At 68.5% G+C, this 57,671-nt stretch carries 35 protein-coding genes (1 of these 35 running past the window's edge); 6 read left to right on the top strand and 29 right to left on the bottom strand.

Features of this window, described 5'->3' with window-relative positions:
- Positions 1-141: 141 nt before the first annotated feature.
- The 7 genes from ACFHWT_RS17435 to ACFHWT_RS17465 all read right to left on the bottom strand — a co-directional run bounded on the left by ACFHWT_RS17435 (position 142) and on the right by ACFHWT_RS17465 (position 18,592).
- Positions 142-1,566 carry an APC family permease gene (locus ACFHWT_RS17435; RefSeq protein ID WP_416595701.1) on the bottom strand — a complete coding sequence of 475 codons (1,425 nt, stop codon included), beginning with the start codon at positions 1,564-1,566 and terminating at the stop codon, positions 142-144.
- Positions 1,567-1,659: 93 nt separating this feature from the next.
- On the bottom strand, positions 1,660-7,248 hold the full coding sequence (locus ACFHWT_RS17440; protein WP_416595702.1) for an SDR family NAD(P)-dependent oxidoreductase: 5,589 nt from the start codon (positions 7,246-7,248) through the stop codon (positions 1,660-1,662).
- On the bottom strand, positions 7,223-8,989 hold the full coding sequence (locus ACFHWT_RS17445; protein WP_416595703.1) for a fatty acyl-AMP ligase: 1,767 nt from the start codon (positions 8,987-8,989) through the stop codon (positions 7,223-7,225). Before ACFHWT_RS17445 ends, ACFHWT_RS17440 begins: the two co-directional genes overlap by 26 nt.
- Entirely contained in the window at positions 8,982-10,277 is a 1,296-nt protein-coding gene (locus ACFHWT_RS17450; RefSeq protein ID WP_416595704.1) for an LLM class flavin-dependent oxidoreductase, read from the bottom strand. The genes ACFHWT_RS17445 and ACFHWT_RS17450 overlap by 8 nt, the downstream gene beginning before the upstream one ends.
- Positions 10,267-13,725, bottom strand: coding sequence for a non-ribosomal peptide synthetase (locus ACFHWT_RS17455; protein WP_416595706.1), 3,459 nt, complete (start codon positions 13,723-13,725; stop codon positions 10,267-10,269). The genes ACFHWT_RS17450 and ACFHWT_RS17455 overlap by 11 nt, the downstream gene beginning before the upstream one ends.
- Before the next feature lie 131 nt (positions 13,726-13,856).
- Complete coding sequence (locus tag ACFHWT_RS17460; RefSeq protein WP_416595708.1) at positions 13,857-14,063, bottom strand: MbtH family protein; 207 nt, start codon at positions 14,061-14,063, stop codon at positions 13,857-13,859.
- A gap of 41 nt (positions 14,064-14,104) precedes the next feature.
- A complete protein-coding gene (locus ACFHWT_RS17465; RefSeq protein WP_416595709.1) occupies positions 14,105-18,592 on the bottom strand; it encodes an amino acid adenylation domain-containing protein in 4,488 nt (1,495 codons plus the stop codon).
- Between the two features lie 486 nt (positions 18,593-19,078).
- On the opposite strand from ACFHWT_RS17465, the gene ACFHWT_RS17470 reads away from it, so the two are divergent.
- The 3 genes from ACFHWT_RS17470 to ACFHWT_RS17480 all read left to right on the top strand — a co-directional run bounded on the left by ACFHWT_RS17470 (position 19,079) and on the right by ACFHWT_RS17480 (position 22,127).
- Positions 19,079-20,254 (top strand): cytochrome P450, encoded by a 1,176-nt coding sequence (locus ACFHWT_RS17470; RefSeq protein WP_416595710.1) that lies wholly within the window; start codon positions 19,079-19,081, stop codon positions 20,252-20,254.
- A 17-nt stretch (positions 20,255-20,271) separates the two neighbouring features.
- Entirely contained in the window at positions 20,272-21,390 is a 1,119-nt protein-coding gene (locus tag ACFHWT_RS17475; RefSeq protein WP_416595711.1) for a hypothetical protein, read from the top strand.
- A gap of 101 nt (positions 21,391-21,491) precedes the next feature.
- Positions 21,492-22,127 carry a flavin reductase family protein gene (locus ACFHWT_RS17480; protein ID WP_416595712.1) on the top strand — a complete coding sequence of 212 codons (636 nt, stop codon included), beginning with the start codon at positions 21,492-21,494 and terminating at the stop codon, positions 22,125-22,127.
- A 62-nt stretch (positions 22,128-22,189) separates the two neighbouring features.
- On the opposite strand, the gene ACFHWT_RS17485 is transcribed toward ACFHWT_RS17480, so the two are convergent.
- From ACFHWT_RS17485 to ACFHWT_RS17560, 16 genes are all read right to left on the bottom strand, one after another.
- Positions 22,190-23,722 (bottom strand): MFS transporter, encoded by a 1,533-nt coding sequence (locus ACFHWT_RS17485; RefSeq protein ID WP_416595713.1) that lies wholly within the window; start codon positions 23,720-23,722, stop codon positions 22,190-22,192.
- Between the two features lie 240 nt (positions 23,723-23,962).
- On the bottom strand, positions 23,963-24,349 hold the full coding sequence (locus ACFHWT_RS17490) for an acyl-CoA thioesterase (RefSeq protein WP_416595714.1): 387 nt from the start codon (positions 24,347-24,349) through the stop codon (positions 23,963-23,965).
- A 34-nt stretch (positions 24,350-24,383) separates the two neighbouring features.
- Positions 24,384-30,233, bottom strand: a complete 5,850-nt coding sequence (locus tag ACFHWT_RS17495) for an SDR family NAD(P)-dependent oxidoreductase (RefSeq protein ID WP_416595715.1) — start codon at positions 30,231-30,233, stop codon at positions 24,384-24,386.
- Positions 30,230-31,258 (bottom strand): enediyne biosynthesis protein UnbU, encoded by a 1,029-nt coding sequence (locus ACFHWT_RS17500; RefSeq protein ID WP_416595716.1) that lies wholly within the window; start codon positions 31,256-31,258, stop codon positions 30,230-30,232. The genes ACFHWT_RS17495 and ACFHWT_RS17500 overlap by 4 nt, the downstream gene beginning before the upstream one ends.
- On the bottom strand, positions 31,255-33,150 hold the full coding sequence (locus ACFHWT_RS17505; RefSeq protein ID WP_416595717.1) for a CRTAC1 family protein: 1,896 nt from the start codon (positions 33,148-33,150) through the stop codon (positions 31,255-31,257). The genes ACFHWT_RS17500 and ACFHWT_RS17505 overlap by 4 nt, the downstream gene beginning before the upstream one ends.
- Before the next feature lie 49 nt (positions 33,151-33,199).
- On the bottom strand, positions 33,200-34,093 hold the full coding sequence (locus tag ACFHWT_RS17510) for a DUF1702 family protein (protein WP_416595718.1): 894 nt from the start codon (positions 34,091-34,093) through the stop codon (positions 33,200-33,202).
- A gap of 198 nt (positions 34,094-34,291) precedes the next feature.
- The gene (locus tag ACFHWT_RS17515; RefSeq protein WP_416595719.1) at positions 34,292-35,719 is read right to left on the bottom strand and encodes an aminotransferase class V-fold PLP-dependent enzyme; all 1,428 of its coding nucleotides are present in this window, start codon (positions 35,717-35,719) and stop codon (positions 34,292-34,294) included.
- The gene (locus ACFHWT_RS17520; RefSeq protein WP_416595720.1) at positions 35,716-36,864 is read right to left on the bottom strand and encodes a trans-sulfuration enzyme family protein; all 1,149 of its coding nucleotides are present in this window, start codon (positions 36,862-36,864) and stop codon (positions 35,716-35,718) included. Before ACFHWT_RS17520 ends, ACFHWT_RS17515 begins: the two co-directional genes overlap by 4 nt.
- Complete coding sequence (locus tag ACFHWT_RS17525; RefSeq protein ID WP_416595721.1) at positions 36,864-37,733, bottom strand: class I SAM-dependent methyltransferase; 870 nt, start codon at positions 37,731-37,733, stop codon at positions 36,864-36,866. The genes ACFHWT_RS17520 and ACFHWT_RS17525 overlap by 1 nt, the downstream gene beginning before the upstream one ends.
- A gap of 14 nt (positions 37,734-37,747) precedes the next feature.
- A complete protein-coding gene (locus ACFHWT_RS17530) occupies positions 37,748-39,034 on the bottom strand; it encodes an aminotransferase class V-fold PLP-dependent enzyme (protein ID WP_416595722.1) in 1,287 nt (428 codons plus the stop codon).
- On the bottom strand, positions 39,031-39,810 hold the full coding sequence (locus ACFHWT_RS17535; RefSeq protein WP_416595723.1) for a hypothetical protein: 780 nt from the start codon (positions 39,808-39,810) through the stop codon (positions 39,031-39,033). Before ACFHWT_RS17535 ends, ACFHWT_RS17530 begins: the two co-directional genes overlap by 4 nt.
- A gap of 842 nt (positions 39,811-40,652) precedes the next feature.
- Complete coding sequence (locus ACFHWT_RS17540) at positions 40,653-41,603, bottom strand: ATP-binding cassette domain-containing protein (RefSeq protein ID WP_416595724.1); 951 nt, start codon at positions 41,601-41,603, stop codon at positions 40,653-40,655.
- A gap of 121 nt (positions 41,604-41,724) precedes the next feature.
- The gene (locus tag ACFHWT_RS17545; RefSeq protein ID WP_416595726.1) at positions 41,725-42,351 is read right to left on the bottom strand and encodes a DoxX family protein; all 627 of its coding nucleotides are present in this window, start codon (positions 42,349-42,351) and stop codon (positions 41,725-41,727) included.
- A gap of 143 nt (positions 42,352-42,494) precedes the next feature.
- Positions 42,495-43,316 carry an SDR family oxidoreductase gene (locus ACFHWT_RS17550; RefSeq protein WP_416595727.1) on the bottom strand — a complete coding sequence of 274 codons (822 nt, stop codon included), beginning with the start codon at positions 43,314-43,316 and terminating at the stop codon, positions 42,495-42,497.
- A 111-nt stretch (positions 43,317-43,427) separates the two neighbouring features.
- The gene (locus tag ACFHWT_RS17555) at positions 43,428-45,020 is read right to left on the bottom strand and encodes an MFS transporter (RefSeq protein WP_416595729.1); all 1,593 of its coding nucleotides are present in this window, start codon (positions 45,018-45,020) and stop codon (positions 43,428-43,430) included.
- 324 nt (positions 45,021-45,344) lie between these two features.
- A complete protein-coding gene (locus ACFHWT_RS17560; RefSeq protein ID WP_416595730.1) occupies positions 45,345-46,598 on the bottom strand; it encodes a cytochrome P450 in 1,254 nt (417 codons plus the stop codon).
- A gap of 306 nt (positions 46,599-46,904) precedes the next feature.
- Between ACFHWT_RS17560 and ACFHWT_RS17565 the strand changes: the two genes are divergently transcribed.
- Positions 46,905-48,068: a serine hydrolase domain-containing protein gene (locus tag ACFHWT_RS17565; protein WP_416595731.1), complete on the top strand. Its 1,164-nt coding sequence runs from the start codon at positions 46,905-46,907 to the stop codon at positions 48,066-48,068.
- 45 nt (positions 48,069-48,113) lie between these two features.
- Here the strand turns inward: ACFHWT_RS17565 and ACFHWT_RS17570 are convergent, their stop codons facing one another.
- Both ACFHWT_RS17570 and ACFHWT_RS17575 read right to left on the bottom strand, forming a co-directional pair.
- On the bottom strand, positions 48,114-48,887 hold the full coding sequence (locus tag ACFHWT_RS17570; protein WP_416595733.1) for an alpha/beta fold hydrolase: 774 nt from the start codon (positions 48,885-48,887) through the stop codon (positions 48,114-48,116).
- Between the two features lie 9 nt (positions 48,888-48,896).
- A complete protein-coding gene (locus ACFHWT_RS17575) occupies positions 48,897-49,589 on the bottom strand; it encodes a class I SAM-dependent methyltransferase (protein WP_416595734.1) in 693 nt (230 codons plus the stop codon).
- Between the two features lie 201 nt (positions 49,590-49,790).
- Between ACFHWT_RS17575 and ACFHWT_RS17580 the strand changes: the two genes are divergently transcribed.
- Positions 49,791-51,926 carry a hypothetical protein gene (locus ACFHWT_RS17580; protein WP_416595735.1) on the top strand — a complete coding sequence of 712 codons (2,136 nt, stop codon included), beginning with the start codon at positions 49,791-49,793 and terminating at the stop codon, positions 51,924-51,926.
- A 58-nt stretch (positions 51,927-51,984) separates the two neighbouring features.
- On the opposite strand, the gene ACFHWT_RS17585 is transcribed toward ACFHWT_RS17580, so the two are convergent.
- Together ACFHWT_RS17585 and ACFHWT_RS17590 are read right to left on the bottom strand one after the other, a co-directional pair.
- Positions 51,985-52,512, bottom strand: coding sequence for an SAM-dependent methyltransferase (locus tag ACFHWT_RS17585; protein ID WP_416595736.1), 528 nt, complete (start codon positions 52,510-52,512; stop codon positions 51,985-51,987).
- Between the two features lie 157 nt (positions 52,513-52,669).
- Complete coding sequence (locus tag ACFHWT_RS17590) at positions 52,670-55,252, bottom strand: LamG-like jellyroll fold domain-containing protein (RefSeq protein ID WP_416595737.1); 2,583 nt, start codon at positions 55,250-55,252, stop codon at positions 52,670-52,672.
- A 301-nt stretch (positions 55,253-55,553) separates the two neighbouring features.
- On the opposite strand from ACFHWT_RS17590, the gene ACFHWT_RS17595 reads away from it, so the two are divergent.
- Entirely contained in the window at positions 55,554-56,171 is a 618-nt protein-coding gene (locus ACFHWT_RS17595; protein WP_282230248.1) for a helix-turn-helix domain-containing protein, read from the top strand.
- 77 nt (positions 56,172-56,248) lie between these two features.
- On the opposite strand, the gene ACFHWT_RS17600 is transcribed toward ACFHWT_RS17595, so the two are convergent.
- Entirely contained in the window at positions 56,249-57,409 is a 1,161-nt protein-coding gene (locus ACFHWT_RS17600; RefSeq protein ID WP_416595738.1) for an alpha/beta hydrolase fold domain-containing protein, read from the bottom strand.
- Positions 57,406-57,671: the final stretch of an LLM class flavin-dependent oxidoreductase gene (locus ACFHWT_RS17605; RefSeq protein ID WP_416595740.1), read on the bottom strand. Its footprint extends 745 nt past the window's final position; only the last 266 of its 1,011 coding nucleotides appear in the window; its start codon lies beyond the right edge, outside the window; its stop codon occupies positions 57,406-57,408. Before ACFHWT_RS17605 ends, ACFHWT_RS17600 begins: the two co-directional genes overlap by 4 nt.

Raw genomic sequence — 57,671 nt, forward strand, 5'->3', positions numbered from 1 at the left:
TCAAACTCCTACAGCTCCAACCAGCCTAAACACCAACCCGGCCGACTTTGCCGTGCCCGTGGGAGCAAGGAGGGCATCTTCGCTAGGACCCGCTTCCCCCAAGAAGAAGACCCCGAGACCATCTCCGATGATGACAAAGCACTACTGGCTCCGCCCTCTGTCTGCCGGGTCGACGCCAGTCAGCTGCGGCCGGCTGCCTGTATCGGCGGAGCGACGCATCGATCCGGCTCGCCACCACCCCACCAGGAAACCAACCACCAACGGGCTCAGTACGATCATGTTTCCGACCGGAGGCAGTCCCGTGAGCAGCTCCAGCTGCACCAGGATCAGCACCAGCGCGCCGCCGAGCAGCACGACGGCCAGGCTCGGGGCGATCAACCGCTGCCACAGCGTCTCCCCGCTTTGGCTCCGACCCAGGTAACGAATGACCGCGATGCTGGTGAGGACCTCCAGCGCGATCACGCCCACCAGCGTCGGGGTGTTGGTCCAGACAATGATCTGGGTGTACGGGTCCAGCGAGGTCGCTCCGAACACCGCCAGCGCCCCGACGACGAACGCGGTGTGTACATAGGCCGCGACGCTCGGGGTTCGGGTTCGACGGTCGGTACGGGCGAACACCTGCGGGATGAGCCCTTCGCGGCCGATCGAGAACAGGTAGCGGGTGCTGGCGTTGTGCACCGCCAGCACCCCGGCGACGAAGCTGGTGACGATCAGCACCTGCATTGCGGCAGTCATTGCCGCACCGACGTACTCGGTGTTCAAGGTGAAGATCAGTGTCGACGGGTCGTCGGCGAGCAGGCTCTCCAGCCGGCTCGGCCCGGCCGCCATCAGGATCGTCCATGAGACGAGGGTGAAGACCCCCGCCAGGATCAGGATCGACCCGTACGTGGCGCGAGGTACGGTACGCCGAGGATCCCGGGCCTCCTCGCTGTAGACGGCGGTCTGCTCGAAGCCGATGAACATCACGAACGTGAAGACAAACAGCACGCCGACTGTCGGTGTCGCCAGGTGCACCGGGTTGAAGCTGCCGAACGACAGCCCTTCATAGCCGCCGCGGGCCAGCACCGCGGCCGCCATCACGAACAGCACCCCCAGCTCGGCGAACAACAACACCGCCAGGATTCGGGCCCCGACACCAACCTCCAAGTACGACAGCGCCGCCACGACCAGTGTCAGCACGACCGCGCAGAGCTGCCAGGACACGTAGACGCCGGCGACCTCCGCCAACATCAGCGAGGCGAAGACACCTGACGCGGCGACGAAACCCACCTGGCCGACGGCGTACGCCACGTAGGCCATCGAAGCGGCGCCGGCGCCGGGGCGCCGGCCCAGCCCGACGGTGATGTACGCGTAGAACGCCCCGCTGTTACGCACGTGCCGACTCATCGCGGTGAAGCCGACCGCGAAGATCGCATAGACCACGCCCGCGATGACGTAGCCCGCCGGCACGATGACCCCACTGAAGTAGAACGCCAGCGCGACGAACCCGGCCATTCCGGTCAGTGGTGCTGCGGCGGAGACGACGAAGAAGATGAGCTCCCTGGCGCCCACCGCGTCGGCACGCAACTGCGCAGATGGTGCTCGACCGGCGAATCCCGCAGGTCCGGGCGGTCCGGGCGGCACCGTCCCGGGCTTCTGGTCGACCATGTTCCGCTCCCCTCAGGAGTCCGACAGATTCTCCTCATCGGACCGACTCTGGTCATCACCGAGCAGGCGGGCAGCCTCGTCCTCAGACATTTCGTCGAGTGCGGCCAGCATCGCCGCTTCCGCCAGGACCGCATGGTTGGCGATCGTGAAATCGCCGAATGCGCCGTCCGGTCGTATCCGCACACCCAGCGCATGGTTGGTGTCGACGAGAATCTGGTTGGCCAGCACCGAGTCGCCGCCAAGCTCGAAGAAGTTGTCCAACACCCCGATCGGTTCGATGCCCATCGCCTTCTGCCAGATCGCGGCAATCCGTTGCTCGATCCCGTTGCGGGGCGTCGTGTACGGCGAGCTGAGTTCGGGACGGGCCGAGAAACCTACTCCGATCGACCGCAGCGCGTCCGTCTCGGCGTTGGTCACCTCGGCGAGGAACGATCTGCCGACGTCCGACGGATAGAATTGCACCAGGTCACGCAGATCGAAGGGGAGCATCACGACCTGCGGTTGATCGGCGACCGCCAGGGTCTCCAGGGCGTCGAGCCCCACCTGTGGCGCAATCGCCGTGGCCGCGGTACGCAATTCCCGATCGAGCCCCGGGTCCCAGTCGCTGGCCATGCCGACCTCGGCCCATGGTCCCCAGTCCACCGACACCGCGGTGCTCCCGGCGGCGCTCCGATACCGGGCGAGCGCGTCAAGGAAACTGTTGGCCGCCGCGTAGTTCGCTTGACCGGGGGAGCCGAGCACCCCGGCCGCGCTGGCGAAGAGCACGAACCAATCGAGCGGATCGTCGCGGGTCAGCTGGTGCAGGTGCCAGCCGCCGAGCACCTTCGGGACGAGCACGTCGCGGACCGCCTGCGCGGTGAGCTCCAGCATCGCCTGGTTGCGAAGCACTCCGGCGGCGTGTATCACGCCACGCAACGGCCTGCCGTCCGCCCGTACGGAGTCGAGCACCGCCGCGAGTTGCTCGCGGTCAGCCACGTCGGCCCGGACCACCCGCAGATACGGACAACGCTGGAGCAGCGTCTCCGGCAGGTCCTCTGCCCGACCGGTACGCGACAACAGCACCAGGTGGCGGGCGCCGCGCTGCGCCAGCCGCATCGCGGCCTGAACGCCGAGGCCACCACTGCCGCCGGTGATCAGGTAGACCCCTTCGGGGTCGGGCACCAGCCGCCGGTAGTGGGCAGCCGCAACCGGCACGATCCGACGGACGAACCGTTCGGCACCGGCGTACCCGATCTCCATGTCGGTCCCGGGCGCGGTGAGTTCAGCGCGCAGCGCCGACACCGGATCGCCGTCCGGGTCGAGATCGACGCAGGCCACGTCGAGCAACGGATGCTCCAGCGGCACGGTACGCATCGCACCCCACACCATGGCACCGAACGGGTCGCTCACCGGTCGCCCGGGCAGTGACTGGGAGCCCCAGGTCACGAAGATGGTGCGGGGCATCACCCGCGCGGGCCGGAGCGCGACCGCACGTAGCAGGTTCAGCGCGGACTCCACGACACCGCTGACCATGTCGGCGTCGATCCCACCGTCGGCCTCGCCCGACTCGCTGGGCAGATGGATGATGCCAGTTGGCTGGAAGTCCAGCTCAGTGAGCAGATCGGCGATCCGCTCCGGGTCCGCGTCAGCCGGCACCGGACACAACGTCACTGTCGGCCCAGCGGCCTCGGCGAGCTGGTGGGCGACCCGCAGCCCGCAGCCGAGTGTCGGGTGCAGTACCAGCCAACGGGCCTCGGCTCGCGGTTGCGGGGTGACCGGCTGCACCCGCCAGTGCAGCTGGTAGTGGTGCAGCGGGATCGCCGCCGGCCGCGGCACGGCAAGCGGACGCAGCCGTAGTCCGAGCAGCTGCCCGGCGGGGCCACCCTCCCCGGTCACCAACTCGACATCGGCCACCAGGTCGCCGTCGACCTCACGCACCACGACCCGGCACCTGGCGACGGTCGCCGGATCGGACCAGAAGGTGACTTCGTCCACGCTGACCGGAACGGCCGGCGTACCACCGGCGGCCTGACGGGCCAGGCCCGTCGCGGCGATCGCGTGCAACGCCGAGTCCACCAGTCGCGCCCCGTGGGTCACCGGGTCAGCCGACGCGGTCAGTTCCGCGACCGCTTCGTCATACCCGGCGTGCACCTGTCGTAGCCCGCGGAAGCCGTCACCGTAGTTGAGCCCGCCGCGGGACAGCTCGGCGTACAACTGGGCGGTCGACACCTCGGTGGGGCAACGCGCGACAGCGTCAGCGAGGTTGGACACGGCGGGGGCGGGCTTGCCGGGCACGAGGAGCGCGCTAGCGCAGCGTTGCCAGTCGGCTGCGTCCGCACCAGCCGGACGGGCATGCACGGTGACCGTGGCCTGTTCCGGCCCTCGGATAGTCAGACCACACTGCACCACGACGGGCTCGTCGAGATTCAACGGGCTCAAGAAATCTACCCCAGTCAACGTCCACTGACCGGGCATCGTCGCAGCGGCGGCCGCGAACTGTACGAGATAGCCGGCCGCTGGAAAGATCGCCGCAGCACCGACGCGGTGGTCGGCCAGAGCCGGCAGCGAGGCGAGGCCGATGATCCGTTGCCAGACCCGAACGTTGTCCAGGTCAGCCAGCTCCAGCCGGTCACCGAGCAACGTCGCGCTGGTCCCGGCCCAGGTCACCTGGGGCGCCGGCTCCAGCCAGAACCGCTCGTGGTCCCACGGCGGCGGCGGCGTCGACACCACCTGACGACGGGTCGGAAAGCAGTGGTTCCAGTCGACCGGCACGCCGAGCTGGTAGAGATCGGCCGCGGTACGTAGCAGCGTCGAGTGGGCCTGCGCCACGCCACTCGCCGATGACAGGACGGTTGCACCGCTTCCCGCTGTCGATCGTCGCAGCGCGCCCTGCACCGACGGCACCGGACCGATCTCCAGCAGTACTCCGGGGTGGTCGGCGGTCAACTGCCGTACCGCGTCGGCGAACCGCACCCTCTCCCGCACGTTGGCCGCCCAGTGCTGCGCACCACAGAGCTGCCCGGCACTGACCGGGCCGCCCGTGACCGTCGAGTAGAACGGCACCGACGCCGGCCGGGTCTCCAGATCGGCACAGCCCGCCGCTACCTCGGCGGCGGCCGACGCCATCTGCCCGCTGTGGAAGGCGTACCGAGTCGCGAGGCGGTGGGTGTACACCCCGGATTCGTCCAGCTCGGCGGCGATGTCGTCGATCACACCCGAGGTACCGGAGAGCACAACGGTGTCGGGGGCGTTCACCGCCGCCACGGCTACCCGGCCGCCGTACCGGTCCTGGGCCGACTCCTCGTCGAGACCGACGACAAGCATCCCGCCATCACCGTCGCCACCGGCCTGGGCCATGCTGGTGCCCCGGAGAACCACCAGCCGCATCCCAGCGTCGAGCGACAGTATTCCGGCGACGACAGCGGCGGAGATCTCACCGACGCTGTGACCGACCACCGCAGCCGGCCGTACGCCGAGTGAGCGCCACAGCTCGGCCACCGCAAGCTGCACCGTGACGATCAGGATCTGTGCCACCGAGGTGTCGGTGACATCCACCTCCGCCTCCCCGGCGAGCACCGCCTCGATCGACCAGCCGAGCTGGTCGGCGACGGCGTCGTCACATCGACGGACGACCGAGCGGAACAGCGGTTCGGCCCGCATCAGGGCGACGGCGTCGGTGGGCAGCGCACTGCCCTGGCCCGAGAAGACGAAGCTCACCTCAGGCGGGCCAGCCGAGGCGGGCCCCGTTGCCCCGGCGTGCTCGAGCTGGTCGGCCAGTGCGGCCAGCTCCACTGCGAGCGCGGGCCCGTCTGCCGCCACCGCCACGGCGCGGTGCGCACGGCGGGTCTCGCGCCGGCAGGCCATCGTCGCGGCGAACCCGACCGGGTCGGCGCTGGTGGCGGCGTGGCGGGCGGCGGCACGGGCCAGCCGGAGCAGGCCCGACCGGCTCCGCGCGGCGAGCGGCACCACGACCAGGCCATTGTGGGCCGACGGCACCGGCGCACCGGGCGCACCGGTCAGTACCAGGTGGGCGTTGGTGCCGCCGAATCCGAAGCCGCTGACTCCCGCGCACCTGCCCGGTGCCGCCGCCGACGGGTCGGTGACCGGGTCGGCGGAGCCCGAGCTGGCGGGCCAGGGGCGCGCCGTGGCGGCCACCGTCAGGTTCAGCCGATCGAACGGAATCCGCGGATTCGGTTCGTCGGCGTGCAGACTCGGCGGGACGATCCCGTGGTGCAGCGCGAGGACGGTCTTGATGACACCGGCGACGCCGGCGGCCGCTTCCAGGTGCCCGATGTTGCCTTTGACAGAACCGATGAACGCCGGCCTGGCAGTGTCGCCGCCGCGGGCCTGGGCCAGTGCGGAGACCTCAATGGGATCACCGAGTGGGGTCCCTGTGCCGTGGCACTCGACGTACTCGGCTGCATCGGCGGGTAGGCCGGCGTCGGCGTACGCCGCGCGAAGGACGGCCCGCTGGGCGCCCGGGTTCGGAGCCGTCAGACCGTTCGAACCACCATCCTGGTTGACAGCGCTACCGCGTACCAGTGCGTAGATCCGGTCGCCGTCGGCCTGCGCGTCGGACAACCGCTTGAGCACCAGTACTCCACAGCCCTCACCCCGGCCGTACCCGTCGGCCGCCGCCGAGAACGGCTTGCACCGACCGTCTGGAGACAGCATCCCGGCTCGCAACAGGCTCAGCGACGGGCCGGGGCCGAGGATCAGATTCACTCCCCCGACGACCGCCCGGTCACATTCTCCGCTGCGCAGCGCGCCGACCGCGAGATGCACGCTGACCAGGGACGCTGAGCAGGCGGTGTCGACCGCGAGGCTGGGACCCCGCCAGTCGAAGGCGTAGGAGATCCGGTTCGCGGCGACCGCCGATGCGCTGCCGGTCGCGGTATGCCGGGTAGCCTGGCCCGGATCGGCCGACTGCCGGTACGCGTAGTCGCTGGTCGAGATGCCGACGAAGACCCCGGTACGGGAACCGCGCAGGTCGCCCGGCCGCTGCCCCGAGTCTTCCACGGCTTCCCAGCAGACCTCCAGCAGTAGCCGCTGCTGAGGATCCATGCGTAGCGCCTCATCGTGCCCGATGCCGAAGAACGCGGCGTCGAACCCGGCCACATCCGGCAGGAACCCGCCAGACAACGTGGACAGCTCCGGGTCGTCGGCGCCAGGCAGGCCGCGGAATCGCGCGACCGGCACCGGGCCTATCGCCTCCGATCCGTCCACCAGCAGATCCCAGAACGCCGCCGCGTCCGGCGCACCGGGCATCCGGCAGGCGAGCCCCACCACGGCCACCGGCTCCGACCGGTCGCCGCCGCGCGGAGCGACCGGCCGACCGGTGGATTCACTCGGGCCGGGACCGGTGACGGACGCGACGGTCATGACGAGCGCCCGGGCCAGATCCGCGACAGTTGGGTACTCGAAGAACACCGCCGGGTCGATCGGCTGAGCCCATCGCTGCTGCAACTGGCTGGCGAGTTCTGCGACCCGTACCGAGTCCAGGCCGTTGCCGGCGAACGTCGCCGTCCTGTCGATGTGTGACACCGACCGGCCGGACAGCGCGGCGATCCGCTCGACCAACCAATCCGCCAGCTCCTCAACCGATTCCGACGGCCCGTTCATCCGCCCTCGCCTCCTCGCCGGGGTCGTGGTCCTGGTACAACACGGTCATCTCACCCGCGTGCAGTGCAGCCGCAGTCGCTGCCCGGCGGAGCTTGCCGCTGGAGGTCTTCAGGACACTGCGTGGCGTGACCAGATGTACCGCCACCAGCGACACCTGGTGGTCCGTCAGCACTGCGGTCCGCACCGTCAGGGCAAGCTGCCGCAGCTGTTCACGATCACGGCTCGTCGCCTCCTGAATCACCTCGACGCCTTCACCCGATGGTGTGGTCACCGGCACGGCGACCCCGCCACCATTGCGCAGCCGGTCGTCGAGCTGCTGGACCGTCTCCTCTATGTCCTGTGGATAGACGTTGCGCCCCCGCACGATCAGCAGGTCCTTGCGGCGGCCAGTCACGTAGAGTTGGCCGCCGTGACGAAAGCCGAGGTCACCGGTGCGTAGGTACCGGGGGGCCGGGCCGACGACACCATCTGGGGTGAGCGGTCCGGGCCCGAACGCCGTCGCCGTTTCCTGCGGCTGACGCCAGTAACCGGTACTCAGGCTCGGTCCGTGGAACCAGATTTCGCCAACTCGTCCCTCGGGCAGTTCCCGGCCGCTGTCCGGGTCGACCACCCGTACGTCGTGGCCCGGCGGCAACGTCCCGCAACTGACCAGCTCACGGCCGGCTGAGTCGGGTGTCGGGCACTCGACCACCCGGCCGCTGGCCAACTCACCAGAATCGACCCGCAGCAACCGCTGCGGGTCGTCCCGCCGGGCACCGGTGATCAACAGCGACGCCTCGGCCATGCCATAACAGCCGACGACCGTACCCGGTCGCAGACCGGCCGGCGCGAAGGTCCGCTCGAACGACCGCAGCACCTCCGGATTGACCGGCTCGGCACCGTTGAACGCAACCTCCCAGCTCGACAGGTCGAGGCCGGCCGGATCGACGGCGCGGCGCAGGCAGAGTTGGTAGGCGAAGCTCGGTCCGCCGCTGATCGTCGCCGACACCCGGCTGATCAGCTGGAGCCACCGCGACGGCCGCTGGAGAAAGTGCAACGGGGACATCAGGTAGCCCGGCATGCCCCGGTACAGCGGGTACAGCACGGTGCCGATCAGGCCCATGTCGTGGTACATCGGCAGCCACGACACAACCGTGCCGCCGGTCGGGCGGCGCACGAACCAGTCCATCGCCGCCAGGTTGGCGAGCAGGTGCTCGTGCCGCAGCTGCACCCCTTTTGGTGCTCCGGTCGACCCGGAGGTGTACTGCAACAGGGCGAGCGAGTCGCCCCGCACCCGGCCACCGACGAACGGCTCCCCCGCGCCGGATGCCTCGCTGACCGACACCCAGGGCACCCCGCTCAGGCGCGGCTCGCCGCCGGCGGCCGCAGCGAATCCCAGGCACGCCGGGCTGGTCAGGATCAGCTCGGCCCGGCAGTCGGCGACCACGCGAGCGATGTTCGCCATCCCGGTCCGCGGCTGGGAGGGTGACGGTGGATAGACCGGCACCGCGACGACCCCGGCGAGCTGACAGCCAAAGAACGCCACCAGAAAGTCCAGTCCGGCTTCGAAGACCAGCACCACCCTCCCGCCGGCGAAGACTCGGCGGGACAGATGCCCGGCTACCTGCTGGGCTGCGGACGCCAACTGGCCGTACGTGATGGTCTGCTGCTCGGTCTCGCCGTCGGTGACGAAACCGTACGCGAGGTAGTCGCCCTGCCCCAGAGCACGTTCGGCCAGCAGCTCGGCCAGCGAGTCAGCCATCCCGGCCGTCCCGGCCAACGGTGCCCGAGCCGGTACCGGTACCGCCGACGTGCAGACGCCACAGTGACGCCGCGTCGAGAGCCCGCTGGGTACCGACCTCTTGCCGGGTGACCCCTTCGCGCTCCCACAGACGAGGGTAGGACTCGACCACCGGCGGTTCGACGTCCTCGACCCGGGTAACCGCCGCCAGTGCCTTCTCGATGTAGGGAGCCAGCGCGCGCTCCTTGCGTACCCGACGCTGCCCATGGCGCTCGGCGAACTCCGGCAGCACCTCACGCCCGAGCAGGTCCAGCGACTCGCAGATGTGTTCGTGCTCGTAGCGCCCGCCCTGTTGCAGCAGGATGAGTTGATCGACGCCGGCTGCCTCCAACTGGCTGAAGTGTTCCCGGACCCCGGCCGGGTCGTTCACCCCGCCCAGACCAGCCATCGGCTCCGGCTCGGCCCGCTGGAACTCCTCCCACAGATTCGTCTGGCCGGGTATGTGCGCTCCGAACCGGTAGTAGTGGGCCAACGCCCACTTGAAGAACTGCTGCCCCTCGAGGCCACGGGCGCGAGCCACCTCGGCATCACGGTGACACATCACGCCGGCCAGCATGGCGACATTCGGGTTGACGGTCTGCCCGATCGGGGCGCATTCCCGACGGAACGTCTCGTAGTACTCATTCACCCAGAAACGGGCCTCGCCAGCGTCCATGAAGGAGAAGGTCAACGCGCCGAGCCCCAGTCGGGCAGCCATCTTCAGCGTGTCCCGGTTGGTGCACGCCACCCAGATCGGCGGATGCGGCCGCTGCACCGGTTTGGGCACCACGTTACGAGCTGGCATGGTGAAGTACTTGCCCTGATGGCCCGGGTACGGAGTGGCGGACATCATCCGGGCGGCCTCGCGCACCCCCTCGGCCCACATTGCCCGCTTCTCGATGTAGTTGACCCGGAAGCCTTCCAACTCCAGCCGGGAACTGGACTCCCCGGTGCCCCACTCCACCCGGCCGCCGCTGACCAGGTCGAGCATGCTGATCCGCTCGGCCACCCGGGCTGGGTGGTTGTACGCGGGCGCCATCAGGGTGATTCCGTGGCCAAGCCTCATCCGGGTAGTGCGCTGGCTGACCGCAGCGAGGAACACTTCGGGTGCGGTCGAGTGGGAGTACTCCTCCAGGAAGTGGTGCTCCTGTGCCCAGGCGTAGTCGATGCCCGCCTGCTCACCCAGTTCCGCCCAGGTGAGCGCGTTGCCAATCAGCTCCTGTTCGCTGTCTGGCCGCCACGGTCGGGGCAGCTGGAGTTCAAAGAACATGCCGAACTGCATTGTCTTCCTCTCCCCGCGGCTCAGGACGCGACGCCGCACGTTCGGTGAGCAGGCTGGCCAGCAGCGCATCGATCTTGTCAGCCGGCATGTCGCCGACCAGGCGACGCACGCCCTCCTGTTCGTCGGTCAGCTGTTGGCGGCGATCCAGCCCTTGCTGGATCAGGGTCGCCAGATGATCCACCGTGGGCGACGCGAAGAGCTTCTGCAGCACCAGCTCCACCCCGTAGCGGTCGGACAGCCGGACCACGAGCTGCGCGGCGCGCACGGAGTTACCGCCCAGTTCGAAGAAGTCGTCGTACACACCGACCTCGGTGACCTGTAGGAACTCCTCGACAACCTGGGCGATCTCGGCTTCCAGTGGAGTCCGCGGCGCCTGGAAGGGCACCCCGGCGGATCGTGCGGCAGGGCCGGGGTCGGCCAGTGCCGCGCGATCCAGCTTGCCGGTCGCGGTCCGGGGCAACCCGGCGAGTACGACGAACCGCTCCGGTACCATGTAGGACGGAAGCAGCTCGCGAGCGCGCTGACGGACCGCAGAGGCCAGGGCGTCGCCCGACTCGGCGGCATCCGGCCGGGGCACCAGGTACACGACGAGGATCTGCCCATCGGGTACGCCCGGGTCGTCACGCATGTCGACCGCGCATTCAGCGACCGCCGGGTGCCCGGCACAGGCCGCCGCCACGTCCCCCAGTTCGATGCGGTATCCACGCAGTTTGACCTGCTCGTCACGCCGGCCCAGGAACTGCAGGGTGCCGTCCGGCCGGTAGCGGGCGTAGTCGCCGGTGCGGTACATCCGTTGCCCTGGCCGGTCGCTGAACGGGTCCGGCACGAACCGGTCGGCAGTCAGTCCCGGCTGGCCGGTATACCCCTGGGCGACCCCGGAGCCGGCGATGCACAACTCGCCGGCAGCGCCGACCGGCACCTGGCGCAGCTGTTCGTCAACCAGGTAGCAACGCACGTTCCGGATCGGCCGACCCAGTGCCACCGGTTCGCCGGGGCGCAACTCGGCGACGGTGGCCCAGACAGCTGCCTCGGTCGGCCCGTACTGGGTCCATGCCCGACGCTGGGTGGCGATCAGGTGCTCGGCCAGGTCGTCGCCGACCCGCTCGCCGCCGACCATCGCGTCGAGGTGGAGATCGGCCGCCGTACGGCGCAGAAGTTGCCAGGCCGTGCTGGTGGCCGACAGCCGGTTCACGCCAGCACCGACTAGCGCTGCGGCGAGGGCCTTCCCATCCGTGGTGTCCGTCTGGTCGACCAGGTGGACCCGCCCGCCCACCGACAGCGGGCCGAAGATCTCCGCGAACGAGGCGTCGAACGCCGGGGAGGCAACCGCGCCGAGGGCGACCTCGGTGTCGAACTGGTGCTCCTCTGCCAGTGAGAGGAGGAAGTTCACCGCCGCACGGTGGCTGACGGCAACGCCCTTGGGTGCGCCCGTCGACCCGGACGTGTAGATGAGGTACGCCGGGCTGTCCTCGTGGACGGCCGGTATCCCGGACGCCGGACCGCCCGCTGCGGCCGACTGGGTGGACTGGGCCGACGCCAACCGGACGACCGCACCGTCGCCGCCGGTGATCCGATCGGCCAGAGCGGTGTCATCGCAGATCAGTACCCGTGCGCCGGCGCGGCGGAGGGCGTCGGCGGTGCGTGCTTCGCTGTGCGCCGGGTCCAGCGGGAGGTAGCAGCCGCCGCTGCGGAGCACCGCCAACGCGGCTACCACGAGTTCGGCGCCGCGCGGTAGGCAGACCGCCACCGGATCCGCCACCGTGACACCGACCCCGATCAGCCGATGGGCCAGGACCGTCGCCCGCGCGTCCAACTCCGCGTACGTCAGCGTCGTCGCGGCGGTGCTCACCGCCGTCGCGTCCGGATCTCGCCGCAGCTGTTCGTCGACCAGGTCAGTGACGGTGGCCACCGGGATGGGTCGCACCGGCCCGGCGGACCAGCGGGTCAACTCGGCGCGTTCGCGTTCGGAGAGTAGGTCGAGCGAGTCCAGTGCCCGCTTCGGCTCATGCAACAGGGCTCGCACCGTGGCGATGAACCGCTCAGCGAGTCGGTCGCCGGTCACTGGGTCGAACAGATCCGTCCGGAAGACCAGACCGCCGTGCAGGTGGGGCTGCTCCCGAAGGTGCAGTTCGAGATCGGCGCGGGCGGTACGCCAACCGAGTTCGACGGGCTCTGCCGGCAGCCCGGCAAAGCCGGTGAGCGGTGTGCCCGGCTGCAGAACGAAGAGCACCGGTAGCGGCCCGGCGTGTGCCGCGCTACGCGGCAGGTCGAGTTGTTCGACCACCTGGTCGAAGGGGAGCCGCTGGTGCGCCAGTCCGGCCAGGGTGGTGGTCCGGACCTGGGCAAGGAAATCGCGGAACGTACCCCGCGCCGGGACAGTGCCGCGGAAGGCGACGGTGTTGGTGAAGTTGCCGATCAGATCACGGGTCTGCGGCAGGTCCCGCCCGGCGACGGCACCCCCGACCACGACGTCGTCCTGGCCGGTCGTCACGCTGATCATCACCTTCAACGCGGCCAGCAACACCATGTACGGGGTGGCGTTGTTCGACCGGGCGAACTCACGCACTGCGGCATCGAGCGCGGTATCGAACTCGACTGGGCGCCAGTCGCCGGCGTAGCTGAACTCGGGCGGTCGGGGCCGGTCGGCGGGCAGTTCGACCGGACGAAGCCCGGCTAGCTGGGACCGCCAGTAGTTCTGGTCCTCGACGACGTCGGGATCGTCGTCGTCCGGCTGCGGGACGACGACGTCGGCAAAGCGCGTCGGTAGTGGGACGAGCTGATCCGCTGGCCGGCCGGCGACCCGGGACGCGTACAGCTCACCGAGATCGCGCAGGGCTACCGTCAGCGCCCAGCCGTCGGCGATCAGGTGATGCACGACCAGCAGCAGCGCGTCACGGTCGGGCATCCGGTAGACGATCAACTTGGCCAGCGGCCCGGTGGTCAGGTCGATGGGTTCGTCGGCCGCCGCCTGGGCCCGCCGGACGAGTTCGGCGCGGCCGTGAGCGTCCGAGGCGGCGTCGACCACGACGACGGCGAGCCGAGGACGTGCCCCATCCTTCAGGACCTGTCGCGGCTCACCATCCTCGACCTCGATCACAGCGCGGAGGATGTCGTGACGCCGGGCCAGCCCGGACAGTGCGTCGTTAAGCGCCGCCAGCTCGATCTTGCGGTCGAGAATCAGGCAGTAGCTCAGGTTGAAGGCGGCGGATCCGGGGCGCAGCTGCTCCAGGAACCACAGTCGGCGTTGCGCCGGGGTCAGCGGCACCGGTCCGGTCGCCGTCATGTGTACCGGGTCGGACACCAGCGGGTCCTCGTGGCCCATGGCCCGCTGTTCCTCGGAGGCATGCGCGTCAGGCAACTGCCCGCCGGCCCGCCAGCGACGAAGCAGCGCGGCCTTCGCCGGGGACAGCCCCTCCTCCGATTCGGGGACGCTCATCAACAGCCTCCGTCAGGTGTTGTCGGTAACGGCGAAAGTCGCCTGTTCGGTCCGCCGCTCGGCACCGGCGGATCGTCTGCGGTCGTCCGGAGGCGGTGGCCGCCGCGAGCCGGCGACGGCCACCAGACCGGTCAGGCCGTGACCATGCGTTCCCGCAGCGAACGTGGCCGCATGTCGGTCCACACCTCGTCAACGTGCGCCAGGCAGTCTGCGCGGCTACCCTGGAATCCGGTCTGCCGCCATCCGGCGGGCGGCTGCCGGTCAGCCCACCAGATCGAGTACTGCTCCTCATCGTTGACGACGACGGCGTACGCCGTCGACTCGGTGTCGGTGTTCATCTCGCTCCCATCCGTGGGGTGGTCGATGCCAGGTCGCCGGGTCAGCGACGCCGTGGGAAGGCACTTGGCGGATCGAGCTGGCCGTGCCGGACGAGGTACGCGAGACAGTCGTGCATGTACTTCTCGTCCAGCGGGGCGGGTTCGAAGCCGGTCCCCTTGATGCCTTCGAGGGTGTTGATGCACTCCGACCGGTTGTCGATCGCGTGCTCGGTCTCCATGGTCATCTCGACGCCCGCGTCACCGCTGGTGTAGAGGAGCAGCACCGGGACCATCGGGTAGACCGGGTGGTCTGGCCCGGCGTTGATGGCCAACTGGACCGCCTCGTCGAAGGAGATCACCTCGAACGGGTATCCGAACGACTTGATCCACGGGAACAGTGCGTTGTGCGGGATCGCATCGGTGTTCCACAGGTGGAAAATGTTGCCGAGGGATGCTTCCTGCCGGGACAGATGCACCATCGACGCGCTGGCGTAATCCAGCGTGATCGCGTTCATCGACTCCGGGTAGTCCGGCAGGACACCGAACTCCAGGAAGCCGCGCAGTGCAGTCAGCACGTAGTTCTGCGCGTGGCAGGCACCGGTGTTCGGGTGCCCCATCATGATCGACGGCCGGAAGATGGTCACCGGCAGCCCGCGCTGGCGCGCCTTCATGATGATCTTCTCGCTGACCCACTTGCTCTGCGGATAGCTGAACGGCACCTGCGGCGGCCTGCTCGGCAGCTCCACCTCGAGGAAGGGTCGGTTCATGTGCCCCGCGATGAAGACGTCGATGGTGGACACGAAGTGCACCTGCTTGGCCTTGTGACGCGAAGCCAGGCGCAGCATCTCGACTGTGCCGTCGACGTTGGGCGCCTTGAGCGCGGAGTAGGGCAAGGAGAAGTTGACCAGCGCGCCGTTGTGGTAGATCACGTCGATCACGCGGGCCAGGTCGTCGAAGTTGTCCGGCGACATGCCGAACAGCGGCTTGCCGAGATCACCGACGACCGCCTTGACCCGGCGCTCGAACCGGTCGTCCCACGGCACCTCGTACATCGCACAGCTGTGCTTGAGCCGAGCCAGTCCGCCTGCCACGTCCCGGGCCCGGACCAGGCAGTAGACGTCCGCGTCGGTCTGCTCGATGAGCTGGTCGAGCAGGAACACCCCGAAGTAGCCGGTCGCTCCGGTGAGCAGCAGTGCCTTCGGCGCGAAGAAGTCGGCCTGCGGCAGCCCTTCAGCGGTGATCGAGTCCTCCAGGAAGGCCTCCCGGTCAAGGTCGTCGGCCGGGTCCCGAGTGGCCCTGAGGCCCTCGAAGCCTTCCCGCTCGTACAGATCGATCCGCGACGCCACGCCCGATACCGTCGGCGTACTGAACAGGGCGTGCAACGGCAACTCCAGGCCGTACGCCTTGGACAGCCGGGCACCTACCCGGGACAACTGCAGCGAGCTTCCGCCGTAGGAGAAGAAGTCGTCGTGCAGGCCGACCCGCGCGACCCCGAGCGCCTCGGCGAAGACATCGGCGATGTCCTTCTCAATCCGCCGGCGCGGCACCTCTCCGCTGGGCAGCGACATCGGGCTCACGTCCGGCTCGACCAGCGCCTTGCGGTCCACCTTGCCGTGCGCGTTGACCGGGAACTCCGGCACGATCACGATCGCGCCCGGTACCATGTACCGGGGCAGCAGCCGTTGCAGGTGGCTGGTGAGGTCGCTGGCTGACGGCGGTTCCGCCGGGTCGGCCGGGATCACCCAGGCGAACAGCGCGCCGTCATCGGCGCGGGAGCGACGGCGCAGGTCGACGACCGCGCTTGTCACCCCAGGGTGCTGCTGCAGGGCGTTCTCGATCTCGCCGAGTTCGATCCGGAACCCGTTGATCTTCACCTGGTTGTCCGCCCGGCCGAGGAACTCCAGCGTTCCATCGGGCAGGTGGCGGGCCAGGTCACCGGTCCGGTACAGCCGACCGCCCGCAGTGTCAGCGAAGGGATCGGGAACGAACCGGTCGGCGGTCAGACCCGGCTGGCCGAGGTATCCACGGGCCAGTCCGTCGCCGGCGACGAAGATCTCGCCCGGTACGCCGACCGGGACCGGGTTGAGACGCTCGTCGAGCACGTACACGCGAGTGTTCTGGATCGGCCGACCGATCGGGACGCTGGCCCCGTCCTCCTCCGCCTTGGACAGCTGGGCGGTCGCCCAGACGGTTACCTCGGTTGGACCGTAGTCGTTGTAGAGCCGCGCCCACGGCAGAGTCTGGTAGTGCTCGACCGCGAGCTGCGCAGGGAAGACGTCACCACCGGCCGAGATGTCCTTCAGCGAGATGAGCTGACGGCCACCAGCGGCGAGCAACAGCTGATAGTAGGACGGCATGTGGGTGATGTGGGTGATCCGCTCGGTCTGCACCAGCCGGGCCAGTAGCGCGGGGTTGCGCACCTGCTCGTCGTTGGGAAGCACGATGCGCCCGCCGGTGAGCAGGGTCCAGTAGATACCCGCGGCGGACGCGTCGAAGGACAACGCCACCGGAATCGCGTACGACTCCGGATTCTGCCGACCGAACCCGGTGCGGGCCAGCGTCGAGTTGACGATCTGCCGGTGCGGCACCACCACACCCTTGGGACGCCCGGTCGAACCGGAGGTGTAGATGACGTAGGCCGTGTTGGCCTGGTCGACCAGTACCTCCGGGTCGGTGTCGGGTGCGGCGAGCACGTCGGCGTCGCCAAGCCGGAGCCACAGCTGGTCCGGCGCGGCCTCGACCGGCAGCTCGACGCCGTCCGGTACGACGACGATCTGCGCACCGGCGTCGGCCAGCACCGCCCGCAGCCGCTCGGCCGGCTGGTCCGGATCGACTGGGACATAGCCCGCCCCGGCCTTGAGGACACCGAGGAACGCGACGATCGTGCCCACCTCGCGGCTGGCGACGACCGCGACGAGATGCTCCGGTCCGACGCCCCTTCCGCGTAGGAAGTTGGCAAGCCGGTTCGCCGAGGCGTCGAGTTCGGCGTACGTGAGCCGGTCGGCGCCGGCCAGCACTGCCCAGGCCTGCGGGGTCCGCTCGACCTGCTCGGCGACGAGGCGGTGCAGGATCGGCTCGGCCGGAAGTGGCGTCGCGGTGTCGTTCCACTCGTGCAGGACCCGGTCGGTCTCGGTCGACGAGAGCATCCGCAGATCGGCACAGGGCCGGTCCGGATCAACCAGTGCTTCGTCGAGCAACTGGATGAGATGGTTCAGGAAGAGATCGGCGGTCTGCGGGCGGAACAGTTCGGCCTTGAACTCCCCGTGCAGCCGGTAGCCCGCCTCAACCGATCCGGCAAGGTACACGGTCAGGTCGAAGGGCGACAGGCCGACTGCTGCGTCCACCAGGGACCAACTGCCATCGGCCATCTGGTGCTGCGGAAAATCCTGCTGCCGGTCGACGTACCGCACCTGATGCAGTGGCGACCGACTCAGGTCGGTTTCCGGCCGCAGCTTGGCTACCACGTGCTCGAACGGCAACTGCTGATGCTGCTCGGCTTCCCTGCGTGCGGCGTGCACCCGCTGCACCAGCTGCCGGAAGGTGGGGTTACCGGACAGGTCGGTGCGCATGACCACGGTGCTTTCGACCGGAGCGTGGGTGCCGCTCAGCCGGTCGTCGGTGCGACCGTCGACCGGCAGGCCGACCGCGATGTCCTGTTCCAGGGCGTAGCGGCCGAGGACGGCGACCATGCCGGCGAGCACGACGTCGGACATGGTGGCGGTGACCGTACCCGCGAGGGTCTCGGCCGCGGCGGCCAGTTCCGGCGCGATCGGCCTGGTCCGCCGGTCGCCGCGCAACGACGGCATCCGGTCCACCGGCCTTGGGTGATCGGTAGGCAGATCCAGCGTCGGTACGCCGACCAGCTTCCGGGTCCAGAACTCCAGTTCCCGGCGCGCTGCAGGAGTCGACAACCAGGCCCGCTGACGCCGGACGACGTCGGCGAGGGACATCTCCGGCTCGGCCGGCACGGGCGCCGGTTCCCCGGCGGCGAGCGCCTGGTACGCGTCGGCCAGCGCGCCGAGCAGCAGGTCGATCGTCACCTCGTCGGCCACCATCTGGTGTCCGGTCAGCACAAGTTCCTGCACGTCGTCGTCGACCTGCAGCACCGCGATCCGCAGCAGCGGAGCGGTTTCCAGGTCGAATGGCCGACCTGCCTCGCGAACCCGCGCGGCGTACCGCTCCTCCTCGCCCGGCGTACCCGCCCCGCGCCGCCGCAAGTCAACGACCGTGACCTCGGGCCGGATGGTCCCCGTGTCGGCGACACCACGCACCGGGCGGCCTTCGACCGCCACGTAGCTGGTACGCAGACTCTCGTGGGCATCGACCAGGCTGTGCAACGCCTCGGTCAGCCGGTTGACGTCGAGCGCTCCGGCGACCTCGATCACCCGGACCACATGGGTCGGGACCTGGGGCGACACCTGGTGCAGCACCCAGTAGCGGCGCTGCGGCGGCAACAGCCGGCCGGCCTCCCGGTCATCGTCCTGCCCGAGCAATTGGGCCAGCAGCGCTCGCTTCTCCTCCTCGGGCAGGTCAGCTACCTGTTCACGCACACTCGACACTAGATCCGCCTCTCTCGATCCAACTACACCATTCCGTGGATGGATCAACGCGCCTACACACGCTAGCCAGCAGCAGGCCAGACAAGAGGAATGCTGATGGAATTCTTGCTGCCCTAAACATCGCCTACGTCGATTTGTGGTGCCATCAGATGATCGTCGACAAGAACACTTTCACTGTACGGAAAGATCTTTCAGCGAACCTTGACACCAATTCGCAGCAAGCCTAAGAATACACTCGTGCTTTGCCCGGATGGACTACGCTGCTGACGTTCCAACCCCATGGCGTCAGGGTCGAGCAAGGTAACGCACCATATCGCCCCTGGCTTTCCCAATCTCCGCGAGTGCGAAAGGAGGGACGGTCATGCGCTACCTGCACTGAGGCTGAGCAGCGGCTGTGGTCCGGCGGCTCGACCGCCGGACCACAGCTCTCCTGTCAACACTGATCGCCGGCCGGCAGGCCAGACAGGCAGGTCGAACATGAGCAACCAGGACGAGCTATTCAATCCACTCGACCCTGATGTCCTCCGCGACCCCTACCCCGTGTACCGGCAACTCCGGGAGTCGGATCCAGTGCACTGGCATGCCGGACTCGGCGCTTGGGTGCTGACCCGGTATGCAGACTGCCTGCAGGTGCTCAAGAACTCCGCCGTATTCGCGGCAGACTTCCGCAAAGTGGGCATCCCGACTCCCGACCCACTACTGAGCCTGCAAACCCTGGACCCGCCGGACCAGACCCCGCTGCGACACTTCGCTGTCGACGCGCTGCGGTCCCAGGACATGGGGGCGTTGGAGCGCAATGCCCAACAACGCGCCGAGCGCCTGCTGGACGGGTTGGCGCAGCGGGAAACCATTGATTTCGTCACCGATTTCGCGACTCCGTTCACACTGGGCACGATCTCCGAACTGGTCGGCATGCCGCCGCCAGAGGCCGACGAGCAGTGGCGGCAGCGCAACGACGAACTACACCGCAGCATGGACGCCGGACTCGACCCAGGCAGCGAGGAAGCCGGCCTGGCGGCACGGCAGCACTTCAGCGACTTCGTCGCCGGCTGGCTTGCCAACGGACCGACCGATGGGATCAGCGGCTACGTGGCTGCCAACCGAGCCAAGGTCGACTACCCCGACGCCGTACTGCACAATTCGCTGCGGGCGTTCTGGCACGCGGGATTCGAAGTTCCCGCGCGCTTTCTTGGCAACGCGCTCACCACTCTGACCGCCCACCCGGATTCGGTGTCGCTGCTGGGCGCGGATCCTGACACCGCCGTCGAGGAACTGGTCCGCTTCTGCGGACCGGTGCACGTGGTCAGCCGAGTCTGCACCGAGGACGTGACCGTCGGCGAACGGCGCATGCGTCGCGGCCAGATGGTCGTGGTCATCCTGGCCGCAGCCAACCGCGACCCCGAACGGTTCGCCGACCCGGAGCGGCTGGATCTGACCCGCTCGCCGAACCCGCACCTCGGCTTCGGCCGGGGGGCCCACTCCTGCCTTGGCAATCTGGTGGCCCGGATCGAAGGCCGGGTTGCGCTCACCGCGGTCCTACGCCGGTATCCGGCGCTGGCGGTCGACGGCGCCCTCGATCCATGGGAGAACGCCACGCTGCGCGGCTACTCGTCGATCCCGTTGCGGCTGCACGGTGCCCCGGTAGTCTCCTGAACTACGAAGGATGCCTGATGCCGACGATGACCGAAGCGGCGACCCATCCGCTCGCGACCTGTGCCGTACCGCTGCTGGTGCTGCCGACAGATCCGGCTGACGGACCGCCGCGCCTCGACCAGTCGACGTGCGACCTGTGGGCCCGAGCCGAAGCAGGCCTGCAGGAACTGCTCGTCGTGCTGGAGTCCAGCGGCGGCGCGCAGGTGGATAAACGGTTCGACCGAACGCAGGAGCTGATGGACGCGCTGGGCCGCCAGTTGGCGGCCAGCGCAGGGTATCCGAATGCCAAGGCGCTGCCACCACCGGTGCAGGTACATTCGGATTACTTCCGGGTCCGCCACGCCCCGTTGTCTGCCGAGCAGCAGGCCGCGCAGGCGATCGCGAATGTCTACCGGACGCTGGCCGACCTCCGGTACGCCCGGTTGGAGATCAACGACGTACTGGCAGAGCTGGCCAGCATGCGAACGGTCCTGGAACGGCTACGGCCGCAGGCCAGCGAGGTGGCGCAGGTGGCTACGGCCTCCAATGAAGCGTGGTTCGTACCCACTGGAGACTGGCTCGACCGTTGGTTCCTGGTCCACCACTTCTACTTCCTACTCAATGTTCACGCGAAAGACGAACTTCGCGCTGCCGCGCGCGCTGCCACCCAGGGCAGCAGCCGCGAAGCGGCGACGAGGCTGTCCCTCGCCGCCAGCTACATCCGGGGGTTCACCGCAGCGATGATCCACTCCGGCGCGATGCCGGCGCGGTACTACCGCGAGGTGGTACGGCCGACGATGGCCCCGCCCTTCGTCGAGATCAGTCTCAGCGGCGTGATGCAGGTCGAGCACCGCCGGTACCGGGCCGCCCTCGACGAGGTGCTGCAAGCGCTACCGCAGCCCTTCGCGCAGCTGTCCGCGACCGACCGCCTACTCGCCGCCGCCCGCGACGAGGTGCTGGAGGCCGATCTACTCGACCTGGAGCGGCACGTCACCATCGCCGCCGTCCTGGTCGACGGCGACCGGTCGCTGGTGCAGCCGGGAACGACGGCGCAGAACTCCACCAGCACCCTGCGCAAGATGCGCCATCTACGGGCCGCACGGTACTGCCCGTTGATGCAGTTCGGCGACCAGTGGATCAGCCGGACCATCCGTTGACCGTCGGTGGCACAGATCGGGCAGACCTGCTGCACCAGCCATTCGGAAGGGGGTAGGTGCGTGCCACGGCCGGCTCGCGCCGCGTTCACGCACCGAAAACGATGACCATCGCCTCACAGGCTCCGGGACGTCTCGACCGAGATCTCGAAATCGATCCGGCGCGGTGGAACAAGCCGGACGTCTACCAGTTGATCACCTCCCTGGTGGTGCCCCGGCCGATCGCCTGGGTCTCCACCGTCTCCCCCAACGGGTGCGCCAATCTCGCGCCGTACTCGTATTTCAACCTGGTCGCCGATCATCCCCCGCACGCGATGTTCAGCTCGATCGGGGAGAAGGACACCCTGACCAACATCCGGAACACCGGGGAGTTCGTGATCAACGTCGCCGATCAGTCCCTGCTCGAAGCGCTCGACGCATCCGGCGGTGACTTCGACTCCGAGGTCGACGAGTTCGTCGAGGTCGGCGTGACAGCGGTCCCCTCGGTTCGGGTGCGCCCGCCCCGCGTCGGTCAGGCCCGCGCGCACCTGGAGTGCACGCTCGCCGCCACCTATCCGGTCGGCAACGGCACCTTGGTGATCGGTCAGGTGGTCCACGTCCACGTCGATCCCTCGGTCTGGCACGACGGCCGGGCCGACAGCCGGCTGCTGGATCCGGTGCTACGGCTGTCCCGCTGCTACGGACGGCTCAGTGACGACGTCACCGCCGAGGAGGAACCGGCACCCCACGTGTTCCAGTGAGAAGCCCGATCGGTCGTGGGGCGGCGGACATGTCCACCGCCCCACGATCATGCAGTCTCCGGTCAGGTGGTGGCCGGCGCGGGCACGGACGAATCGCCCGACTTCGTAGGAGTGTCACCGTGGGCATCGGGTCCGGCGACCGGTGGCGGCGACTTCGGCAGGGCCAGCACGCTGGCCACCACCGCCGCCGGTAGCAATAGTGCGGCCAACAACCCGATCCGGTATCCGGACATCGCGGCCTGCTCGGTCACCGAAGAGGTGTCCGCAGCCGTCACCCTAACCACGACGAGGTTCAACACCGCCAGCGAGAGCACGCCACCGATCTGCTGAGAGGTAGAGAGCAGTCCGGAGGCGAGACCCTGCTCATCGGGCGTGACGCCGGTCGTCGCCACGAACATGGCCGGTGCGAAACCAAGCCCCCCGCCGATGCCGAAGATCGCCAGCGCCGGCGCGACGTGCAGCAGGTAGTTGCCGTCGGCTGGCGTCAGGGCCAGCAGCACGATGCCGGCCGCGCTGAGCGCCGCCGACGCCAACAGCACCGCGCGTACGCCGAATCTCGTCACGGCCCATCCGGACCGCAGCGCCGCCACGGTGATCAACGCGGACACCGGGCCGAAGGTCAGTCCGGCCTCCAATGAAGAGGCCCCCAGCACCTGTTGCATGATCAGGGCAGCGAAGAAGACCGTCACGATCGTGACCCCGCTGGACGCGAAGCAGATGACATTGCCAAGGCTGACATGCGGATTGCGGAACATCCGCAGCGGCACAATGGGTGCGGTGACCTTCCGCTCGACCAGCAGAAAGACCACCAGCAACAATAGACCGACCGGGCCGGTCAGCAGCGCGGCCGGCGTGAACCCACCGGCGGCCGCCCGAGCGGTGGTGACCACCAGCAGCATCATCCCGCCGGTGAGCAGGGCGGCGCCGAGGATGTCGGTCTTCTGGTTGGCCGTCCGGGCCGTCCGGGCCGAGACCTGGCGCAGCACCGCGACGATGACCAGCGCCGCGAACGGCAGGTTGATCAGGAAGATCAGTCGCCAGCTGACCAACTCGGTGAACACCCCGCCGAGCAGTTGGCCGACCACCGCGCCGGCGGAGGAAACCGCGCCCCAGACGGCGAGGGCCCGAGCTCGGCCGGCGCCTTCGCCGAAGCTGGTGGTGACCAGGGACAAAGCCGCTGGAGACACCATCGCGGCACCGACGCCCTGCACACCCCGGGAGATGAACAACAGCCATCCGCCGTCCGCCACTCCGCAACCGAGTGAGCCGAGGGCAAACACCACGAGACCGATCAGCACCATCCGGCGGGCGCCGAACAGGTCGGCCAGCCGCCCTGCGGCGACCAGGAAGCCGCCGAAGGTCAAGGCGTAGGCGGTGCTCACCCACATCAGGTCTGCTGCCGCGATGTTGAGCTCACGTTGCACGGTCGGCATCGCGACCGCCACGACTGCGACATCGAGGATGAGCATGAACTGCGCCAGGCACAGGACGAACAGCAGGGTCCGACCACCACTACCGTTGTCCGCAGCAGTGGTGCCGGCGTCTGCCGGGCCCGTGCCACCGGTCCGACTAGTTGGTGCTGCGTTGGCCTCCATCGCTACCCCTTTCCGTCGCTCGTCTACTGCGCATCCGCCAAGGCAAACGTCGCCCGGTGACCCGGCATCACGCCGTAGACACAACCATCCGTAGTGGCACCAAAACAGTTAGCAAGTGAACCACAAGACCGCGTACTGTGGAAACATTTTGTTCTGTCAATGCAGATGCGCGTGGTCCTAGCTGGGCAGACGTCCCCACGGCAGGCGCCGCCAGCGCGGTGCACGTGCAGCCGGTCGGCGTCAGATCGGAAACATCTCCGCGGCGCGGAGCAGCTCCGGGGGCAGCGGAACCGGGGACGGCGGCTGCCGGTCGCGGCCCAGACAAGCCACCGTCTGACGACCCGCCGCGACGGTCATCCCGTCACGGCAGAACCGAAAATTCATCTCGACCCGATGTGATCCCGAGCTGCGCATGGTCATCTGCACATCGACCACGTCCAGAGCGAAGCACTCGGCGAAGTAGTCCATCGTGCACGAAACCGTCACCAGGCCGAGTTCGCCACCCTGTAGAGCCTTCACGACACGTGGGGCGTGATCAGCGAGGAACCTCTCCCTGCAGTGCCCCTGCCAGTGCAAAAAATGTGCGAAGTAGACATTACCGACAAGGTTCGTCTCGTCGAAGGTCACCACATGTCGGTAGTGGTACGCCGAACCGCTCATTTCAACTCCCGTCGACCGCCACGGCTACCGAGACCGGCAGTTTCTCGCCCGGCATCGACACCCGGGCCACCAGCACGGCGGTCGAGCCGCAGCGCAACACCAGCAGCGCGGCGTCTGCCACCTGTTCCAGCCGCAGCGGTCCGGCGTGGCTGCCGGCCAACTCCGCCAAGGCAGCCTCGGCGACCCGTACCGTAATGCCCGCCGCGATCGCCGGCTCGCCGGTCTTGTCAGCTATCTCCCCAACCAGCTCCGCAGACCCGGTCCAGCCATCGGGAACAGAGTCAGCAGGCGACGCCGTCGCTATCGCGACCGGCCGGGCGCTGAGCGCCACCATGGTCCCCCACCTGTTCGGGAAGCTGCGAGTCGGCACCGCCGGACCCGGCAGCAGGCCCCGTACCATCTTGTCGACACCGTCGGCGGGCTCTGGCGTGAGCCACAGGTCAACGTCGTCTGCGATGTCGTACTCGATCAACCGGCGAGCCAGATACGCTCCCACTGTCTCGACGGGCAGCGGATCCACGCCGGATGGACCGACCGCCCGCAGGCGTAGACCCGTCCACTGCGCCAGTGCCAGGCCCTGCGGATCGACCAGTACTACATCGAACACGTAGCTGTCGACGGTGTGCGAACGCTCCACGGCGATGACCTGGACCGCGCCTCGCACCGGACGCCACGCCGTGAACCGCGCCACCGCCACCGGCAGCGCCCGCCGATGCGGAACACAGGCCAACAGCGCATGGATGCTGGCATCGAGCAGGCCGGGATCACCCAGCAGCAGCTCCTCACCGTGGTACTCGGAGAACCAGCGTACCGACGGACCCGGGTCGAGCCAGGCCCGCACCGCGAAGGCAGACAGCCATTCGTACCGGGCGATCCGGGCAAACCTTCCGCTATGAAAGAACACCGACCCGTAGAACGGATGGACAGCCTGCGCCGTCGCAGGCGGCGTGCCGAGCCGATTCGACGGGGGCGGCAGTGGCACCTCGCCGACGACCGCACTGAATCTGACCTGGGTGAAGGCGTCCTGATCGTCGCGGAGGACCACCTCCACCTCATCGGGATCCTGTGCCCCGGCCAGTGCCGCGCACCGCAGTGTCCGTACGTCGTGGTCCGGCACCAGGATCGGTGCGGCGAAGCTGACCTGCCGCATCGACCAGGCCGGACGGCTTCCGCGCAACGCCACGACGCTCTGCGCCATCGCCTCCAGCCCCAGCACCGCAGGAAAGACGGCGGCCCCGTCGATGCGGTGATCGGTCAGGTAGGGATCAGTGCCCAGCGAGAGCCGACTGTCCAACACAAGTTCCACCGACGGCAGCAGGTCGCGCCGGTCCTCCGCGAACCGAAGTGCGGCCAGCGAGGCGACCGGCGGCACCGCGAGGGTCGCGGTAGCCGGATACCGGCTCGTCAGCAGTACGGTGACCGGCGCGTCCGGATCGGCCAGCAGGTCCAGCAGCACAGCCTCACCGTCGATCGGATCGATCGGCGCGACGCCTCGGGCGGTCAGGCTCTCCAGCGCGCCGAGGCGCACCCCCATACCGCGGGCACCCCACACCGACCACTCCAGCAGATGGGTACGGCATTGCGGATGTTCCGCGGCCCACCGTTCCAGCTCCACCCGCATCCAGTCGTTGGCCACGCAGTATTCGAGCTGGCCGGCCAACCCGCAGCGACCGATGATGGAGCCGTACGCCAGCACCAGCCGCATGCCGTCACCAGCGGCGGCGAGCAGGTTCCGCAAGCCCGAGACCTTCGGTGCGGTCGTCTCCGCCAACGAGTCCGCCGTCACTTCAGTGATCCGGCGGGGTTGGTTGACGCCGGCGCCGTGCACGACACCGGACACTCGGCCGTAGCGGCCGGCCTGTCGGACCGCGTCGCGGGTCTGCTCAAGATCGGTGATGTCACACTGGACATACCAGACTCGGACTCTCCGCGTGAGCTGGCGCAGACCGTCGCGTACCTGCGGGCTCTCCGGGGAGCTCCTGCCCAGGACCACCAGCCCGCAGCCGGCGGTCTCGGCGATCGCTGCTGCCGAGGTCGCGGTGATTCCACCGACCCCGCCGCTGACGAGCAGCACGTCCGTCTCGGTGAGGTGGGTCGACGCATCGGTCGGGCGTACCGGCAAGGCCGTGGTTTCCAGCCGCAGCAGCGCACCAGCGGCATCCACTCGAAGCTCCTGATAGGCCTGGACGCCGGCCAGGTCTAGTCGGGTCAGCCGGTGGCCGTCCTCGACATCGACAACAGTCACGGCGCAGCCGAGCTGCTCAGCCGCGACGCCCCGGCCGATCGCCGCGGCAGCGGGATGCCCCGAGTGCACCAGCAGCAGCGTGTCCGGACGGTGCTGCTCGATCAACCGCATCGCTTCGACGGTGACGTCGATCGCCTGATCAGCCCCGCCACTCAGCACGATCGCCAGCCCTCGACGAGCGGCGGACACCACGGTGACCTGCTCGACGACATCATTCAGCCAGTGTCCGTCGGGGGCCTGCGCCTGCCAGGCGGTCGGCGCAGATGTCGGCAGCGGGTCACCTGGCGGGTACGGCCGCCAGTCGTGCTGGAAGGCGCGCACCACCGCCCGGACGCCTTCGGTCGCGACGGACCGCGGGGAGCCCGCCGGAGGAAGCCCGGCGATCAACTCGGCGACCTGTCCCACCGTGGCGTTGGCCAACTCGGCCGATGGCTCAGCGGGAACTCGGGCCAGCTTGTTGGCGATCTCGACGAAGGTCTGGACCGCCTGCAGCGAGTTCAGGTGTAGATCGCCGAGCAGGCCGGACTCCGGTCTGATCTCGGAAATCGACAGTTCGAGGGTATCCGCCAGATGCTGGCGGACCACGGTCAACGTGTCGAGTCGATCAGGTTGGGCAGGACCGACGATCTCCGGGGGTGCCGAGTCGACGACAGGGTGACCGTCCGCCGCGGAGCCGTCCGCCGGTAGCCAGTCCGTCGCGGAGCCGTCCGTCGCGGAGCCGTCCGTCGCGGAGCCGTTCGCCGGTAGCCAGTCAGTCGCAGACCCGTTCGCGGGCCGTCCGTTCGCCCGGGAACCGGCGCGGGTGACGCCGATGAGCACCGGCTCGGCCGACGTGACCGCCGCCACCGCGTCGGTGGCCACGGCGAGCGGCTGCGCCGGTCGTGGTTCATCAACCGGCAGCGCCTCGCACTGATTCTCCAGCAGGGTGATCGGCTCACCGAGCCCGACCTGCCGGTACGCCCGCCCGGCGAAGTAGGCATCCAGGTCGGCGCCGCCCGCGGCCAGCACCGCCGTCGCCCACGCGTGGCGGCGCGGCGGACCGAGACAGTCCAGCGAGACCACCGGGGTACCGACATCGCAACCGGCGGTCAGGCCGCTGAGGATCGTACCCGGTCCCACCTCGACGAGCAGGTCGCAGCGTGCGGCCAGGCCCTGGACCGCGGGTAGGAACTGCACCGGTGTGGTGAGCTGGTCGACGAGCAGCTGCGCCAGGTCTGTCCCACGAGTCAACAGCTCACCGGTCGTGGTGGAAAAGACTGGCCGCGCGACCGACCCCAGCGATATGCCTTTGAGTGCCTCGCGGAACGGCTCCTGGGCTGCAGCCATCGCCGGGCTGTGGAACCCGTGCGATACCGGCAGCAGCTTGCCGATGATCCCGTCCGCCGCCGCCCGGCTCAGCATCCGGCGAAGCTCGACCAATGAGCCTGCCACAGTGGTCTGTCGAAGTCCGTTGAACCCGGCCACCACCAGGTTCGTGCCGGCCAGCAGTCCGGTCACGGTGGCGGCGTCCGCGGCCAGCTGGGCCATGCCGGTGTCGGCTGCCCCGTAGGCCGCCATCACCTGGCCACGGGTCGAGGCCAGTCGCAACGCGTCCGCCGGATCGAGCGCGCCCGCCCAGACCAACGCCGTTATCTCGCCAAGGCTGTGTCCGACAGCGGCGCTCGGCTGGCAACCGAGCGCCGACAGCCAGGCCAAACCAGCCAGACTCTGACGGACGATGGCGGGTTGCGCAGCGTCAGTGGCGACGTCACCATCCCGCACCGCGAATTCGTAGTCAGGTTCGGGTACGCCGAGCTCTACCGCCCAGGACGGTAGATCCGCCCGTACCGGCGCCGCCTGCCCGGGGCAGAGCAGCCCGAGCCGGGCAGTGCCGAAACCGACAGCCGCACCGGCCGACTCGTCAAACGCTATCGCGCCATCCAAACATGATAGAAGCTCGACAGCGCGGGAGGTGGCGGCGGCGATCGCAGACGGCCGGGAGGCGACCAAGGCCGCCCGGAAAGCACCGCGGCCACCAGCCCGGTTGCAGCTGGCGGCAAGATCATGCAGCTCGGCGTAGCTCAATCGTGCTGCCTGGTCGGCCAGGATCCGCAACTGCCCGATGAGACTGGCCTGATCCGCCGCCCGTAGCTCGATGATGTCGTCGTCCGGCACCGGCCGCGCCCAGGCACTGATCGTGGCGGGCAGCGCGCCCACGCGGTGCCCGCCCGGCGTCGCCCCGGTTACCACGAGGTGGCTGTTGATCCCGCCGAACCCCATCGACGAGACACCCGCGACCGGCACCTTCTCCGCCCATTCCCGGACTTCGTGCCGGGTCTCGACGGGAGCGCCGGCACGGCGCAGCAACCCATGCGGTTGCGGGCAGCCGGTAGTGGGCGGTTGTACCCGGTGGTGGACCGCGAGCACCGCTTTGATCAGACTGGCCACGCCGGCAGCTGCCTTGGTGTGCCCGATGTTGGCTTTGACGCTGCCGAGGGCCGCCGGCCCCCGGCGGTCCGAGCCGGCCAGCACCTGCCACAGTGCCTCCAACTCGACCCGGTCCCCGACCGAGGTACCGGTGCCGTGCCCCTCGACCAGCCCGACCTGGTCTGGTGACACCCCGGCCATCCGGTAGGCACGACGCAGCGCCATCGCCTGACCACTCATCACGGGTCGGGTCAGCCCGCCTGAGCCATCCGACGACGTGCCCCAGCCGCTGATGTACGCGTAGCTACGCAGACCAAGCCGTTCGGCATCGTCGACCCGCATCAGCGCGACCATGCCGCAGCCCTCACCCGGCAGGAACCCGGTCGGTTCAGCGTCGTACACCCGCATCTCATCGACGGACAGCGCGCCGATCCGGGCGAACCCGACCAGCTCCAACGGGTCCAGGCTGAGGTCAACGCCGCCCGCGATAGCCAGGTCCAGTTCGCGGTCGCGCAGCGCACGGGCAGCCGTCATCACCGCCAGCAAACTCGACGAGCAGGCACCATCTACAGTGTACCCCGTGCCGTGGAAGTCGAAGTAGTTGCAGATCCGCCCGGCGATGGTGTTGGCCAGCGATCCGGCCAGGGTCTCGTCGTTCGGTTCGGGAAAGGTCGAGCGGACCAGATCACCCAACGCCTCCAGCGCGTTGGCCGCCTGGCTGTCTGGCACACCCGCCCGCCGCATCGCCAGGGCACTCGCCTCGGCCAGGTACGGCAGCCGGGCGCGTACCGTCCACGACCGGCTGAACTCACCAGTCAACGAGTTGCCGAGCACCACACCGACGTGGTCGCGATCGATACCGACCCGGTCCAGCTGTCCCCCGCCGAGGCCAGCGTCAGCGAGCACCTCGGCCGCGGTCTCCAGAGCCAGCCAGTGGCTGTGGTCGGCAGACCGGTACAGCGGGCCGGGGATGCCGAACCGCTGCCGGTCGAACGTCCAGTCGCGCAACAGTCCGGCATGGGTGACGTAGGTGGTGTCGGGGTCGTCGCGGTCGCCCCGGTACGCCAGGCCGAGGCGTTCGGTCGGCAACAACCGAAAGGCGCGGCGCCGCCCGAGCACGGTTTGCCAGAGCTGGTCCGGCCCGACCGCGTCCGGATACCGGCAGCCGATCCCCACGACCGCGATGGGTTCGAGATTCATGTCCGCCCCTCGACCACGGTCCCGGCGCTGCCCGGCACAGCAGCCGGTCCCTCCGCCGGAGCAGAGTGCCGCAACCGACCGGCGAGCATGGCGAGTCCGCGCAGACCGCAGGTGATCACCAGTGCGAAGAACAGGCCGAACGAAATACCGGAGACGACCAGCACGCCGTAGACCGCAGCGGCGGTCAACCCGAAGGCGATCTGCCCGCGTCGGCGGTGCGGCGTCGTCCCCGGATCGGTGATCATATAGTTGGTGAACAGAATGAACGCAAGCCCGGTCATCGGCAGGAGCGCACCGATCGGGTTGTGGTCGAAGAGCAGCCACCGCAGCAGCGCCTGGGCGACGAAGCCGCCGGCCCAGGCAAGGATCAGCGGCAGCCGGCGGGTGAGCTTGGCGTTGAGCATCGTGCCGAGCATGAGTACGCCCAACGGCAACAACCAGTCCACCCCACCGGAAACGTTGTTGGTGAAATGGTACGGTGGCGCGATGCCGACCCACGGAAACAGCACCAGGGTAAGTGCGATTCCGGCGTTGGACGGGTTGAGCACGTGCCGCAGCCGGCCGCCCACCCGCAGCCGGACTACGTACTTGCTGACATTGGCGGCGGTCACCGCAAAGATGTACGGCCAGAGCGACGAGTTGCCCCACAGCAGCATCGCACAGGCCAGGCCAGCGATGTGGGCGGGCAGCAGGAAGGTGACCAGCGCGTTGACGCCGCCGTGGTAGTCGGGCAGACGGTCGTACACCCGGCTGTCCAGGTACTCCATCAGCAGGGCGATGCCGTAGCTGACCAGTACCGCCAGTATCGGTGTGATCGGCGCCTGCTCGAACCCGAGAACAAGGTGCCCGACGATGTTGAACACGGTGATGGAGATGGCGAAACGCCGCAGCGCCCGTACTCTCGGGCTGGTCGTCGGCGCGGTCCCCGCTTGGGTGGTCGGAGTCGTCCCATCGACCGCTGGCCGGCCTCCGCTGCCCGGCTGACCCTGGTCGGTGGTGGTCTGAGGGGTGATCGTGGATGTCATCGCAGTACCGCCGATCCGTCCGCAGTGAGCAGTACGGTGTGCCGTCCAGGGTTGACTGCGAGCGTCGCCCGGTGCACCTCGGTTCCGGCACGCCAGGTGACCGTGGCCCGCGAGGGCCCGTCCGGCAACGCAACGTGCAGTTCCGCCGCGGACACCCCAGCGTGCCCATTGGCCGGGAACAGTTGGGCCCGTCGGTCACCGTCCGGACTGTGGACCACGACCTGGGCACCGATCGCGGGACGGCTGCTGGCACCGTCACCGACCGGGATCTCCAGCCGTAGCGTGGCTGAATTCCCAGCTGTGCTGCGATTCATCAACACCCGCGAGTCTTCCCACTGGTTGGCGACCAGAACATCGAGGCGTCCATCACCGTCGACATCCCCGAATGCCAGACCGCGGGAGACATCTGGCGCGCCGATGCCCAGCTGTGGCGCGAGGTCGGCGTACCGGCCGTCGTCACGACGTACCCAGAAGGGGTTGTGCTCATGGCCCGACAGGTCTCCGCCAGGAACGAAGCGCGGCCAGACGACAGGGAACCGCAACAGATCATCGTTGCCCATGGCGAGCTCCTGCAGCTTCGGCCAGTAGTCCCGGTCGCCCTTGATGAAGCCGGTTGCCTGGAGTAGCTCGTCCACCCCGTCGTTGTCGAAGTCGCCGGCCTTGACGTCCCAGCCCCACCCCGACCGGGAGATGCTCAGTTGCTCGCTGCGGTTGGTGAACGGCACGTCGCCGTCGAGCAACTGCCGGCCGTCGCCGTCGGGAACAAAGGCGAAGTTGCTCTCATGCAACGCGTACGGCGTGGTGATGTTGCTGACCACGATTATCGGCAGCGTTTCGCCCCGGTCGTAGGTGAAGGCCACTCCCATGCCCTTGAACGAGTCGCGGCCCACAACCTGCGACTTGGGGGTGACCAGGTCCCGGTCACCGACCACGGCGTCGAGTCGAACCTTGCCGGGGGTGGAGTGGTTGACCAGCAGGTGGTCAGGGCCGAAGTCGTTGCCGAGGTAGATTTCGGGCAGCTGGTCGCCGGTCAGATCCTGGAACCCGACCGCCAGTGTCCAGGACATGGCCGCCTGGGCGGGGACCTCCGCACTGGCGTCGACCAACGCCGGCGACTGGTCAGCGGTGCCGGTCGGCTGGGTCAGCAGCAACCGGTTCGATCCGCCGTTCGCGGCCAGCGCCATCGAGTGCTGCATCGCCATACGCTGGTCCTCGGTCGCCGCCGGGTCGAGAACCTTCGCCCCGTCCGGGAAGTAGTTCGCGACAAAGATGTCCAGGTGGCCATCTCCGTCGACGTCGGCGACGTTGAGTCCGGTCGAGTTCCAGATCTCCATCGGCGTGATCAGCTCGACCGGCTGGAACTGCCGCGCGGACGGCACCCCGGCAGGCCCACCCCGGTTGAGGAAGACGACGGGTGAGCGGCCCCAGTAGTAGACGATGATGTCCTGGTCGCCGTCCTCGTCGAGGTCGACCGGTACACATCCCATCGGCGCCATCGTGTGGTCGTACGGCAGTCCGTCGGGATGCAGCAGGGCTGGTGGGTAGTCCGCTCCGCCGGCCTGGGGCACCGGGCGCAGGGTGACCGAGTCGTCGCGCGGATCCACCAGGCAGGCGTCAGCGGCCCGTCCGAGCCCGCGCAGATCGGCCAGTGCGACCGCCGCGCCCACTGCTGAGATCCAGCTGTTGAGGCCGTCGAGTTGCGGTGCCACCGGTCGCACCGCGCGACTGTTGGCCGGCGCACTGTTGAGCTGATGTACGTCGAACTCGAACCGCTGTGTCAGGTCACGCAGTTCGGCCACACCAGGTGCTGGCCGGATGACCAGCAGTCCGAGCGCAGCGCACAGAATCAACCCCACCATCGGGGGTAGTAGCCGCCGAAGTGCCTTCGGCATCTCGTCTCACCTCCGCAGGCGACGTGGGGATCTGCTGGTGCTCCGGGATCTACTGGTGCTCCGGGATCAACGGGTAGTCCGCGACGAGTTCTCGAATCCGCGCCTTCCACTCCAGGTAGTCGTTGAGGCCACCCGCCGGATCGAGCCGCGCGGCGGTTTGATCGGTCCAGCCGGTCGCGGTCTCGACGTCGGTGCCGAGTAGTTGTTGGCAGGCGTCGACGGTGTGCTGCGGCACCACCGTGGAGCGGTGCCTGGCCCCGACGGCGAAGGCGACTCCCTGCCGGAGGTGGTACTGGTGCCGACCAGCGAGTCCGGCGAGTCGAGTCCGCTCCCGCTCGTTGACCGCTCCGGCGTACCCGCAGGCCAGCCCAACGCCGCTCCACAGGTGTGGCTGCGCGGCGGCAGGCTGGGCGGCGACGACCCGGGCGACCGCGTCGACGTCGGCCGACTCGACGAACCACAGTGCCCGCCCGCAGCCGGCGACCTGCGCCTCCCAACGTGGTCCGGGCCTTCGCCGGCACCGCCGGCGTAGTGCGGCGGTGCCGCCGAAGAACGTCTCCGCGAAGCCCGCACCGTCGAGCGCCAGCCACCGCAGTAGCGGCGTACGGGGAAGCCGGGGCAGCGGGAGTCGCAGCGGGGCGAGTGTCCAACCGGCGCCGACGTGAATCAGGTGTATGTACCCGTCACCGGGCGGATCCAGCAACCGATCGACCGACGGGCGGCGGCCGGGTGACGCCAGGTCACGCAGGGAGGCGTACATAGCCGCGCCCTCATAGGCGAAGCCCCGCTCCGCAGCGGGGACCTCCGCGAGAGCGGCGTGTGGGTCCCGCCAGTGCCGTACCGCCAGGTTGAATCCGGTGAGAAAAGCAGTGGCGTGCCGTTCGAGAATATTACGCGACTCTGGACGTGTGCAACGAAAACCACGTTTCTCGAAGTCAGCCATGCTTTTTGGCAATGGCAGGTTGGACCACCTGGACCCAGCATCTCCATCTAAAGATCCGAACATGGAACGGCCGCCCAGGTCCAACACATCAGCCTCCCGCTCTCATCGCTCATTCAATTGGTACAACAGCCGAAAGAACTCGTCAAGAATCCCATCAGGGCTCTTTCCTGCATCTGTCAGTAATCAGCAATATCGGAATTACCGCAACTTCTCGGCAGTCTGCCACATCGCGGTCACCGCCGCGTCGATCTCATCAGCACTGTTGTAGAGGTGTGGCGACATGCGGATGGCCGGTATAGGTCCGCCGCGTCCCGGAGCCGGCACGAACACCTGCTGCAACCGGGTGTCGAATTCGTCCTCCATCCGTCGCACGAACTCGCTCAGTCGACCCGAGTCGACAGCGTCAGTGGCCCCCACGCCGGCGCTGCGAGAGCTCCACGCGGCACTGGCGAACGGGTCGAATGTCACGATGCCGGAGTGCATCGACGGGTCGGCTAGCGGACTGAGCAAAGACCCAGTCCCCCACCGGTCGACTATCTGCTGCCTGATCCGGGCGCCCAGACCAACGACGTACCGCGCGATGTCAGCTCGCCCGATCTGATCCCACAGGCGACTCGCTGCGGCCAGCACGGCGGGCCTGGTCAGGTCGGCGGTGTCGCTCTGCTGCAGCAGCGCCCCGAGGTCGTACGCACCGGCACCGGCACCGGCACCGCCGCGCCGAGGTAGGCCCCCGTCAACCGGATAGTTCAGTGACACCGTCGGCCAGAAATCCGGCAATGGTAACGGATTGTGTTCCGGGTCGACCCGGTTCCGCGCGTACAACAGGCCGGTACCCATCGGACCACACTGGTATTTTGATCCGGATGAGGCCAGGAAATCAACCCCCAAGCTCCGCAGATCGACGTCGAATTGGCCGATGAACTGGGCGCCTTCGACAACGCTGATAAGCCCGTGCCGCTGCGCAAGCTCGGCAAGCTCGCGATTGGGGAAGACCGCCCCGATGGTGAGGCTCACCGCAGGCCATTGGATCACGCGGGTTCGTCGGGTCACTGCGGCTTCGAACATCGCCACGATCTGCTCGGCGCGCTGTTCTGGACCGACCGGCGGACACACCCGACGCACCACCACACCCCGCCGGTCACGCAGCAGCGCCAACGGCGTCCGGACCGTGAAGCAGTCATGATCGGTAGCCAGTACCTCGTCACCCGGGCCCAGTTCGACGCCGTGCAGAATCCGGGCGAACGCGTCAGTCGCGCTCGACACTATCGCCAACTCGTCCACCGAACAGCCGTACGCCGATGCCAGCGTCGCACGAGCCTCGGTCACCAGGGTGTCCGGATAGCTGTCGCGTGGCCGCAGTGCCGCCGAGGTGTCCGGCTGCGCCGCGGCGAGCAGCTCCAACGCGGGCCGCGGGACGGAGCCGGCGGCTGCGGTGTCCAGGTACCGGAGATCCGGGGCGAGCGGAAACAGCGCGCGAATCCGCTGCCAACGAAGAGGGTCGCCAAGTGGTCCGAGCGTTGACTCCGTCGCCGTGGGCACTGCAGCGTACCCGCCGGTCCTACCTTGTGACGACACTGGCTCCTCCGTTTCGCAACACCGTGGCGCTGTACACCGTGGCGCTGTCACCGGTCGCCCGCACGTACCGCCGCGATCAGGTCCGCCACCAGGTCGGCGGGGTCCTCGATCCCCGGCGAGACCCGGATCAGGTTGTCGCTGATCCCCCGCGCCAGGCGCTCCTCGCGCGGGATCGGCCGATGGGTCATCAGCGCCGGGCATTCGATCAGGGAACGCACACCGCCGAGGCTGACCGCGCTGGTGAAGTGCCGTACCCGGCTCATCAACTTCTCCGGGTCGTGCCGGTACTCGAAACTGAAGAGCGCGCCGCCACCAGCCATCTGCCGCTTGGCCAGGGCATGGCCCGGATGCGTGGCGAGCCCCGGGTAGTGGGTCCGGACGACCGACGGCTCGTCACGTAACGCCTCGACCATTCGCTGAGCGTTGTCGACCTGCCGGGCCATCCGCAGACCCAGGGTCTTCAGCCCTCGGTGCACCAGGAAGCAGTCGAGCGCACCGGCCATGTTCCCGGTGGTTGTGCGGTAGGCCAGGAACTGCTCGTGCAGTTCGGGATCGTCGTAGACCAGGGCGCCGCCAAGTACGTCCAGATGACCGGCAATGGACTTGGTGGTGCTGTAGACCGTGACGTCGGCACCCCACTGCAGCGGCTGCTGCAATGCCGGGCTGGCCAGCGTGTTGTCCACCACAAGCAGCGCCCCGATCCGATGTGTACGCTCGGCGATCTCGGCCAGGTCCACCACCTTGAGCAGGGGATTGCTAGGCGACTCCACCCAGACCATCGCCACATCAGCGCCACCGTCACCGCCACCGTCGAGACGGTTCAGCACGGCCGGATCTGTCAGATCCGCGAAGCTGACTCGGATGCCGTAGCGCTCGAGCAGCTGGAGCAGCTGGTAGGTCCCACCGTAGATGTCGTCCCCGCAGAGCAGTCGCTGCCCGGGCCGCAGCAGCGACAGCGCTGTCATCGCTGCGGCCTGCCCCGACGCGTAGACGGTGGCAAACCGAGCCCCCTCGAGCGCGGCCAAGCTCCGCTGCAGGTCGTCGCGGGTCGGATTCTCCCCACGGGCGTAGAAGTAGCGGGGCGGATCCTGCACCGTTCGGTCATAAGTGGCCGCGAGGTGCAGGGCTGGCACCACGTCGCCCGAGCCGGGTTCCGGGTCCTGACCCACCTGTACGAGGCGGGTGTCGAACCTCATCACGGCCTGCCCGGCGTGACCGCCCGCAACAGCAACGTCGTCGACGTCATCCGGACCCCGCCTTCGTCAGCGTGTGCTTCGGCTGCCTCAGCGACCGCCCGCCACAGGTTCGGGTCATCGACGGTCCCCCGGTGCCGCTCAATCAGCTCCCGCATCCGCGGCGGCAGGACGTCCCTGGTGAAGGCAACGAAGTCGGCGACGGAGGCGAGGACGAACGGCACCGCGTACTCGGTCACTGCGATCTGGGTGAATCCGGCCGCCCGCAGTTCATCGGCGACCTGGCCCGCGTCGGACATGCTGAACGGTCCGGGCTGGCCAGGTGGCGGCGGATCCAGTCGGAGCTCCCGGGAGATCACTGAGAAGCCGAGGCTGATCATCGGTACGGCGGGTGGTCGCGCCCAGACCGCCGCGGCCAGCACACCGCCCGGCCGCAGCATCCTGGCCAGTCGCCGTAGCGTGTCGATCCGGTCCGCCGTGAACGGCAGCACCCAGCGGCTGAGCACGGCGTCGAACCCGCCAGCGGGGACGTCGACATTGCTCTCGTCCGCGACGGCGAAGGCGACGTTGTGCACGTCTGCCGACCGTCGGCGGGCAATCGCCACCATCTCGGGCGACAGGTCCACTCCGAGCACTCGACCGGTCGGGCCCACGGCGACAGCGGCAGTGCGTGCCGGCTCGCCGATCCCGGTGCCAAGGTCGAGGACAAAGTCGCCAGCACCGAGCCCGGCCAGCTGCACCAGGCGGTCACTGACCCCGACCGCGCCTTGCTCGAACTCGGGCGCCCAGCGCTCCCACCCCTGGGCGACGGCGTTCCAGATGTCGCGCTGTTGGCTACGGTGGACGGCGGCGTCGATCGACACCGAGGTCATTGGATTCTCCGTTCTCACAGGAACCGGGTAGTGGGGTGCTCCCGGGTCCAGAAGCCTGGGCGCACCGTTCGCAGCGCCTCGCAGACTCGGCTGATCTCTTCCTCTGTGTTGTAGATCCCGAAGGAGATCCGCACGGTGCCGACCAGTCCGAGGCTGTCGAGGAAGGTACTGGCGCAGTGCACGCCACATCGCACAGCGATGTTGTGCTGATCGAGATGGCCCCCGACGTCGTACGGATGCAGCCCGTCGAGGGTGATCGAGACGATGCCACTGGGATCGTACGCCGGGTCACCTACGACCCTGACCCGGTCCAACTCGGTCAGCCTGGCCACAGCGGTGCGGACCAGCGACTCATCATGGCGACGGATCCGCTCCCAACCGATCTCCTCAAGGTAGGTCAGGGCTGCGGCCAGTCCCACCACCCCGGCCACGTCCGGAGTACCGGCCTCCAGCCGGGCCGGAGGGGCAATGTAGCTCACCGGCTCGGCGAAGCTCACGGCCTTGACCGTGCCGCCGCCCACCTGATAAGGCGGCAGTTCGGCAAGTACCTCGGAGCGCCCGTGCAGCACGCCGATACCCATCGGTCCGTAGACCTTGTGGGCGGAGAAGCAGTAGAAGTCGGCGCCGATGGCGGCGACATCGATTGCCCGGTGGGCCACCGCTTGGGCACCGTCGACCACCGTCAAGGCGCCGCATCGACGCGCCTCGGCGACCATCTCGGTAATCGGATTGACGGTGCCGAGCACATTGGAGACGTGAGCCATCGCGGCGATGCGGGCGCCGGAGCCGAGAGCGGCCGAAAAGTCAGCCATGTCCACCCGGCCGTCAGCGGCGACCGAGGCCACGACCAGTTGTGCACCGGCGTCGTCGCACAACCGGCGCCACGGCAGCAGGTTGCTGTTGTGTTCCATGCCGGTGACGACCACCCGGTCTCCCCGGCCGACGAGCCGTCGCCCGGCCACCTCGGCGACGAGATTCACGGCGTCGGTAGTGCCCCTGGTGAAGACGACCTCCTCCGGCCGGGCCGCGCCGATCGCCCGCTGGACAACGGCGCGGGCCTGTTCGAGCCGTTCGGTGGCGGCGAGACCGAGCCGGTGGTAGCCCCTGCCGACGTTGCTGTTGACCGTGCCGTAGTAGGACATGATCGCGTCCAGCACTGGCTGTGGTTTCTGGGTTGTCGCAGCGTTGTCCAGATACGCCAGTGCCGGCGACTCGGAGTTGTTCCGGAGTAGCGGAAATTCATTCCGGATCGTCGCAGGCATGAAGCTTCTGGTCAGTACGCTTTTGGACGTCTCAGTCATACCGTCTCCTGCTTCCCGAACATGCCATGAAACCGGTCGATGAATCCCTGGTCGAACATAAAGACTTTTTGCTCGGCGTACGGCCGTCGGGCCGGCGGGACGTAATCGGGTGAATCGCGCGCAGGAATCTGACCGTTACCGTCACGCAGATGGGCTCCGAAATAGAACCAACACACCTGTCCGAGGTGTTCGGTGAAAAGAAGGGGTTCCAGGCACGGCGAGTACATGTGGATATGGCAGTAGACGGCCTTCAGTTCCCCCTCCGGGCCGAAGTCGTTGCCGAACATCACGTGACCGAATGCGTCGTGCACCGCTCGAAACAGGTCGTTGTGGCTGAACTCGACCCCGGCGACGCGCACTCCGGACCCGTCACGCATCGGATGGTGCCGCGGCTCAAGACTTCCGGCTGGTCCGTGCCCGTCCCTGGTCAGGTAGACGTAGAGGACGCCGGTACGGCGAACCCGGTCGATCAGATCCGCCGAGTTGCCGTACGGCTGCCCGGCGGCCCGCCAGGGCAGGACTGTCAGACCAGCGTCACGTAGCGCGTGGAACTGCGCCAGCGTCTCGTCCTTCAACCGGTCGTATCGCGAGAGCAGATCCGCGTCACAAACTTGCACTGGGGCGCGGTCGACGTAATCCGCGACCTCAAGACAAAAATCGCCGTCGAGTAGGCAGTACACCGATGATAGTTCAGCCAACCGGGTCTTCCCGACCACATCTGATCTACTGTCGACGTACGCTTGGGCGATGCCGAGCAGGTCCAGGCTGGCCGACACGTCATATCACCACCCACCGTAGCCGGGCTGAGGTCGACTCCGCCGCCGGATCATCGCGCGGTGGCGTCGAGTCCTCATCGGTTGCCACATCCGCAAGTTATGGCAAACCCGCCGACGGGTGCCAGCTATCCGTTAGCCAAACGACAGAGATCGCGGAACCTGCCGTCATCCCGACGTGACTGTTTCGGTGGATCCGGCAGCCAGCAGCCAAGTTTGTATCAACCCGCAGTAATCCGGCAAATCAAGTAGTGGACTCTGCAGACCCAGGGGCCTTGCGTAGTTGTCTGAGAGTGTCTCTGGCCTGCATGAGCGCGGTGTCGTCGACCTAGCGTGACAAAGGACAGGTGCGAGGTGTAGGTGATCATGCAGTTGCTGAGACAACAAGACACCGACAATAACCACACCCGCGCATGTCATCCTCGCTGATCGACGTGATCCGTCAGCACGCCCCTGCCCCGTCCGGCTCAGGTTCACCAGCCGGGTGCCGGTCCTGACCAGGGCATGGCGGTTGCTGGTCCGCGCTGACAGTGGTCCTGGCCGACTGGTTGTGCTCCATCTGCTGTCGGCCCACGACACCTCGACCGGTGTTGGTCCTGGTGCAGGTCCAGGTCGCGGCGAGGTCGAACGAGGTCCCGGCGTTCGCCCCGCTGCTGGAGCAGGAAAAGGCTAGGCTCGGGAGCCCGGCGGGTGCGGTGATCGTCGCGGACGCGCTGCACGCCCAAGTCGCGTACGCCGCTGCCGGCGGACACCTGTACGTGTCGGTCAAGGCCAACCAGCCGACCCTGTACGGCCAGCTCAAACGCCTTCCGTGGGCCCACTACGCAATGCCCGGGCTGTGGATCTCACCGGCCCCGACCAGTGACCTGGAGAAAGACCTCGTCCAGGGTCGGGCGGCGGACAGCCACGTCCTCGACCACCAGCCCTGCCGCGTCCAACTCCCGCACGACCACGGGAAGCGTGCATTCGGCGACCATGTCCACCCTGATCGTGCGGGAAGGGGCATCGGCTACCGGGTCGGCGCCGGTCAGCGCACGCAGCACCACTGCCGCCCGATCGACCTCGTCGGGTCCGGCCAGCACCACCTCCAGCCGTGCACCGATTGTCGCCTTGAGCTCGTCCGGCGTCCCCGAGATCACCACCTGCCCCCCGTCGATGACGACAACGTCATCGGCGAGTTGGTCGGCCTCCTCCAGGTACTGCGTGGTAAGCAGCACGGTCGTGCCGCCGAGGGCGAGGTTGGCCACCTGGCTCCAGATCTGCTGCCGGCTGTGTGGATCGAGGCCGACCGTGGGCTCGTCGAGAAACAGCACCGTCGGCGCGACGATCAGACTGACCAGGAGGTCGAGCCGTCGGCGCATCCCACCGGAGTAGGTGCTCACCAGCCGATCGGAGGCGGCATCGAGACCGAAGCGTTCCAGCAGCTCCGCACCGCGGCGGCGGGCGGCCCGGTCGCTGAGGTGGTGCAGCCGACCGAACAGCCAGAGATTCTCCCGGGCGGTCAAGCCCTCGTCGACCGACGCGTGCTGACCGGCCAGGCCGATATGCCGACGGACCTGCTCGGGTTGGCCGACGACGTCGAACCCGGCCACCCGCGCGGACCCCGCGTCCGGTCGGGTCAGCGTCGACAGGATCCGCACCATCGTGGTCTTGCCCGCCCCGTTGGGCCCCAGGAGAGCGCAGACAGTACCCTCTGGCACCCGCAGATCCAGTCCGCGCAACGCGACACTTCGTCGGTAAGTCTTACGTAGACCGTACGCTGCTATCCCCGCAGCGTCGCGAGCTGTCGGATCCACGTTTACCTCTCGGTCCTGCCGCGACACGCCGCGGCCGGGGTCGCACCGCGACGACACACGCCGCGGTGGCCCCGGTCGGACTGGCGGATCGCAGGATCTGTCGGGCGGATCGCGCTATCGGTCACTGCGGGACTTGCGGCGGCGGGGCGCCCCAGGTCACGACAATCATCGCCAGGGTAATGACCACTGTGAGTGCCACGGCGACGAGGCGTGCCCGGGCCACCGTACGCTCGGGAATCTTGAGATGGTCCAGCGAATACTGTCCGGCACCGGCAAGCAGCAGGGTCAGTCCGCCGGCCATGACCGCCAGTTCCCACTCGAAGCCACCGGGCATGAAGAACCCGACGCTCAGCTTCGTGAAAGCCGACGTCGCCATTGGCACGACCACCACCACAGCACCCACCGCGGTGAAGAGGCCAAGCAGGATCATCAGCCCGGCGGTGACCTGGGCCAGCGCGAGAAACCAGGAAACGGCCGTAGCTGCCCCACCGAAGCCCTTGGGGCTGAGATATTCGCTCATCGCCGCAGCGTCCCAACCGGTCCACGCACCGGAGACGTTCTGGATTCCATGCAGCAGAAACGTGGTGCCGACGGCAGCCCGCAAGGCGAGCAAACCGGCGCCGATCCACGGATCCTGTGCACTACGGGCCTCCGAGCCCGTACCAGCGGGCTCGGAGGCCCGAGAGATAGTGCTGTCACTGGCCATGTCTCCGCTCGGGCGTCCCGGGCGGACCGCATCAGTACTCATGACCATCAAGCTAGAAGCATGTGTGACCCTCGGGGCGAATTCTGTCGGCCGGAGGAAAGCGCACCGGCCTGTTTTTGCGGTGCCCTCCAACTGCCCGCTCGGAGAACCTGCGCCGGGCGTATCACAAGCCACCCGGACCGACGTCAGCGGCCGCTGCTACCGGACGTGACGGGGACCGGGTCGTCAGTGAAACCGTACTCGGCGGCCAGGTCAGCCACGGTGATGGTCTGTCCGGCGTGCCTGGCGACCTCCGGATCCGACCACAGGGCCGCAACGGCGCGACCGGGGAAGACGATCGAGTCGCTGCCCGGCGGTGCCTCGCCTACCGCTGCCATGATCGCCTCCGTACGGGTGAAGCCGGGTGAGACCGCCAGTGCGGTGACCCCGTGCGGGCGCAGATCCTGGGCCATGGTCGACGCGAGCCGGCTGACACTTGCCATCGCCAGATCGTAGAAGAGGTGGTTTGCCAGGACCGATGGATCGGTGTGGGCAAGTCCGGTGAGAACCATCAACCCTCGGCGCTTGATCAACAAAGGTGCCGCGTGCCAGCAACTCACCAGGTGGCTCCGCACGCCGCTGTCGAACATGTTCTCCCAGTGCGCCAACGGCAACGTCCAGAACGGGCCTCCGCGGAACGGCAAGGCGTTGCCGTTGAAGGCATTCGCCACCATCAGGTCGATTCCGTCGGTCTCCCGATCCACCCGCGCGAAGAGGTCGGCTACCGCCGCGTCATCAGTGTGGTCGAGGGCGACCGGCACTGCCCGGCCACCCCGCTCAACCACCTGGTCCGCAGTGTCCTCAACCGTCCCGGGCAGCTCCGACACTTTGTGGTCCCGGCTCTCCCGGTCCGTGAGATACACGGTAGCACCGGCCTCACCAAGCACCAGTGCGATTCCCCGGCCAACCCCTCGGGCAGCCCCGGTGACAACGGCAACTTTGCTCACTGTCAAGACTCCTCTCGCCACAATCCGGTTTCGACTACGTACATGATGCTCACCCGACCTTACGCAATTCTAGGGACGATCGATCGGCTGTACGGCCCGGCGCGCCGGGCCGTACAGCCGGTTCGACCGCAATCAGTGGGCCTGTTTAGACGATCGATTGCTGACGGCGTGCTCGACCGACGTCGCCGCACCCGGCTCTCCGGCTGGTGCGCCAGGAGTCCGCCGCAGCACCACCGCGCAGACGACGGCCATCGCCGCCGCGAGCAGTGCGGAGACCGCCGCGCTTACCCCGAGCGCCTGCGCGAACGCCGCCCTGGCCAACTCCGTGAGCTGGATGTCCTGCGGAGCTGGCAGCTGTTCGGCCACCGAAGTGGCGCCCCCCAGGGTGCGGCGTACCGTCTCGACCATGTCGGCGGGGAGGCCGGCCAGAGCCGGACCGTCAACGGATCCTCGGTAGACGGCGACCGCGATCGTCCCGAGCACCGCGATACCGAGGGCGCTGCCGAACTCGGTGCCGGCCTCGGACACCGCTGAGGCGCCGCCGGCCCGCTCGGGCGGTGCTCCGGACACGATCAGGTCGGTCGCGATGATGTACGCCGGTGCCACGCCGAAGAAGAACAGGATGCCGGCAGCCACCACGATCGTCAGTCCGGAGTCGGCGCGGACCTGGGTGAGCAACGCGAACCCGAGAGCCGACACCGCCATCCCGAGGGCCATCACGTTTCCGGGTCGCGTCAACCGGGTCAGCATTGGCGCCACCATCGCGCCGAGAACGAAGCCCAGCGCCGACGGTACGGTCCAGAGGCCGGCGGCCAGCGGGGACAGCCCTACGACCAACTGCAGGTACTGCGCGATCAGCAGCAATGATCCGAAGGCCACGAAGAAGGCGCCGGTGTTGACAGCCAACGACACGCCGACGGCCGGAATCCGGAACAGCCGGATGTCGACCAGCGGGTGCGGCATCCGCAGTTGCCGGCGCACGAACCAGACTCCGAGCACGACGCCGGCCACCGCCGCAATCGCGGCGAGCAGGTCTGCGCCGGTCTCGGCGAACCGTTTCATCCCGTATATGACCAGCAACACGGCGACCACCGTCAGTGCGGCGCTGACCAGGTCGAATCGCGTCCGCTCAGCGCTTCTGTACTCAGGCACCAAGGCCGGGCTGAGCAGCAGCACCAGGGCCATGACCGGCACCCCGAGCAGGAAGACCGAGCCCCACCAGAAGTACTGCAGCAGCACCCCACCGACCAACGGTCCGAGGACGCCTCCGAGAGAGAACGCCGCGGTCCAGATACCGATGGCAGTGGTCCGCTGGGCAGGATCGTGAAACATGTTGCGGATCAGCGCCAGAGTGGACGGCATCAGCGTCGCGCCGGCGACGCCGAGCAGGGCACGGCTCGCAATCAGCATCTCCGCACTGGTGGAGGCAGCGGCGAGCAGCGACGCCGCGCCGAACGCGGCCGCACCCACCATCAGCAGTCGGCGGCGGCCTGTCCGGTCGCCCAACGATCCCATTAGGATCAGTGAGCTGGCGATCATGAATCCGTAGATGTCGACGATCCACAGCAGCTGGGTCCCGCTCGGTCGCAGGTCGGCGCTCAACTGCGGCACCGCCAGGTTCAGGACCGTGAGGTCCATCGACACCAGTAGGCACGGCAGGGCGAGTACGGCGAGGCCGGTCCACTCGCGGCGACCGGCCCTCGGCCCGGTCTCGGTGCTGGTCATGCGGATTCCTAGTGGGTGATGGAGGTAGGCCGTCCGGCCGTCTCCTGGTGGGTGGGTGGCTACCGTCAGGTAGATGAGGACGCTGAATCGCCCGGCTCCGTCGGACGTCAGGTGCGACACCGCTGGTGACGCGCGCATCCGCCACAGACGGCGTGACCCTGGCACCCCGTACGACCCGACGGCAGCCGGGTCGCCCACCTCCACAAGGTCTCCCCCGGGCCCCGACCCGACGGCACGCCGAAGTCCGCCGACACCGATAGGTGCCGGCGGACTCGGTTGCGTCACCAGCGGTGACGGTCATGCCGTCGATACGAGTCCTCGCGATCAGTTCGGAAAGGTGGGTACGGGGTCGAAGGTGACCGGCAGCTTCACCAGGCTGCGGAACATCGAGCTGCGCTGGTAGGAGATCTCCTCCTCCGGCATCGCCAGATGCATGTCGGGCAACCGGATCAGCCGGTCCAAGGCAGTCCGCAGCTCGAGCCGGGCAAGGATCGCGCCCAGGCAGTACCGCATACCCGCACCGAACGACATCGTTTTGGTCCCTTCGCGGGTGATGTCGAACCGATCCGGGTCATCGAACTTCTCCGGGTCGCGGTTGGCCGCGCCCATCAGCGCCACGACGAAGTCGCCCTTACGTAGCTGCCTGTCTCCAATTGTGACGTCCTCGTCGACTCGGCGGCTGTTCGACTGCACCGCCGAGTCGAAACGCAGTGACTCCTCGACCGTGTTGTCGACCAGCTCCGGACGGCGCCGCAGCAGGGCCATCTGGTCCGGGTTGCGGATAAGCGCCAGCACGGTGTTGCTGACCTGGTTGGTAACCGTGTCGTGACCGGCGAAGACAACCGAGATCACCGTGCTGATCATTTCGTTCATCGTCACCGGACGTCCGTCCACGCCGTCGCCCTCGGCAGCCTCAAGCATCACGCTGATCAGGTCCGGTCCATGGTCGCCACGTCGAGAATCGATCAACTCACGCAGATAGTCCGTGAAGGCACCCATAGCCGCGTTCCCGGCGACGATCTCCTCGTCCGAGGGGATCAGATCCAGCGTCGGGGCGATGTCCAACGACCACTTGCGAACACCTTCGTACCCGCTGCGGGGAATGCCGATCAACTCGCAGACAAAGGTGAGCGCCAGCGGTGCCGCGAAGTCGCTCACGACCTCCATCTCGCCGCGGTGAGCGAGCGGCGTGAGCAACTCGTCGACCACCTCGTCGATCTTGGGCTGCAAGGCTCGCATCCGACTCGGCGCGAAGGTCGGGCTGATCAACGACCGCAACCGAGCGTGATTCGGGTTGTCCTCGAAGAACATGGTGTCGCGCATAATATCCTTGAGGGCACCCGGACCGATCATCTCCTCCCACCAGTCGCGCACGGACGCACAGCCGAAGCGCTGATCGCTCATCACCAGGCGGACATCCGCGAACCGCGTCACGTACCAGGTCTCCTCGTTGCCGAGGTGAACCGGGTCGTTGCGCAGCAGCCAGTGGTAGTACGGGTAGGGGTCGAGTTGGAAGGCGGGTTCGAGTGGATCGAGGCCGGCGCTGGGGATGGGGCCGGCTGTGAGCTGGATGGTCATCACTGCTCCCGTGTGCATCTCCGACGCCGTCGGTTGATAACCCTATAGTGTTGAGGCTCGCGAGACAGACATGACGTGGCCGTGCCATCACGATACGGCGCCCTGAAGTCCAGTAGATGCCTGCTCAACATAGCCGTCAACCGCCTCTTTCCAGGCGCTGAAAGCCCTTCACTGGCTCCGCCGACGCAGCCGGCAGGCGGCCAACCGGGCAGTGATCATGTCATCGAGAGGAAAGATATATGTAGCGGCTTCGGACGCTTCGCTATCCTCATCGGTGACCGTGCCGATCGATGGAAGGTGCCTGCGGTGTCCGATGCCCCTGCCGCCCGTGGCGATCTGGCCGCCCGCCTCGACAACGTGATCGATCGGGCGCTGGCGTCCCAGCGGGTTGTCGGCACCGCGACGGTCGTCGCGCACCAAGGCGTCGTCGTCTACGAACGGTTCGCCGGTTGGGCGGACCGGGAGGCACGCATCCCGGTAACGGCAGGGCAGCTGTTCCGACTGGCCAGCATGACCAAACCGATCGTCGCCGCAGCCGCCTTGGCGCTGGTCGACCGGGGTGAGCTGGCCCTGTCCACCCCGGTACACACGATCCTGCCGCACTTCCGCCCAAGACTGTCCGACGGAAGCTCCCCGGAGATCACCATCTGGCAGTTGCTCACGCACACCTCGGGCCTCGGCTATGGATTCCTGAGCCCGGACAACGAGCCGTTCCGCGGCGCAGGAGTCTCCGACGGCAGCGACGACAGTCCCGTCAGCCTGCACGACAACGTCCGGCGATTGGCGAGCATCCCGCTGGCCTTCCCGCCCGGCACCGCGTGGGGATACTCGCTCGGCATCGACGTGATCGGCGAGGTGCTGCAGGTAGTCGGCGGACGGTCGCTACCGGAGATGGTCACTCAGCTGGTCACCGAGCCGCTCAAGATGACCGACACCGCGTTCTCCGCCGCCGAGCCGGATCGGCTCACCGCCGCTTACGCGGACGCGGCGACCCCGGGCGCCCCGGCTCGCCGGATGGGCGTCACCGACCAGCTGACGATGCCGTTCGGCGGTCCGATCCGGTACGCGCCGGCCCGGGCCGCCGACCCGTCCGCGTACCCCTCAGGTGGGATGGGCATGGTCGGCACCGCACGCGACTACCTGGCCCTGCTGGAGGCGGTACGCACCGGCGGCGGACCTGTCCTCTCCGCCGAGTCCGCCCGCCTGATGTGCACCGATGCAGTCGCCGGTCATACCGTCCACGTCGGTCCCGGCACCGGATTCGGGGTGGGCTTCTCGGTGGTCCGCGACCAGGCCGAGGCCGAATCGATCCGGCCTACCGGCAGCTATGGCTGGGGTGGCGTCTACGGCACGAACAGCTTCGTCGACCCGGCGGCGGCAATCAGCGTTGTCGCGCTCACCAACACCGCGCTGGAGGGCCTGTTCGGGTCATACGTAAACGAGGTCGAAGCCGCCGTGTACAGCGACTGAACCGCAGCTGCCAGGCGAAGCCTCGCCGGCCTGGCCGCGACGACCTCAGCTGCCGGCGGCGGCGATCGCGGCGGCAAACCCGACCGGGTTGTCGTCCATCATGGAGTGGCCGGCATCCGGCACCTCGTAGACATCGACCCCGTTGCGCCCGAGGACCTCGGTATCGACGGCGGACCGGGAGCCGACCAGCACCGAACGCGGCATCGGCAACGCGTACAACGTCTCACGCAGGCTCGGTGTCCGCTGCGTTCGTAGTGATCGGGAGCAGCGGTGCACCGCCGCCGGGTCGGCGGTACGCAGGGCTGCCGCGAACGTCCCCACGTACTCACCGGAGCTGTCCATCTCGGCGAGCATCCTCAGCAGCTGACGGTGCCCGCTGGCGACGTACTGCTGCTCGGTGAGGTCCGAAAGGTACGGGCTCAGCCGGCCCCGGCCCGGGTCGAGTGCGGGCTCGGCCAGCACCAGTCTTCCCACCAGGTCCGGCCGGGACGCCGCGAGCAGGATCGCGACCGCGCCGCCCATGCTGCTGGCCACCACCGTGCAGTCGGCCAGGCCGAGCTTGTCGAGCAGGGCCGCGACCGTGACGGCATGCGACTCCATCCGATAGTCGAACCCAGCCGGACGATCGCTGAACCCGGCCCCGAGTAGATCGACGACAATCCACCGTCGGTCTCGCAGCGGCGGCTGGGCCGCCGTCTCCGGAAAGTCAGCCGATCCCGCCGAAGCCAGTCCCGGCAGGTATACCCCCGCGGGCTCGGCTCCGGCCAGATCGTGGAAGCGCAGACACGCGCCGATCTCAGTAAGGTGCATCGACCGCATGGCAGCCTGTCAGGGTCGATCCGCTTCGACCACCCATGCGGGCAGCTCCACCCGGCCGCGATCATCGAATGGCACGTCGATGTTCTCCCTGCGGAAGAACGCTCCGGCGTCTTCGTTGACCAGATAGGTGCCTCGTCGCAGTGTGGTGATCCGCCAGCCGGCTCCACCCAGCACCTCGCGCAGGTCGGCCTCGGTGATCCGGAAGACGCCGGGCAGGTCGGTGGGCATCTCGTCGGAGAAGCAGAACAGGTGCAGCCGGGCGCTGGGCCGGGCGCACCGGTACAGCTCGCGCGCGTACTGGCGACGTGGCTCGGCGTCGAGGCAGTCGTACAGTGCGCTGTCCACGATGCTGTCGAACCGACCGGCGTAAGCGGACAGATCGGTGACGTCGGCGACCGCGAAGTCGACCTTGACGCCGTGTGCCGAGGCCCGGCGCTCGGCCCATTCGACGGCTGTGGGGGCGCCATCCACGGCGGTGACCTGGTACCCCCGGGATGCCAGGAAGATGGCGTTGTCGCCCAGCCCGCAGCCTGCGTCGAGCACCGCGCCGCCGATCCTGCCGGCGGACTCCAGCTCGACCAGCAGTGGCTGAGGTTGCCCGACGTCCCACGGTACGGCGCTGAAGGTCATGCCCTCGACCGGCGATTGTCCACGATAGAAGTGCTCAAAGGCCTCGACTGCGTCTGGGGTCGATGTGGTCATGCTCGCTCCTTCACAGCATAGGAAGGCATTCCCAGCGTTTCTACCGCAAGCCCGTCCGGCGGGCCGTCGACCTGAAAGAAAGCCGTCAGACTTTCACCGCATGCCACTGGCCTCTGGCGAAACGCTGCCATCTTTGCGACCCAAGTCGATCACGGACCATATCTTGGTCGGGTCCAAGACACCGCCGCCCGAGGAGTGTCGATGTCCAGCAAACGCGTCAGTCTCGTCGCCACGGCCGTCACCGCCGCCGTCATGTTGTCGGTATCGTCGGCTGCCCCGACCGCAAGCGCGGCACCGGTGGCACCCTCCACCGCACCGTCCGTCGCATCCGCAGCCTGGCTGACCCTGGTCACCGGCGACCGGGTGTCGTGGCGTCCCCAGGCACCGGCCGGTCAGGATGTGGTGATCGATCCTGCTGCCGGCCGCGCCGGTCTGCGGTTCACTCGCTTCGTCCACAACGAAGATGTGTACGTCCTTCCGGCCGACGCCCGCCATCTGGTCACGGCGGGGCGCCTCGACGATCGACTGTTCAACGTCAGCCGGCCCGTCGTCGGCGACGACAGGACTGGCCTGGCGCTGATCGTGACCGCAGCGAACGGTGCCGAGGCGGCGACGCTGGCCGGCGCGGCCGGTGCCACCGGGGTCCGTCGCCTCGACGGTGTCGCCGGTGCCACCGCCAAGGTCGACCGCGACCAATTTGCCCAATTCTGGTCTGAATTGACCACGCAGGCCGGGCGATCGGATAGCAGCGATCGAATCGGGCTCTGGCTCGACGACGCGGCCGGCCGGGGGCAGGCCGTCGAGTCACGCGGCAACACCACAGACCCGGTACGGGCCAGCACCGACACCACCGGTGCGGCAGCGAACGTCGACTTGACGCTGGTCGCCACCGACCACACCGGTGCCGCTGCCGCACAGTGGAGCGCGTTCATCGCCGGCATCGACTCCGACATCGAGGTCACGGTCACCGACCCGTCCGGAACCGCCCTGGTCAACCTCCCCGAGGGGCGGTACTACCTGCATGCACAGATCGACACCGTTGGCCCAGCCGGTGACCGTCAGACCCACATCGTCGAGCCCGAACTGGTGGTCGACGGTGCCCGGACGATCGCGCTGACCGCAGCCGAGGGGCAGCCGGTAGGGGTGACCGTCGATGGTCCCGGCGCCACGCCAGGCGAGGTGGCGATCATCTTCGAGCGAATCACCCCGGATGGGCGGTACTTCGGTAGCAGCGCCCACGGAGCCGACTTCTCCAACCTGTTCGTCCGACCGTCGGAGAGCAGCGCCACCGGTGGTGACTTCGTCTTCTACGTCGCCGGCCGGCTGGCCAAGCCCGATGGTCAAGGAGGCTTCGCCGGCAGTCCCTACCTTTACCACGTACAGTGGGTGGAACCCGGGCAGGTGCCCGTCGACCTGATCCGACACATGCCCGACAGCGAGCTGGCCACTGTGCAAGCGCGGCTGGCGGCCACCGACAGTGGCCAGGTCGGCCGCAAGGACCACCTGGTGACCGGAGCACTGCCCTTTACCATCGACGAGTTCTACGTTCCGGACACCCCATGGTTGTCCTCGGTGGAGGTCTTCGACGGTGAGCCGGTCGGTGAACCCCGGACGATCACCTACAGCGGCCCTCGGTTTTTTGCCGCCGGATCCAGCGGAATCGAGCGCTGGAACAGCGCGGTCTTCGGCCCGTCCTTCCCGCCGCAGTGGCCGTGGTCGTGGACCCGGGCGGTGCGCACCGGCAACGAGATCGATGTAGAAGTGTCGCTCTTCACCGACCAAGGTCTCGGCCGCGAGTCCCGGTCCGTGGTCGACAGCTCATCCACGAAGCTGTACCGCAACGGTCAGTTGATCGGACAGAGCCCGCTGGTGGCGACCGGTACGTTCCAGGTCCCGGCGAAGGAAGCCACCTATCGCCTGGAAGCCATGGCCAGCCGTCCCGATTCGAAGCTCGCCACCTCGGTAAAGACGGCCTGGACGTTCCGGTCCGGACAGATTGACGGAACGCTCCGACTGCCGCTGGCGGCCATCCGGTTCACTCCGGAACTGGACGACCGTAACCGGGCACCACGGCATACGTTCTTCCCCGTTCCGTTGACCGTGCAGTGGCAGGACGCGTCGGCGCACGGCTCGGTCCGCCGGCTGACCGTCCAGGCTTCCTACAACGACGGCCGACACTGGATCCCCGTGCCGGTGACCGGCTCCGGCGACAACCGGGTCGCCTACGTGCCGCACCTGCCGACGGTCCAGCACGTCTCGCTGCGGGCATGGGCCGTCGACTCGGCCGGCAACTCGGTCGAGCAGACAGTTGTGCGGGCGTACCATGTGCGGCACTGAACGGTGCCGACACCGCCGTCCGGGCTACCAGCCCACGGCCTACCAACCGCCGGACCGCTCAGTGCAGGGTCCCGACCACCGCCACCAAGGCGGCACCGGACTTGGTCTGGGCAATCTCCACGGAGACGTCGAATCCGCTGTCCTCGACGAGCGGACCGACGGTGTCGGCGATCTGGTCAACTTTCGCCGGGCTGGGCGGCTCCCAGGCAAGGTGAATCCGGCCGTCGCTGGTCAGCAGCTTCTTGAGCAGCTCAAGTTCCTTGGTGGCGGAGCGGACCCAGAAGTGGTTCACGTTGACCGCGAGAATCCGGTCGAAGGTCCGGCCGCGGTAGTCCGCCTTCTCAAACGACGCGACGGTCAGCTCGAGCTGTCCCGCGTCCACCGCCGCCTGGTTTCGCTGCTGTGCGCCTTCGATCGCTGTGGCCGAACGGTCCACGCCGAGCACCGATCCGGTATCGAGTTGCTCGCAGATGAGCGCGAGCGCGACACCACGACCACATCCGATCTCCAGAACGTCGTCACCTGGCGAGAGCTGGAGCCGGTCGACCGCCCAGGACAACCGTTCGGGAACTACTGACTTAGGCATACCGCATAGTATCCAGATGATTGCGCAACGCTGTGAACCGGCATGAGTGACCCTCTGGACAACCCCATCGCCGTGCCGATGCCCAACCAGGCATCGGCACGGCGATCATCGGCAGGGCTGGCCTGGACGGGGATCAGGTTGGCGATCGCGTAGACGGTCACCAAGCGCCCGGGAGGAAGGCCACCGTACGGTCGTCGACGAGCACCGGCGCGCCGAACGAGTACTCCAGGCCGCCGGTGCCGGTGGCGTTCTCGACACCGATAGTGGCACCGGCGCCGCGCTCACCCGGGCTGGCCGGGTCAATCCCGGTGTAGTTGACCTGGATGACGCCCAGCTCACCGAGCACCACCTGGAACGTCATCCGCTCGTCGGGGTCGGCGGCGCGGCGTACGTCCCGCCACTCGACGATGAACTCGCGGAACGGCGCGGAGCCCCGCATCGCCGTCACGACACTGGCCTGCCCGTCGACGATCAGGTCGTCCCAGAACGCGGCGACCATCGCATCGGGTCCACCGACAGTGGGGATGCCGGTCGGCGTCGGATACGAACCGCCGGGATCGGTGAAGGTCAGGATTCCGTTGGTGTCCACCCAGACCGAGTCGTAGGCCTGCCCGTAGAAGGTGACCGGGAACGGCAGGGCGGTCTCGGTTACCTCGTCGTTTCCGGCAAGTGCGAGCGCCGTGCCGGACACCGGTGTGAACGGCTGGGTCAACTCCTGACAGAAACTGCCGTCCGGGCTGGCCGCCGGGGACAGGAACAACACGACGTCGGTGGCGTCCGGGACGGTGATCTCCGTGCTGGCGGCGGCTCCACAGTCCCCGCCGCCGGAGCTAGCGGTCACGGTGTACTGCCCGGGGTCGACGTTCGCGAAGCTGAAGCCGCCGTCGGCGCCGGTGGGAACCTGTCGGCCACCCGGCTCCAGGGTGACCGTTACGCCGGCACCGACCGGCATGAAGTCTGTCCCGTACACGGTGCCGGTGACCGTCACGGGTGCGGGCAGCACCTGCAGCGTCACGCTCGTTAGCGGGCTGGTGAGGCCTTCGGCGGTCCGGCTGCCAACGAACACCGGCACCTCACCGAGTGCCGTCGGAGTGACGGACACGGTGACCGAGCCTCCGGGCACGTCCGGCACGGCGTTCTGGTTCAGGATGGCCGAGCCGACGCTGTAGCGGAACTGGGTCACGTTGGTGTCACCGCCGGCGTCGAAGGTCACCGGGACGGAGGTGCCCAAATCGACACTGGCTCCGTCGGGCAGACTGACCTGGGGCGCGATCGGGCGGGCCTGCTCGCCGATCTCCGATGTAGAGAGCGCTCGCTGGTAGACACGGACGTCGTCGACCTGGCCGAAGAACTGGTCGGTGGCCGCGCCGGCCCGGAGCGCCTGCCCGACGGTGACCGACCCGGTGACGGCGACGCTGCTGGCGAGGGTGGCGGTCGCGTTTTGCCGAACGCCGTTGACGTGCAGCTGCATCGCGCCGGAGGGCTTGTGGTAGGTCGCCGCGAGGTGCGTCCACCGGCCGGGGACAGCGGCGGTGTCGGAGTCCACGCTGATCAGCGTGGTGGCGGCGGAGTCGCCGTCGGCCATCGTGAAGCGCCACCGGTCGGCGGTCGCGTCGTAGCCGATGGCTGCGACCGAGGTGGTGCTGCCGTCGACCGTGACGACGCTCTGTGCGGTGTCAGTCGAGTCGAGCTTGGCCCATGCCGACAGGGTGAAGGTGAGGTCGGTACGCAGGGTGAGCGCGGCAGCGGTCGTCGGGTGCGGCCAGCTGACCGGTCCGGTGGTGGCCGCGTGGTCGCCGGCTGCGGTCAGCGACAGGGCGGGACTGTTCCGGCCCGGCGTGGTGGTGGCACCGACGATGGTGAGGGCATTGCCGTTGCCGGTGCCGTCGTCGCCGACACCGCCACCGTCGTCGAAGCCCCAGTGCGCCACCGGCGCGTTGCCTGCGGCCACGAAGAACTGGTACTCCACCGGAGTGGAGGCGAGCCCTGCCTGGTCTTTCGACCAGACCCGCAGGGTGTTGATGCCGTCGTCGGTCGGCTGGAGCTCGAGCGTGGCAGAGCCGTCGGCGGCGGCCGGCACCACCGGCGCGGAGCCGGGGCCGATGCCGCTGTCGAGGGTGTAGGCGTAGCCGACGATGCCGGTGGCGTCGGCCGGCGGGCTGATCGTGAAGATTCCCGGGATACCGACCCCGCCGACCGGCGGCTGGTTGGGTGTCATCGGCGGATAGTCGGCCGAGGTGACCGCCGACGGCGGCTGTGGTGCGACGACGTCCACGGTGAACCGGCACGGCCTCGACCAGCCCCCGGTCGACGTGCCGTCGGTGGTGCGGGCGCGGAGCAGGTAGGACGCACCGTGCTCCAGCGCCGCTGCCGTCGGCACCGTAGCGGAGGCGAAGGACGGGTTGCCCGTGCTCTGCTGCACCTGCTGCATGGTGTGCGGGGGCTGACCGACCCGCCGCCAGGAGAACGTGGTGGTGAGCGACTGCTGACCGGCGTCCGCGTCGCTGGCGCGGGCGGCGAACGTCGGTGTCGTCGTGAGCGTCCAGACTCTGCCGGCGCCCGGCTCGCAGGCGCGGCCGTGCACGGTGAGCTGTGTCGGGCGGTCTGGCGCCTGGTTGGCGGCGGCCGCCGCTGGTGCGGCCGGCACCAGGGTGACCACCAGCAGGGTCGCCGCGCCAAAGGCGAGGCGAGGCGGCCATCCCGACAGTCCCTTGGATACCCGGTCTGCGTCGAACGTCAACTGGTGCCTGCCGTACGGCACGTCCACCCCCCGCGATGTGTAAATGTGAATGCCGGAGCAGATTAGCCGCCGGACACCAGCGCCCGTCAATCCCCACCTCCGCACATTTTCACGTCGAGGGAGCCTGTCGACACGCTGCGTGGTCAATCTCAAGGGCGGCGAGCATGTGTCGGCATCAGCGTGCGCATCACCTGTCGACGACGTCCGGTCGGGGTTCCGGTCGGGGTAGTTAGTTCGATACCATCGAACAAGAATTGGCGCGGCCCGGCGGGCGGTCCGCGCGGGGGTCACGGGAGGTCCGGTGCGCAGGTCTGATCGCGTCGTCGCCGACGGCGACGCACGCCAGGATCTGGTCGGCGCCCGGATGCGCCAGTTCCGCAAGGAGCAGGGGCTGACCCTGCGCGGTCTGGCCAGCCGCGCAAACCTGTCGATCGGGTTCCTGTCCCAGGTCGAGCGGGGTGTCTCGTCGATCGGGCTGACCGCGCTCAACAGCGTCGCCGCCGCGCTGGACCGGCCGGTCGCCGAGTTCTTCAGCGCGGAGCCGGCCGAGACCGCCGAGGACCCGCAGGGCAGCCTGCCGGTGCACTTCACCCTCACCCGGGCCGACAACGGTGCCACCGAGTACGTCTCCGGTCAGCAGACCTACCGGATGCTCTCCGACCGTGGCCCCAACCTGGTGCTGGAGCCGATGCTGGTGCACATCGCGCCGGGTGGCCGCCGCGAGGAGGCGTACGGGCACTTCGGCGAGGAGTTCGCGTACGTGGTCAGCGGCGAGTTGCTGTACGAGGTCGACGGGGTGGAGCACCGGCTCTACCCGGGCGACAGCCTGCATCTGCGGTCCAGCACCCCGCACCGGCTGTACAACGACACCGACCAGGTGACCACCGTGGTGTCGGTGGTCACCCCGCGGCTGTTCTGACCGCCACACTGCCCACTGGTGGGCAACATGTTCACTGACACGTAATAATTTCGGGCCGGCTGACCGGGTCCGGACCGTCACCGGCCCGCGATCCGGTCCAGGACCCGGTCCACCTGCGCCATCGTCGCCTGCCAGATCGGCGCGGCCGGGTCGATCACCGAGAAATGGTCACCCGGCTGCTCCAGCCAGCCCGGGTCCTCCCCCGCGGCCCGCGCCGCCGCCACGTACCGGCGGTTGAAGTCGATCAGGTCCAGGTCGTCACCGGCACCCTGGACGATCAGCTGCGGCACGCCGATCGGCAGCCGGGCCATCGGATCCGAGGCGGCGTACACCTGCGGCACCGTGTCCCGGCTACCGCCGAGCGCGGCGGCGACCGCGCCGGTGCCGACCTGCCGCCGGTCCCCTTCGGCCAGGTCCAGCACCCCGGCCAGGGAGACCGCCAACGCCACCGGCACCGGACCGCCGTCGGCGGCCAGCCGCACCGCCAACTGCCCGCCGGCGGAGTGGCCGAACACCGCGACCCGGTCCAGGTCGAGCAGACCGTCCGGCACCGCGCCACCGGTCAGCTCCGGCAGGTTGGCCAGCACCGCCAGACCGGTCGCCACGTCGGCGGTGGTGGCCGGCCAGCCGTGCCGGTCCGGCCGGCGGTACTCCAGGTTCCACGCTGCGTAGCCCCGGTCGGCCAGGTCGACGGCGAGCGCGTCCATCAGGTCCGCCGCCCAGATCGACCGCCAGAAGCCGCCGTGCAGCAGCACCGCCACCGGCAACGGCCCGGCGGACACATCGGGCGCATCGGCCGGTAGCCGCAGCTCGCCCCACTGCTCCGGGTCCGGGCCGTACGCGATCCGCCGCGCCGGACGGCGCAGCCGGTGCACGGCGTGCCGGATCGCCCAGGCCAGCCCCCACACTCCCCGGCCGGACAGGTGGACCGAGCCAGGACCGGTCGGCTGCGGGTCGGTCACCTGCGGGTCGTAGTGGACAGTACGTCCCGCCCAGCGGCCGTCGGCGGTCAGCAGTGCCCGTACCGCCGGGTCCGGGCCGGGCAGCAGCACCACCGCGCGCCCGCCGACGCTGCCGACCCCGTCGAGCAGGCCGCGGACCTCGTCGGCGTCGGCGGCGACCACGAAGTCGCCGACCACGCCGAGGCCGGCGGCTTCGGCGGCGACCAGGTTACGCAGCAGTTCCGCGTCGACGGTCAGCCCCGGGCCGGCGACGACGAGTACACCGTCGACCGTCATCGGGAAGCCTCCCTACGTAGCAGCGGCAGCACCGCAGTGCCGAGCAGCTCGACGCCACGATCGTCGGTCAGCCCGTGCGGGGTGCCGAACTCGACCCGGCGTACCCCCGCGTCGATCAGCGCCTGCGCCTGGGCGGCGACCTGCTCCGGGGTGCCGGAGAAGGCGAACCGGTCCAGCAGGTCGTCGGGCACCAGTCGGCCGGCGTTGACGTCGCGGCCGGCCGCCACCAGCGACTTGACCTGCGTCAGCAGCTCGTCCGGCA

The organism is Micromonospora sp. LOL_021 (genome assembly GCF_048060215.1).
Classification (GTDB): Bacteria; Actinomycetota; Actinomycetes; order Mycobacteriales; family Micromonosporaceae; genus Micromonospora_E.

Bases quoted from the DNA above. Each gene is read 5' to 3' on its own strand.
- ACFHWT_RS17500 (WP_416595716.1), bottom strand. From the start codon at position 31,258: ATGACATCCACGATCACCCCTCAGACCACCACCGACCAGGGTCAGCCG.
- ACFHWT_RS17575 (WP_416595734.1), bottom strand. From the start codon at position 49,589: ATGACCACATCGACCCCAGACGCAGTCGAGGCCTTTGAGCACTTCTAT.
- ACFHWT_RS17555 (WP_416595729.1), bottom strand. From the start codon at position 45,020: ATGACCAGCACCGAGACCGGGCCGAGGGCCGGTCGCCGCGAGTGGACC.
- ACFHWT_RS17560 (WP_416595730.1), bottom strand. From the start codon at position 46,598: ATGACCATCCAGCTCACAGCCGGCCCCATCCCCAGCGCCGGCCTCGAT.
- ACFHWT_RS17450 (WP_416595704.1), bottom strand. From the start codon at position 10,277: ATGTTCTTTGAACTCCAGCTGCCCCGACCGTGGCGGCCAGACAGCGAA.
- ACFHWT_RS17445 (WP_416595703.1), bottom strand. From the start codon at position 8,989: ATGGCTGACTCGCTGGCCGAGCTGCTGGCCGAACGTGCTCTGGGGCAG.
- ACFHWT_RS17480 (WP_416595712.1), top strand. From the start codon at position 21,492: ATGACCATCGCCTCACAGGCTCCGGGACGTCTCGACCGAGATCTCGAA.
- ACFHWT_RS17530 (WP_416595722.1), bottom strand. From the start codon at position 39,034: ATGACTGAGACGTCCAAAAGCGTACTGACCAGAAGCTTCATGCCTGCG.
- ACFHWT_RS17460 (WP_416595708.1), bottom strand. From the start codon at position 14,063: ATGAACACCGACACCGAGTCGACGGCGTACGCCGTCGTCGTCAACGAT.
- ACFHWT_RS17455 (WP_416595706.1), bottom strand. From the start codon at position 13,725: ATGAGCGTCCCCGAATCGGAGGAGGGGCTGTCCCCGGCGAAGGCCGCG.
- ACFHWT_RS17525 (WP_416595721.1), bottom strand. From the start codon at position 37,733: ATGACCTCGGTGTCGATCGACGCCGCCGTCCACCGTAGCCAACAGCGC.
- ACFHWT_RS17440 (WP_416595702.1), bottom strand. From the start codon at position 7,248: ATGAACGGGCCGTCGGAATCGGTTGAGGAGCTGGCGGATTGGTTGGTC.
- ACFHWT_RS17520 (WP_416595720.1), bottom strand. From the start codon at position 36,864: ATGAGGTTCGACACCCGCCTCGTACAGGTGGGTCAGGACCCGGAACCC.
- ACFHWT_RS17600 (WP_416595738.1), bottom strand. From the start codon at position 57,409: ATGACGGTCGACGGTGTACTCGTCGTCGCCGGCCCGGGGCTGACCGTC.
- ACFHWT_RS17580 (WP_416595735.1), top strand. From the start codon at position 49,791: ATGTCCAGCAAACGCGTCAGTCTCGTCGCCACGGCCGTCACCGCCGCC.
- ACFHWT_RS17545 (WP_416595726.1), bottom strand. From the start codon at position 42,351: ATGAGTACTGATGCGGTCCGCCCGGGACGCCCGAGCGGAGACATGGCC.
- ACFHWT_RS17485 (WP_416595713.1), bottom strand. From the start codon at position 23,722: ATGGAGGCCAACGCAGCACCAACTAGTCGGACCGGTGGCACGGGCCCG.
- ACFHWT_RS17570 (WP_416595733.1), bottom strand. From the start codon at position 48,887: ATGCGGTCGATGCACCTTACTGAGATCGGCGCGTGTCTGCGCTTCCAC.
- ACFHWT_RS17505 (WP_416595717.1), bottom strand. From the start codon at position 33,150: ATGCCGAAGGCACTTCGGCGGCTACTACCCCCGATGGTGGGGTTGATT.
- ACFHWT_RS17495 (WP_416595715.1), bottom strand. From the start codon at position 30,233: ATGAATCTCGAACCCATCGCGGTCGTGGGGATCGGCTGCCGGTATCCG.
- ACFHWT_RS17470 (WP_416595710.1), top strand. From the start codon at position 19,079: ATGAGCAACCAGGACGAGCTATTCAATCCACTCGACCCTGATGTCCTC.
- ACFHWT_RS17585 (WP_416595736.1), bottom strand. From the start codon at position 52,512: ATGCCTAAGTCAGTAGTTCCCGAACGGTTGTCCTGGGCGGTCGACCGG.
- ACFHWT_RS17475 (WP_416595711.1), top strand. From the start codon at position 20,272: ATGCCGACGATGACCGAAGCGGCGACCCATCCGCTCGCGACCTGTGCC.
- ACFHWT_RS17510 (WP_416595718.1), bottom strand. From the start codon at position 34,093: ATGGCTGACTTCGAGAAACGTGGTTTTCGTTGCACACGTCCAGAGTCG.